This window comes from Corynebacterium sp. HMSC036E10 (assembly GCF_001836265.1).
In the GTDB taxonomy this organism is placed as follows: domain Bacteria; phylum Actinomycetota; class Actinomycetes; order Mycobacteriales; family Mycobacteriaceae; genus Corynebacterium; species Corynebacterium coyleae.
Genome location: NZ_KV827977.1, coordinates 268,133 through 322,999, shown reverse-complemented (window position 1 = coordinate 322,999; position 54,867 = coordinate 268,133). Strand labels below are relative to the sequence as shown.

Sequence of the window (54,867 nt, the reverse complement as noted above, 5' to 3'; positions counted from 1 at the left end):
TTCGTCAACATCCTCGTGGTGACGGTGTTCCTCAACGTGCTGTAGCCGTTAGATAAACACAAACAGGAGACAGACCACCAGGACTGCGACGACGCTTGTCATCACACGCCACAGGTAACGCTTGCCCGGCGCGTGTGCCGTGTTGACCGAGATCTTGCCCGGGGCCTGCGGCAGCACCGCGGCGACCATTGGGTCGTTCGGCTCCTTGTAGGTGCCCATGCCACCCTGCATCCGCAGCAGGTGGTTGCGTTGTTGCTCCGCTTCGTCGGGCTCGATGCCGTCCTTGGCCGTGGTCATGCGGATTGCTACGACGACGATGTAGACGGTGAATGCGATCCACAGTGCGATCTCCAGCCAGAACGGCAGCGAGATGTCCGGCAGCATCATCGAGACGTTGGTCAGCGCGAACAAGACCGCCATAGCGAGGAGGGTCTTCGACATGAAATCGGCTGTGGCATCGCAAAGCTTCTCGACGCGCGCCGCCGCCGTCTCCGAATACGGCAACGCCTTGTCCTCCGGTACGTCCACGGTCTGTCGTGCGAGGGTTTTCGGCGGCAGGCACGCGAGCATCGATATGGAGATGACGATGCCGATTGTGATCAAGAACGTCGCGTGAAGCAGGGTTTTCGGTTCGAATCCGTCCGCGTCGCCGTTGACGTTGAAATGGACCGGCACCGGGTCGGGGATCGCATCCCAGCGCAGGAGGATATACGCGAACGCGGCTGCGTAGGCCAGGGCAGCGAGGGCATAGCGACGGTAATGGGCAGGCATGTAGGCGATCTTAGACACAACCCAAAAGACGATATCGGGATTTGGCGCACAGGGCGGATAGCGACCTGCGGGTTTGCAAACGCGGCACCTTCAAAACCCGATATCGGAATTTAGGCTGTGGATAACAGTCGCGAAGTTATCCACAAAAACGGGCGGGGTCTTCCGCCGACACGGGATCTCTGCAATCGTTGTGGCATGGATATGGGGAGGCAACGGGAGATCCTGAGCAAGGTGATCGACCGCAGGGATACACAATCAGGCAGGGCAGTGGCGTTGTCGACAAGGCATGCGATGCTACAGGCCGACTTTCGGACGTTGGCGTTTTACGAAAAGCGCTGGGTGCAGGCGGTCGCAGCAGGTCAAGCGGCGCGGAAGGCGGCGCTCGCCGGCAGGTCTGCAGCACGCGTGCTGGGGATGTGGCTGGTAACTACCGACCCCAACGAACCTGTAGAGCTTGTGCTGCCCAGTGGCAAGGCGCCGTCGAGGAAACAATGGCCAGCAAACACCGTCTACCACGAAGCGCGTAACCGCGCGGCCGTGATCAAGCACTTTGACACATTGCGCGTTACCGACGAGCTGACCACCGCGTTCGAGATCGCTCTGCGCCACGGGTTCAGGGAGGGGCTGGTGGCGATGGACTGGGTGCTCAAACACCACACCGATCGTGCGACCGTGGAGGCGGAAGCCGACAAGCTCGGACGGGTCAAGGGGATAGGTGTGTTGCGGAAAGTGCTGCGATACGCGGTGGATAACTCGCGGTCGCCGTTCGAATCGTACGCACGCGCGGTGCTGATCGAGCGGGTGGCTGACGGTTGGATCGTCAACGGCATGTTCGCCGGCTACGAGGTGGACCTACGCCTCGGGGCACTGATCTTGGAGATCGACGGGGATTACAAATACGACGGGGTCACGTTTAAGAAAACTGACGAGACGCTGCGACAAGAGCGCAAGCGGGAGAAACATCTGCTCAAACGTGGTGTGTTCCTGCTCAGGGCGTCGCCGCATGATCTGTTGTTTAAGGAAGGCGAGTTTGTCGACGACGCCCGCGCCCTGCTCGCCCTCGCCCAGGCGCGAGAAGCAGAAAACGGGGCAGCACACACCCAGGCGGCGTGACACCTACACACGCATGGTCAGCAGCGTGCCGTCGACAGACACGTCGAAGCCCGCAGCCACGGACAGGTCCACGACCTCCGAAGCAGACGACGCGTCGTGTGGCGCCAGTACCCGGGCCAGCTCGCCCTTGTACTTCTTGTTGAAGTGGCTGACCACCTTGCCGGTGTCGGCCTGTTCCACGCGGATGGTCAGCGCGCCGGGCACAGGGCCGAGGTTCTGGTAGGCGCCGGAGCGCATGTCGATGACAAAGCCGCAGTCTGCAAGTGCATCCGTCACGGCGGAGCCCCACCAGGCGCGCAACGTTTTGCCGTCCAGTTTCATTCCGGCGGACAGGCGGTAGCGGGGGATGAGGTCGCCTGCCCGAACCACGCCGAACAGCGCGGAGCCAACGGCAAGGTGCGATAGCGCATCGGCGGACAACGTGGAGGCATCGAGCGAGTCGTACAGCACACCCGTGTAGCGCTTGATGGCAGGCATCACCGGATTGTCACGCAACGTGAGGTTTTCCTCCGCCTCTGCCTGCTTGGAGGCGGGGGTGTCGACGAGGGTGTGGGTGAGTTCGTCGAGAAGCGAATTGCGAATGGGATCCAACGACGGAAACGACAACGCCATCGCCGCGTCGGTGCCGCCGGGCGCTTTGGTTTCGGAAGGAGGGAGGACGATCAGCATGACGAACAAGCTACCGGGTAAACTGCCCCGCATGATTACTCGCCTGTCCACGCTGTTCCTGCGCACTCTGCGCGAAGACCCGGCCGACGCTGAAGTGCCGAGCCACAAACTCCTTGTCCGTGCTGGTTACGTCCGCCGTGCCGCGCCGGGCGTGTACTCCTGGCTGCCGCTTGGTCTGCGTGCGCTGCGCAAGATCGAGGGTGTGGTGCGCGAGGAGATGGACGCAATGGGTGGCCAGGAACTGCTGTTCCCGGCACTGCTGCCGCGCGAGCCCTACGAGGCGACGAACCGCTGGACCGAATACGGCGATGACCTGTTCCGCCTGAAGGACCGCAAGGGTGCGGACATGCTGCTCGGCCCGACGCACGAGGAGATGTTCACTACGGCGGTGAAGGACCTGTACTCGTCGTACAAGGATTTCCCGGTCACGCTGTACCAGATTCAGACGAAGTACCGCGACGAGGCACGTCCGCGCGCGGGCATCCTTCGCGGGCGTGAGTTTGTGATGAAGGATTCCTACTCCTTCGACATGTCGGACGAGGGCCTGGATGAGTCGTATGCAAACCACCGTGCGACCTACCAGCGCATCTTCGACCGTGTGGGACTGAAGTACGAGATCTGCCAGGCCACCTCCGGTGCCATGGGTGGCTCCGCATCCGAGGAGTTCCTCGCGTACTCCGACAACGGCGAGGACACTTTCGTGGTGTCCACCGCAGGCGATTACGCCGCCAACGTCGAGGCCGTGACCACGGTCGCTCCGGAAGCCCGTGCGGTCGAAGGGCTGCCTGAGGCTGTCGAGCACGACACCCCGAAGTCCGAGACCATCGCGGCACTCGTGGAGTGGGCGCAGAGCGCAGGAGTGCTTATCGACGACCGCCCTGCCGAAGCCTCCGACACGCTGAAGTGCATGATGATCAAGGTCAACGACCCGCGTGCCGTGGATGAGGACGGCAAGCCGGTCGGCCCGCAGCTGGTGGGCGTGCTCATCCCGGGTGACCGCGAACTGGACGAGAAGCGCCTGGAATCATCGCTCGAGCCGGCGACCTTCGAGTTGGCAAGCGACGAAGACTTTGCCAAGAATGATTTCCTGGTCAAGGGCTACGTTGGCCCGCGTGCGCTCCAGGCCAACGGTGTGCGTGTGCTCGCAGACCCGCGTGTGGTCGAAGGCTCCGCGTGGATCACCGGTGCGGACGCTCCGCAGAAGCACGTCGTCGGACTGGTCGCTGGTCGCGACTTCACTGTCGATGGCTACATCGAGGCCGCCGAGATCAAGGAAGGCGACCCGTCGCCGTCCGGCAACGGCACCGTGAAACTCGCCCGCGGCATCGAACTGGGCCACATCTTCCAGCTGGGCCGCAAGTACACCGAAGCCATGGACGTGCAGATCCTGGACGAAAACGGCAAGCGTGCCGTGCCGACCATGGGTTCCTACGGCATCGGTATCTCTCGCATGCTCGCTGTGGTGGCGGAGCAGCGCCACGACGACAAGGGCCTGGTCTGGCCGGTGGAGATCGCCCCGTACCAGGTGCATGTGGCTGTGGCGAACAAGGACGCTGCTGCGCTCGAGGCAGGCGACCGCATCGCTGCAGAACTCTCCGACGCCGGGCTCGAGGTGCTTTTCGACGACCGCCCGAAGGTCTCCCCAGGCGTCAAGTTCAAGGATGCGGAACTGCTCGGCATGCCGTTCATCGTGATCCTGGGCCGCGCATTCGCAGACGGCATCGTCGAGCTGCGTATCCGCGGTGGTGAGACTCTCGAAGTCCCTGCCGACGAGATCGTGGCGAAGGTCCAGGAGCTGGTCGCAGAGCGCCGCGGCTAGGCGATAAATCTGGGTGTGAAGGCTAGGCCCGCTGGGCGTGGGCGGCGAGTTGGATTGCCGCCTTGCGCCACTGCTTGGTCTCTGCGTGAGCGGCGGCGTAGCGCCACTGTTTGACAAGGTCACCGTGCATCGTTTCGACGAGCGCGGTGGCCTCTTGCGTTGTCTGGGGGTCGTTGTAGCCGTCCGCGAGGGTGTATCCGGCGGCGGGAACTAACGCCTGATCGTCTGTGTCGCCGAGCAGTTCCGTAAGCGCCTCGGTGCGTTCGTGGGACGCCTCGCGCAGCTCGCTAATGCGGGTGCGCAAAGCCTCGTCGGCATGGGCGAGCGCGAGGCCGAGGCCGTAATACATCGCGTTTTCGCGAGCGAGGAGGTCGGCGGCGGATTGGGTCGCGGCGTCGTCGTCAAGCGGGCCCTCGAGAGTGATCTCGACTGGAGTGAGCGCAAGCGCATCGATGGCTTGGGCTACTACGAGGTCAACCGAATCGTCAGGCACCTTGTCGGCGGCGGTGACGGTGTGCTCCAAAAGGGCTGCGCCGTCCGCGGCTGCCGGAAGGTCGGTGTCGCCATACCCGACGTTGCAGGACTGCGGGGTCTGTCCAGTTTCGTCCGTGCCGCACAGGCGCAGTGCTTCGTCTTGAAGCTGCGCGCTCTGGAACTTGCGCAGTTCCGCCCACTCGGGGTGCTCCCCGAACACCCAATCAGCGGAGGCTTGCTTGGCCAGCGACATGATCTCGCCGTTGGCGCGAGGGCCGACAACATCCATCACTGTGCAACTGGTCAGGAGCAGTACAGCTGGCAAAACAAGCAGTTTCTTCACCCGCTGCACGTTACACGCTAGGTTTGACGCATGGCATTTCCCACAAATAACGAACTTGAACAATTGGTCGCCCCTGTCGTGAAGGCGTACGCGATGGACATTGAGAACATTCGCACCGTCAAGGCGGGGAAGAAATCGCAGGTCGTTATTGCGCTCGACTCGGATACGCACCCGACGCTGGATGAGTTGGAGGAAGTGTCCAATGAGCTATCAACGCTTTTCGACGACCTCGAGCAGCGCGGGGAAGTCAACTTCGGCGCCGGATACACGCTTGAACTGACCACCCCTGGTGTGGATATGCCGCTGACGCAGCCGCGACACTTCCGTCGCAACCAGGGCCGTCTGATTAAGGCGGGTGAGCAGAAGTGGCGCATCGCCGCACTGGATGAGGCGCAGGAGCATGTTGCGCTGGTGCGTTCGTCGAAAAAGGGCGATGAGGTGCGAATTGCACCGGTTTCAGAAATTGCTGGTGCAGTGGTAGAAATTGAGTTCAACGCGCCGCCAGCAGCAGAAGTTGAGCTGGCGGATCAGACGTTTGCAGAGCTCGAAGCCGCAGCGGCGGCACAGGAAGGAAACAAGTGAATATCGACTTGAACGCGCTGAAAACCATCGAAGAGCAGCAAGGCATTTCGATGGAGGATCTGCTGACCACCATCGCAAACGCGTTGCTGTTTTCATACCGCGAGTTCAAGGAGGAAAGCGGTACGGAGCGTTCCAAGGCGCGTGTGGACATTGACACCGAAACGGGCGACGTTGCCGTTATCGTCAGCGAGCTCGACGCCGAAGGCGAAGTCATCTCTGAATACGACGACACGCCGGTGAACTTCTCCCGAATCGGTGCCGTTGCGGTGCGCGACGCTATCAAGGGGCGCCTGCGTCAGGCGGAGGCTGGCCGCGTTTACGGCGAGTACGCCGAACTCGAGGGCCAGATTGTCTCTGGGCTGGTCCAGCGCGATGCCCACGCAGAGGCGCGCGGCATCAGCATCGTCCAGCTCGGTACGGAGGCAGACCCGCAGGACGGCATCCTGCTGCCGGCAGAGAAGATCCCGGGCGAAGTGTTGCGCCACGGCGATCGCATCAAGGCTTACGTCGTTGGTGTGAACAAGGGGGATAAGCGCGTGCAGGTCAACCTGTCGCGCACGCACCCCGAGTTGGTTCGAGGCCTGTTCGCACTCGAGGTGCCGGAGGTAGCCGACGGTTCGGTAGAGATTGTCAGCATCGCGCGCGAGGCAGGTCACCGCTCCAAGGTTGCAGTGCGCGCAACTGTCAAGGGTGTCAACGCCAAGGGTGCCTGCATCGGGCCTCGAGGAGCGCGCGTGACCAACATCATGCAGCAGCTAGGCGGCGAAAAGATCGACATCATCGATTGGGATGCGGACCCGGCGAAGTACGTCGGTAACTCCCTGGCCCCCTCGAAAGTGGTGGATGTCACGGTGCTCGATGCGGATATGCAAGCGGCTCGCGTGACGGTGCCGGACTATCAGCTCTCCTTGGCCATCGGCAAGGAAGGCCAAAACGCCCGCCTGGCCGCCCGCCTGACCGGCTGGAAGATCGACATCCGCTCCGACGCTGATATCGCCGACGACGAATAAGGTCTTTGCCAACGTTTATGAAACCCGCAGGAAGTACAGATTCTGCGGGTTTTCGCGTACAGTGTCTAACGGCTTTGCGTCCGCACGTTGGGTGCGGCGGCCCACCACGCACACGAGTGCGCCGGTGTGAGACATAACGGCACAGTGTTAGACGGCAGATAGGTTGCGGGAAGGATGCGAATGAGCGGAATGCGTAAGCACCCCATCCGCACACGTACCTGTATTGCTACCCGAGAAACTCACCCCGACGTCGAACTGTTGCGCGTGGTCGCCGATCCGGACGTGCCGGGGAAGATCCTCGCCGACCCGGACCGGAAACTGCCTGGTCGGGGAGCATGGATTACCCCGTCGTTGGACGCAGTCGAGCTGGCGGAACAACGCCGCGCCTTTGGGCGAGCGCTCCGTCTGTCTGCGAAAGTAGACCTAGGTCATGTACGTACGTACCTCGCCTCGTCGCAAAGCAGAAGCGCCGAGGCGGTCGACCCAGAGAATGAAGGAAAGACCGAACACTGATGAGTACGCAACCATGAAGCAGCATCAGCGATGAAAGTCACTGACCACGTCTAGGGGCCGGTAGCCGAAGGGCACTGGGCTCCTAGCATGAACAACAAGGAGACATGTGTCCGGAAAGCTACGCGTACACGAGTTGGCTAAGCAGCTCGGCGTAACAAGTAAGGAATTACTCGCAACCCTGAAAGAACAGGGTGAGTTTGTGAAGACGGCGTCGTCGACCATTGAGCCGCCTGTCATCAAGAAGATGAAGGCGCACTACGCCAAGCTCAATGGCGGTGGCGCAGACGACAACGAAAAGAAGGAAGCACCGACTCCGGCAAAACCGCCGTTGAAGAAGCCTGGCCAGAACCGTGCCAAGCCCGCAGCGCCGAAGCCTGCCGGTTCCGCACCAAAGCCGGGCGAGGCTGCGAAGCCGAAGCCGGCTCCGGCTGCTCCGAAGGCACCGGCTGCGAAGCCTGCTGGTGCGTCGGCACCGAAGCCGGGCGCACCGAAACCAGGTGCGCCGAAGCCTGCAGCGCCGAAGCCTGCCGGTTCCGCACCAAAGCCGGGCGCACCTAAACCCGCAGCTCCAAAGCCTGCAGCGCCGAAGCCGGCTGCTGCGAAGAAGGACGGCCCGACTCCGGGCGGTATGCCTCGCCCGATGCCGAAGCCTGGTGGACGCCCGCGCGTTGCTAACAACCCGTTCTCGTCCAATACCGGCGGTGGGCAGCGCCCGCCGCGTCCGGGTGGACGTCCGGGGCAGGGTCGCGGTGGCCAGGGCCAGGGCGGCCCACGCCCGGGTGGTGCCCGTCAGGGTGGCGGCAACCGTCCGTCCCCGGCGGATATGCCGGCAGGTCCGTCGCCGACACAAATGCCTGCGAAGGCTGCACCGGCTGGTGGCCGCGGCGGTGGCCGTGGTCGTGGCCGTGGTGGCCAGAACGGGCCACAGCGTGGCGGTTTCGGCGGACCGGGTGGCGGTTTCCGCGGTCGCGGCGGACGTCGCGGCGGTACCGCAGGTGCATTCGGCCGTCCGGGTGGTGCACCCGGCAAGCGCCGCAAGTCCAAGGGCCAGAAGAGGGCTGAGTACGAGGAGATGCACAAGCCGAACGTCATCGGTGGCGTTCGTCTCCCCGACGGCGGTGGCAAGACCGTTCGCCTGCGCCAAGGCGCGACCCTGTCTGACCTCGCTGAGAAGATCAACACCGATGCATCGTCGCTGGTGCAGGCGCTGTTCAACCTCGGTGAGATGGTGACGGCAACGCAGTCCGTGTCTGAGGACACCCTGCAGCTGCTCGGCGCTGAGATCAACTACGAGGTCCAGATTGTCTCGCCGGAGGACGAGGACCGCGAACTGCTTGAGTCCTTCGACCTGCAGTTCGGTGAGGACGAAGGCGGCGAAGAGGAGCTCGAGCAGCGTCCTCCAGTGGTCTCCGTCATGGGTCACGTCGACCACGGTAAGACCCGCCTGTTGGACTCCATCCGCAAGGCAAACGTGGGTCGTGGCGAGGCCGGCGGTATTACCCAGGGCATTGGTGCATACCAGACCGAGGTCACCCTCGACGGCCACCCGCGTAAGATCACGTTCCTGGATACCCCGGGCCACGAGGCGTTTACCGCCATGCGTGCCCGTGGTGCGAAGTCGACCGACTTGGCCATCCTCGTGGTGGCAGCGGACGACGGCGTCATGCCGCAGACCGTTGAGGCGATTAACCACGCCAAGGCTGCGGAACTGCCGATCGTGGTTGCAGTGAACAAGGTGGATAAGCCGGAGGCTTCCCCGGAGAAGATCCGTGGCCAGCTCACCGAGTACGGCCTCGTGCCGGAAGAGTACGGCGGCGACACCATGTTCATTGACATCTCCGCGAAGCAGGGCACCGGTATCGACAACCTGCTGGAGGCTGTGCTCCTGACCGCAGATGCGGCGCTTGAGCTCACGGCGAACCCAGACATGGACGCACAAGGTATTGCCATCGAGTCCCACCTGGACCGTGGCCGTGGCCCGGTGTCCACCGTCATCGTGCAGCGCGGCACCCTACGCGTCGGTGACTCGATTGTCGTCGGCGGCAACTTCGGTCGCGTGCGTCGCATGGTCGACGAGTGGGGCGAGGACGTGGAAGAGGCAGGCCCGTCCCGTCCGGTCCAGGTCCAGGGCCTCAACGGTGTTCCTGGCCCGGGTGACAACCTGCTCGTGGTCGAGGATGACCGCGTTGCTCGTCAGATTGCTGCACAGCGTGATGCTCGTCAGCGCGCTGCTATGCAGGCACGTCGTAAGAAGCGTGTGTCTCTGGAGAACCTGGATCAGGCTCTCAAGGAGCGCAGCCAGCTCAACCTCATCCTCAAGGGCGACAACGCCGGTTCGGTGGAAGCCCTCGAGGAGGCGCTGCTCAAGATCGAGGTCGACGACGAGGTGCAGGTCAACATCATCGACCGTGGCGTCGGTGCTGTGACCCAGACCAACGTCACCCTCGCGGCGGCATCCGACGCCATCATCATTGGCTTCAACGTCCGCGCGGACGGCAAGGCCACGGAAGAGGCGAATGCCGAAGGCGTGGAGATCCGCTACTACTCGGTCATCTACCAGGCGATCGAGGATGTGGAGCAGGCGCTCAAGGGCATGCTCAAGCCGATCTACGAAGAGCGCGACCTGGGCGAAGCCGAGATCCGTCAGATCTTCAAGGCTTCCGCAGTCGGCCTCATCGCAGGTTGCATGGTTACCGAGGGCAAGGTCAAGCGCGGTGCGAAGCTGCGCCTGGTCCGCGACGGCAACGTCATTACTCCGGATGCGTCGATCGATTCGCTGCGCCGCGAGAAGGACGACGTCAACGAGGTAGCCAAGGGCTACGAGTGCGGCATGGTGCTGTCCTACCCGGATATCCAGGTGGGCGACATCATTCAGACCTACGAGATGGTCGAGGTTCCGCGCGACTAGTCGTCGCAAAGCAATTGCTTATCGACGAAACCCCCGCCCCGCACGCACGTGCTCGGCGGGGGTTACACTATGCAGAAGTTTTGAGGAGGAGTGACATGGCTGATAACACCCGCGCCCAGCGGTTGGCAAAGCAGATTCAGACGATTGTTGCTTCCGCGATTGAGCGGGAGATTAAGGACCGCCGGCTGGAGTTGGTCACTGTGACCGACACCCGAGTCACCGGGGACCTTCATGACGCCACCATTTATTACACAGTGCGTGGCCAAGAGATCGACGACGAACCTGACTACGAGCAGGCCGCTGAGGCGCTCAACCGTGCTCGCGGGCAGATCCGCAAGATCGTGGGAGATCAGCTTTCGGTTCGGTTCACGCCGACCATCTCGTTTGAGCGCGATACCGTGCCGGAAGCTTCCGCGCACATGGAGGAGCTGCTCAACCGTGCCCGCGCGCGTGACGAGGAGCTAGCAAAGCTGCGCGCAAATGCGAAGCCGGCTGGCGATGCTGACCCGTACAAGCGCTCCGGTGAAGGGGAGTAGTGCCCTGAACAGCCAGCTGTTTGCGGAGCATGCTCCGCTATTTGCCGAGGTTGCCGAGCGTATCCGCGCTGCGGACCGCGTCAACGTGGTCGCACACATCAACCCCGATGCGGATGCGATCGGGTCGGCGTGTGCGCTCGCAAAGGGGCTCACGGTGCTTGGTATCGACAACGACGTTTACATTGGCCAGCCGTTGCCGCACCCGGCGAATATGCGCACCATCCCGGGAGTCGATGAGATCATCTACGGCGAAACTTTGCCGGAGGATGGCCTTGTTGTCACCGTGGATTGTGCCTCCGCAGATCGCACAGGAGCATTCCTGGTCGATGTTACGGATAACCCGTCGCGCGTTGTTGTCATCGATCACCACAACACCAACCCCGGTTTCGGTGACATGAATTTGATCGTCGAGTCCGAATCGACCACAACGATGATCCGCGAGTTGCTTGATCATCTTGGGGTGGAGCTTGACGAGGACATCGCGTACTGCCTGTACGCGGGCCTGGTCACCGACACCGGCAGCTTCCGGTGGGGCACACCGAGGATGCACCGTTTGGCCGCGGAGCTGATGGGCTACGGCCTGAATACTCGCCAGATTGCGCTGGACCTGATGGACACGATGAGTGCGACTGACCTCCAGCTCATGGGCGCGGTGTTGGCGGAAACCCAGATCATTCCGGTCAAGGGGCTCTCCGTTGCAGTGCTCACCATCCCCACGGGGTTGTTAGCGCGCATGAGTCAGCCAACGGTCGAGGCGATCATCGACTACGCCCGTGCCCTTGAAGGCACCGACGTTGGTGTGGTGTTGAAGCAGTACAGCAGCAAGCACTGGGCGATGTCGCTGCGTTCTACGGTGCTGAACGTTTCAACCGTCGCGCGCTCTCTTGGCGGTGGCGGACACAAGGCAGCAGCGGGGTACTCGGCCACCGGTTCGCGCTCTGAGGTCGTCCGCGACCTGCTCGACGCGCTGCCGGAACCCGCCGACCGATGAGGGGCGCGGTCGCCGCCCGCACACCAACCGCGCGGGATATCTTGATGCTCGCGCTGCCCGCGCTCGGCGTGCTGGCAGCCAACCCGCTGTACCTGTTGCTGGATACCGCTGTCGTTGGCAGGCTCGGCACCGCGCAGCTGGCTGCACTCGCTGCAGGCGCTGCCATCCAGTCGACCGTGACAACCCAATTAACGTTTTTGTCCTATGGCACGACGGCGCGAAGCTCGCGGTTTTATGGTGCCGGAAAACGCGATCAGGCAGTCGAGGAAGGTGTACAAGCTACCTGGGTAGCGCTCGGGGTCGGCGCGATCTTGGCACTGATTGTGTGGGTGTTCGCCCAACCGTTGGCGATGGCGCTTGCAGGTGACGTTGACACGAGTGTGCGCGCTGCGTCCTGGATGCGTGTGTCCGCATTCGCCATCCCGATGACGCTGATCATTATGGCCGGAAATGGCTGGATGCGCGGCGTGCAAAATACGCGATTGCCGTTTTACTTAACGTTGTGTGGCCTCATTCCCGGCGCGATCTCGTTGCCGTTATTGGTGAACCAGTACGGGCTTGTGGGCTCCGCGATATCCAACGTGATTGGCATGGGGATCACGTCGACGTTGTTCGTGGTGTTTCTTATCAGGGAGCACCGGACGTCGGGCCGGGGCTGGGCGCCGCAGTGGTCGGTGATTTCCAAGCAGCTCGTGTTAGGCCGCGACCTGATTTTGCGGTCGTTATCGTTTCAAGTCTCGTTGCTGACCGCTGCTGCAGTTGCTGGTCGCTTCGGCGTGGTTGCGCTTGCTGCTCACCAGTTGATGCTGCAGCTGTGGAACTTCCTCACACTCGTGCTTGATTCGCTGGCTATTGCGGCGCAGACCCTGACCGGCTCGGCTTTGGGGCGGGCAGGGGCGCAGGACGCACGCGCTGTTGGTGAGCACGCACTGAAGTACTCGATGGTCTTCGCGGTCGTGCTGGCCGTGGTGTTCGCGTTGTTCCGTGAGCCGATTCTGGGTTTGTTTACGCAGGATCAGGCGGTCGTCGATACGCTGCGGCTTCCGTGGCTGTTGTTTATCGCCATGATCATCGCCGGGGGAGCGGTGTTTGCGCTCGACGGGGTGCTGCTTGGTGCGGCGGATGCGGCGTACCTGCGCAACCTGACACTGTTTTCTCTGCTCGGGGTTGCGCTGCCGATCATCATCGCTTCCGGTTTCTTTGGCTGGGGCCTGACCGGTATTTGGGTCGGACAACTCGGCCAAATCCTTGTGCGCCTCGTAGGTGTAGTGCACAGGTTCCGTTCCATGCGATGGGCAGTGACAAGCGGTGATGGTAGGAATGACGCATGACCACGACACTCTGGGCAGTCAGCGACCTGCACGCCGCAGTGAAGCTCAACGGCCCAAAAATCGACGACATCCAGCCTACTGACCCGTCTGACTGGCTCATCGTCGCTGGCGACGTGGCCGAACGGTTCGAACTCATCGTTGAAGTGATGACAGAACTGGCCAGTCGGTTCGACACCGTCATCTGGGTGCCCGGCAACCACGAGCTATTTTGCCGTTCTGCGGACAGGTACCGCGGCCGAGAAAAGTACGCCATGCTGGTTCAAGCGATGCGCGCTATCGGTGTGATTACCCCGGAAGATCGCTATCCGGTGTTCGGCGGAGTGACCATCGCGCCGCTATTTACGCTGTACGACTATTCGTTCCGCAGCAGGGAAATGACTGTCGACGAAGCCCTGCAGGCCGCCCACGACAACAACGTGGTGATGACAGACGAGTTTGCCATCGCACCATTTGTGGATATCCGTGGCTGGTGCTGGGACCGTTTGGCCTACACCACCAAACGCTTATCCCGCATTAGCGGGCCGACGATTCTGGTCAACCACTGGCCGCTGGTGCAGGAGCCGGTGCAGCGCATGATGTGGTCTGAAATCGCCCTGTGGTGCGGGACCCGGCACACCAGGACATGGCCCAAGCGCTACAACGCGCAGGCAGTGGTGTACGGTCACCTGCACATGCCGGGGGTGACCAAGGTCGATGGCGTCGACCACATTGAGGTTTCCCTGGGCTATCCGCGCGAGTGGCGCCACCACCCGTCCACGCGGCAATTCCCGTACCCGGTCATGGAGGTTGAATAGTGATGCAAGATATTTCGCTGTTTCCTCCAGAAGCACGCTGCGTCTTTTTACTTACCGACGACGCCGGCGACCTTACCCGCTACGACGACCTCCATCCGGCGGAGCGCCAAGAGGTCAAAACCGCAGTCGATTTGCGCAAGGGAGAGTTCGGCGATGCCCGCTGGTGCGCACACCAGGCACTGCGCGAACTGGGCGTGGAATCTGCAGGTGCAATCCTGCGTGGGGAACGCGGTATGCCGTTGTGGCCAGAGGGGTTTACCGGCTCGCTGACCCATACCGATGGTCTGCGCGCCGCTGTCGCAGCACCAACCCGGTACGTACTGTCGATGGGGCTCGATGCGGAGCCGGCAGAATCGCTGCCAGACGGGGTGCTGGAGTCGATCGCCAGTGATACTGAGATTGCGATGGTCAACGGTATGCGTCAGCAGGGGCAGCAATGGGCCGACCGGCTGCTGTTTTGCGCCAAGGAAGCGACCTACAAGTGCTGGTTTCCGATGACACGGCGTTGGCTAGATTTCGACGAAGCCGAAATTGAGTTGCGCGCCGACGGCACGTTTGTCTCGCAGCTCCTCGCCCGTCCCGCGCCGGTGCCGGTGTTTGAGGGCCGCTGGGTGGTCCGTGGTGGCTACGTGGTGGCTTCCACGTACGTGCGCTAAGAGCTAAAGCGTGGATGGCCGCGCCACAAACACCGTGGCTAGACGCTTGCCCTGCTCTTTCACTAGGGCGACTGCTTTGCCGTCTGGTCCGACGGCGGCGTGCACGCCCTTCAAACCGCGCGGCTCGAGCCATTTGCCCATGGAGAGCGCCGCGTATTCATCAGTATTGATATCAAGCACCGGCCACGAGCGGGTCAGTGTCTCATCCATGGTCAGCGACAACACAGCATTGTCTTCCAACGCGTCGAGGGTGTGAGCGTCGTCGATGGAGAATGGGCCGACGGAGGTTCGTCGCAAAGCAATCAAATGCCCGCCAACCCCCAGTGCTGCGCCGAGGTCGCGGCCCAGCGAGCGGATATAGGTGCCGGAGGAACAATGCACGCGGGCGTCGATGTCGACGACGCCATCGTGGTGGCGGATCTCGCTGACATCGAAAGCGTGGACGGTCACGGGGCGGGGAGGAATGGTGACCTCCTCACCGGCGCGCACCAGTTCGTGGGCTCGGCGCCCATCGATCTTGATCGCGGACACCTTCGACGGAACCTGCATGATATCGCCGGTCAGCAGTGCGATCTGCTCGTGGATCGCGTCGTCGGTAACCGCGGACGCGTCGTGCGTTTCGGTGATCTCGCCCTCCGCATCGTCTGTGGTCGTGGACGCACCGAGGCGGATCGTCGTTTCGTAGACCTTGTCCTCTGCGACCAGGTGCGCCAGCAGCTTCGTGCCGCGCTCAATGCCTGCGACAAGCACGCCCGTGGCCATCGGGTCGAGCGTGCCAGCGTGGCCAACCTTGCGCGTGCCAAAGAAGCGGCGCAGTCGCGCGACCACGTCATGACTCGTCAAGCCCTGAGGCTTATCGACGACAACAATGCCGGACTTTTCGAGGGGATCGTTCATGGTTCTGAAGTATGCCGTACTGTGTCCTCCGTGGATATTTTGCGTGGCCTCGACGCAGTGCCGGAAACGTTTGGCGAGCCTGGTGGCACCGTCGTCACTATCGGCGTCTTTGACGGTGTGCACAGAGGCCACCAACTGCTGATCTCGAAGGCCGTGGATACCGCACGTGAACTCGGTGTGCCAAGCGTGGTCATGACCTTTGACCCGCACCCCGTGACGGTATTCGCCCCAGGTCACACACCTGCGGCGCTGATGTCGCTTGAGGAGCGCGCCCGCCACATCGCTGAGTTGGGCGTGGACTACTTGCTTGTCATTGATTTCCGGCACGAGCTCGGCGGGGTTTCGCCCGAGGGGTACGTGGAGGATGTCCTCGTGGGCCAACTGCGCGCCCGCCACGTGCTGGTGGGGGAGAATTTCACCTTTGGAAAAGATGCCGCAGGCACCGCTACAACCATGGCGCAGCTAGGGGAGCGCGCAGGCATCGACGTGACGATTGTGCGATTGCTTTCCGACGGCGGCGTCAAGGTCTGCTCCACCGCCATCCGCGACGAACTCTCCGGCGGAAACGTACAAACGGCGACCGACTACATGGGACGGCCGTTCTCTGTGATCGCACCGATTGAACGTGGTGCCGGCCGTGGCGGCAAGGAACTGGGATACCCGACGGCCAACCAGTACGCATCCGATGCGGCCGCGATCCCGGCTGACGGTGTCTACGCGGGCTGGCTCACCATCATCGACGACGCCCCCATCGACGGCGACATGGAACCCGGCGTGCGCTACCCAGCGGCGATCTCCGTGGGGACGAACCCCACGTTTGGCGACAACCGGCGCAGCGTTGAGTCGTTTGTGCTCGACCGCGACGCCGACCTGTACGGGCGGATGGCCCGAGTGGAGTTCGTGGGCAAGGTTCGCGACATGGTCAAGTTTGACTCCGTTGAGGAATTACTTGAGCACATGGCGCGCGATGTGGACACCACCCGCGATATTCTCGGTGCATGACCACGAAGCTGATCCTGGACCTAGACACCGGCATCGACGATGCCCTGGCACTGGCGTACGCACTCGCGTCGCCCGAAGTAGAACTCATCGGCGTGACCTGCACCTACGGCAACGTGGTTGTCGAGGATTCAGTGCGCAACACCCTTGCCATCTTGGAGCTGTTTGGCCGCACAGACATTCCGGTGTTCGCAGGCCCAGACCACGCACGCGCGAAGGACTCCTTCGAGGTCCAGGAGATCTCCGCGTTCATCCACGGCAAAAATGGCATTGGCGAGGTGGAGATCCCTGATCCGACGCGTCAGGTGGAATCGACGTCTGCGGTGGACTTCCTCGTCGAATCGGTTACGGCGTACGGCGATGACCTCATCATCGTGCCCACAGGCCCGTCCACCACAATCGCGGCAGCGGTCGAGGCATCCAACGTGTTCCGTGAAAATGCCAACATCGTGATGATGGGCGGCGCGCTCACCGTCCCAGGCAACGTCACCGCCTGGTCTGAGGCGAACATCAACCAGGACCCTGAGGCCACCGATGTGTTGTTCCGAAAGCTACGTAACGTCACCATGATTGGTCTTGACGTCACGCTGCAAACGCTTTTGACCACTAAAGAGACCGCGAAGTGGGCCGAACTGGGCACCACCGGCGGGAAGTTCCTTGCCGACATCACGAACTACTACATCGACGCCTACAAGACCACCTCGCCACACCTTGGCGGCTGCGGACTGCACGACCCGTTGGCGGTTGCCGTGGCTATCCAGCCGGGTTTGGTGGACACGCTTGGCATCAACATGAAGGTGGACACCGAGGGCGAGACGCGTGGGCGCACGATTGGCGACGAAACCCGCCTGAACGACCCGGACAAGTCCGCCGCAGTGGCCGTCACGGTAGACACCGCAGGTTTTCTCGAGGAGTTCATGCGACGTCTGACGAGTTTGGCGCAGTCCACGCCGGTCGTGTAACCTCTTTGAGGTCTTGCGCCAGACGACTGTGGTTCGCGGCAGTTATGGTGCAGCACAGACTTTTTCCGTAGAACGCGAACTGAAACAACCAAGGAGCACCTCATGGCACTGTCCACTGAGAAGAAGGCCGAAATCCTCAAGGAGTACGGCATCCACGAGACCGACACCGGTTCCACCGAGGCACAGGTTGCGCTGCTCACCGCGCGTATCAACAACCTGACCGAGCACCTGAAGGACCACCAGCACGATCACCACTCTCGTCGTGGCCTGCTGCTGCTCGTTGGTCGTCGTCGTGGTCTGCTGAAGTACCTGCGCGAGAACAATGTTGATCGCTACCGTGATCTCATTGCCCGTCTGGGTCTTCGTCGCTAAGCAATAGCGCCAAAAATAACGCCTCACCTGCACGGTGGGGCGTTTTTTGCTATTATTGCTGCCCGTTGCAAGAACACCTATGACATGGCGGCACCGATGATCGCCAACACGCCTTCGAAGGAGAGGGATCTTTTGCGCAACTTTAAGCCAAACAACTCGTTTGATGTCCACGTCGATGAAGATTTCGGCGTCACCGAAGCGGTTGCCACGCTGGATAACGGCGACTTCGGCACCCGCACCATTCGTTTCGAGACCGGCCAGCTCGCGCGCCAGGCCGACGGTTCCGTCACCACGTACCTCGACGAAGAGACCATGATGCTGGCCACCACCACCGCATCCAACCAGCCGCGCGAAGGATTCGACTTCTTCCCGCTGACCGTCGACGTTGAAGAGCGCATGTACGCCGCGGGCAAGATCCCGGGTTCGTTCTTCCGCCGCGAGGGCCGCCCGTCCACCCAGGCGATCCTGGCATGCCGTCTGATCGACCGCCCGCTCCGCCCGACCTTTGTTAAGGGCCTGCGTAACGAGGTGCAGGTGGTCATCACGGTGCTGTCGCAGCACCCGGAGGAGTACTACGACGTCGTCGCCATCAACGGTGCTTCCGCCGCGACGCAGCTTTCCGGCCTGCCGGTGTCCGGCCCGGTTGGTGGCGTGCGCATGGCACTGCTTGCCGACGATAAGCACCCCGAGGGCCAGTGGGTGGCATTCCCGAACTACGAGCAGCACGAGCGTTGCCTGTTCGAAATGGTCGTTGCTGGCCGCATGGTTGAGCGCAAGCGTGGCCGCAAGACCGAGGAAGATGTCGCCATCATGATGGTGGAGGCAGGCGCCGGCGTGAACGTGGTCGAGCAGATCAAGAAGGGCTACCCAGCCCCGACTGAGAAGACCGTTGCAGAAGGCCTCGAGGCAGCCAAGCCTTACATCGAGACCCTGTGCCGTGCGCAGCGTGCGCTTACCAGCGAGGTTTCCACCGAGCAGAAGGAATTCCCGCTCTTCCCGGCGTACTCCGAGAAGATGTTCAAGGCCGTTGAGAAGAAGGCCGCGAAGAAGCTGGCCAAGCTGATGACCATCGCGTCCAAGGCTGAGCGCGAGAACGCCACCAACGAGTACATGGAAGACATCGAGGAAGATCTGTTCGACTCCTTCGATATCGACGATGACGAGCGCGAGGAGCGCGACGCAGCATCGAAGGAAATCCGCGCCGCGTACAATGCACTGCAGAAGCAGATCGTGCGCGAGAAAATCCTCACCGAGGGCTTCCGTATCGACGGCCGCGGCGTGACCGATATCCGCGACCTCGGCGTCGAGGTGGAGCTCATCCCGCGTGCCCACGGCTCTGCGTTGTTCGAGCGTGGCGAGACCCAGATTCTCGGCGTGACCACCCTGGACATGCTGAAGATGGAGCAGCACCTCGACTCGCTGCACCCGGAGGAGTCCAAGCGCTACATCCACCACTACAACTTCCCGCCGTACTCCACTGGTGAAACCGGACGCGTCGGCTCTCCGAAGCGCCGCGAAATCGGCCACGGTGCGCTCGCCGAGCGTGCCCTTGAGCCGGTGATCCCGTCGCGTGAGGCGTTCCCGTACACGATCCGTCAGGTTTCCGAGGCGCTCGGTTCTAACGGCTCGACCTCGATGGGCTCCGTGTGTGCTTCCACGCTGTCGCTGTACAACGCAGGCGTACCGCTGGCTGCCCCAGTTGCCGGCATTGCAATGGGACTGGTCTCTGGCGAGGTCAAGGGCGAAACCGAATACGTTGCCCTGACCGACATCCTCGGCGCTGAGGATGCGTTCGGCGACATGGACTTCAAGGTGGCAGGTACCCGTGAGTTCATCACCGCCCTGCAGCTAGACACCAAGCTCGACGGCATCCCATCCAGCGTTCTCGCAGATGCGCTGAATCAGGCCCGCGATGCTCGCGAGGCCATCCTGGACACTATGGCTGAGGTCATCGAAGGCCCGGACGAGATGAACCCGCTCGCGCCGAAGATCACCACTGTGAAGATCCCGGTATCCAAGATCGGCGAGCTGATCGGCCCGAAGGGCAAGACCATCAACCAGATCACCGAGGACACCGGCGCAGACATCTCCATCGAGGACGATGGCACCGTGTTCGTCTCCGCAACTTCCGGCGAGGCTGCAGACGCCGCGATTGAGAAGGTCAACTCCATCGCGAACCCGCAGATGCCGAAGGTGGGCGAGCGCTACCTGGGCACCGTGGTCAAGACCGTGGCATTCGGCGCGTTCGTGTCCATCACACCGGGCACCGATGGTCTGATCCACATCTCCAACCTGGGTGGTAACACTCGCGTGGAGAAGGTCGAGGACGTCATCAACGTCGGCGACAAGGTCGAGGTTGAGATCCGCGACATCGACAACCGTGGCAAGATCTCGCTTGTTCCGGTGGAGGACAACGCGTAGTTTCCGCAAACTCCACGGGCGCTTCCCAGTTCGGGAAGCGCCCGTTTTGTCTTGCTAGGGCAGAAGACGCAATCGTTTGCCAAGCGCCAGCGCCGAGGTCATGAGTGGGCCGTAGAGCCGCTTCGGCATCGCGTGTGGGCCGCGCATGGGCACGATGCGTTGCTGTGCGATGTTTTTCACTTCGGTGTACTTGGTCATCCCGTCGCGTCCGTGGCGCCGGCCCATCCCGGATTCCTTCACCCCGCCCAGCGGGGTTGCCATTGAGCCCCAGGTGGCGGCGTAGCCGTCGTTGATGGTGACGCTGCCGGCCTCGACGCGCCGCGCAATGTTCCAGCCAGTCTGTGGGGCGGCGAACACGGAAGCGTTGAGCCCGTAGGGGAGACGGTTGGCCAACTCGATAGCCTCGTCGAGACTCTCAACCCGCTGGATGTAGACCACAGGGCCAAACACTTCCTCTTCACGCAGGTCCGCGTTGTTTGGGAGGTCAGCGAGGACCGTCGGCGCGAAGTGAAGTGGGCCAACGTCGGGGCGGGGACGGCCCCCAGTTACCACCCGCGCACCTTTTGATACGGCATCCTCCACGTACGTCTGGACCCGTTTGAGCTGGGTGTCGTCGATAAGCGAGCCCATGTCAAAGTCCCAGTTGAGCCCCTTGCCTAGGGTGAGTGATTCGGTGGCGTGGGTGAAGGCGTCCAGGAAGTCGTCGTAAATGTCTGCGTGGACGTAGATGCGCTCGATGGATACGCACAATTGGCCCGCGTTGGAAAAGCACGCGATTGCCATCGTGCGGGCGTGTTTGTGTACGTCGGCGTCCGGCGCGACGATCATCGCGTTTTTGCCGCCGAGTTCCGCGGAATAGCCGATGAGCCGTTCGCCGACAGTGCGGCCCAGTTTCTTGCCGGTGGCGGTGGAGCCGGTGAACATCAGGTAGTCGCACCGCTCGGCTATCGCACCGCCGACTTTTTGGCCGGAGCCTGTCACGACTTGGAACACGTCCGCTGGAAGGCCAGCCTCCACGAGCAGTTGCTTGACGACGAGACACGAAAACGGCGTCTTCGAATCCGGCTTCGCCACTACAGCGTTGCCAGCGATAAGAGCCGGGATGGCATCAGAAATAGCCAGGGAAAGCGGGTAGTTCCACGGACTGATCTGGCCGACAACACCGACGGGGATGCGTTGTTCCCGCGCACGGGTCAGCAGTGGCAGTGCTCCGGGGCGGCGCTTCTCTGAGAGGAACGTTGCTGCGTTGCGGGCGTAGTACCGGGCATTATTGAGCACGTCGAGCACTTCGTCGAACGCTGCCGTTCGGTCTTTGCCGGTCTCGAGCTGCACGATGTCCGCCAGCACGTCGCGGTGCCGGTAGACCAGCGAATGGAACGCGTCGAACACCGCGGTGCGATCCGCCAGGCTGCGCTCCGCCCACGCACGCTGCGCCACACGGGCGCGGCGAAACGCTTCATCCACGTCGTCTGTAGTGCCTGCGGAGACGGTGCCGAGGGGCTCGTCGATAAGCGGAGATGCGACGGAGATCACCTCGCCGCCGTGGTTCGTCGTCAGGGCGACGAGCTCGCTCTGAAGGTGTGCGGGCAGTGGTTGTTCGCGGAGACGTTTTGGCAGCATAACGCCGATGCTAGACGGGGCAACCGCCGGACGTTGCGTCTTGGCCCTTCGGAGAGTACGGGGTGATCAGTTTCGGTTCCTTGTACTTGCCGGAGATCATGCCGTTTTTGATCATCAGCGAGCGCCCTGGCTCCATGTAGCGCTTGTCCTCAGGCAGGATCTTGAACACACCGCGGATAAACCTTGCGATTCGGTTGAAGCGGCGCTGGTCGCGGTGCGTCCACTCAAGGTCGAGGATCTGGCGCTCCTTGTCGTTGAGCGTGCCAACAGTCAGCCAAATCACGCTGCGCATGATCGGCTTCCAGATGACCTTCCACACAGCCTCGGGGACACCATCCGGTGCCTTCACCGGTTCGACGCGGGCGGTACGCAGCGCGAAATCGACGGTATCGTTGCGCTCAAGCACAGTGTCTTCCATCTCTTCGATGTAGGCGATCAGGTCGTCGTAGTTGTCAATGACAGGGCGCTCGGACAGGCCGTACAAGTCCCACCAGGTCACGCCTTCGCGCACGATCTGGTCTTTCTCCGCATGGGTAAACGGGGTCCCGAACAGTTCCTGAGCGAGGATGACACGGTAGACGAATGTTGCGTGTGCCCACCAGTAGGTTTCTGGGTTGAGCGAGTGGTAGCGCTTGCCGTCGCGGAGCTTGCCCTTGATATCTACGTGGTAATCGCGGATTTGTTTACCGATCACGTCCTGGTCGTCGTAAATCGACGCGATGATTTGAGGGGTGGAGCGCTCAAGGCGTGCGAAAGGCTCCTCGAAAAACTTCGAGTGATCCAGCAGTGACTGGCCGATGGCTGGGTGCATATTCTGCAGCACGCCGGTGTAGCCGCGCAGGAGTTGGATGCGGTTGTCGGCGCCCCATTTCCACAGCAGCGAGTCAGGGCCGAGCGGTGCGCGTTTTACGTCGCGCTTACCGGTTTTGACACTGCCGTCGAGCAGGTCGTCGAAGCTATCGGATGGCTGTGGCTTTGGCATGGTGTGAAGCGTAACACAATCACGCTCTCCCTTGACCTGTCTCACTGGAAGTTTCTTCCGAATCGTCACGATGGCCGAGCAATTCTTCGCGACGATTCCACGTAAACAATCCGGCAAGCGGCGAGATACCGAAAAGCAGGCCCCAGCGGCGCTTGGCGTCGTCGTCAAGATCGCTGCGCTGAATCTCGCGCAACTTGCGCCACAAGACGAACAACCCAAGGACACTCACCCCGATGACGAAGGCGAGCCCAAGCCACGATGTGGCGTTCATTACTTCTGAAAGTCCACGACGATGCGGGTCGGGTTTTCAAGCACGCTGAGCTTGTACGGGCGCTGCTTGTCCAAACCGACAACGTACTGGGCGTCCGCTTCGAACACGCCGCCGTCCGCGATCTCCGTGATGCTGCCGGCCGCCACGCCGGCAGGGCTGGACTTAGCCAAGACTGCCTCATCTGCAGACATACTTAGCGGCACACCCTGGATGATCAGCGTGAAGTACGCATTACCGGCGGGTTTCAGTGGGAAGCCGGAAGCCTGCTGGCGCGGGTCGGTGTCGTACCCGGCGATCACGCTCGGCGAACCGGTGCCAGACAGTTCCACTACGAGGCGGTCGTATCCCTCGTGCGAACCAGCACGCACGTCTTCGACCATCATCTCGGCGAGTTGCTCGGACTGGATGTGTGTGTCTTCGAGCGAGAACCCATCTTTGGTGGGGGGCTCTACGGGGGCAGCTGCTGCGGCAGGGGAGACATCAGTGGTCGTCGCCGCTTCGCTCGAGGTAGCGGTCGTGCTCTGCGACGTTGGTGCTGTAACGGTGGCGTCGGTACTGGCGTCGGTGCCGGCGTCGTTGTCCGCAGAACACGCGCCGAGCAGCAGCGCCGCAATGGCACCCGGGATAAGTAGTGTCGTGTGGCGTTTCATAGTCGCCCAGCTTAGGTGGCGCTACCATTGCGGGCGAGCGAAAGAAAGGATGCACATGATCAAGGTTGGAGTGCTTGGCGCACAGGGCAAGGTCGGCTCGGCAGTCGTCGCCGGAGTGAAGAAGGCGGAAGATCTCGAGCTGGCGGCGGAGATCAACAAGGGGGACTCGCTGCAAACGCTTGTCGACGAAGGCGTCGACGTCATCGTCGATTTCACCACCCCCAGCGCGGTGATGGACAACCTGGAGTTCTGCATTAACAACGGCATCCACTGCGTTGTCGGCACGACTGGCTTCGACGATGCCCGCTACCAGCAGGTCCGCGACTGGTGCGCCGCCAACGAGGGCGTCGGCGTGCTCATCGCTCCGAACTTCGCCATCTCTGCGGTACTCACCATGGCGTTTGCCCGCCAGGCGGCGCCATTCTTCGAGTCGGCGGAGGTCGTCGAGTTCCACCACCCGAACAAACTCGACGCGCCGAGCGGCACCGCGGTCAAGACAGCGCAGGGGATTGCACAGGCCCGCAAGGAAGCCGGCATGGGCGCAATGCCGGACGCAACCGAGCAAGCACTCGACGGCTCCCGCGGCGCCGATGTCGACGGTGTGCCTGTCCACGCGGTACGCATGCAGGGCATGGTCGCGCACGAAGAGGTCATTTTCGGCACCACCGATCAGTCACTGACCATCCGTCAGGACTCTTACGGCCGTGAATCCTTCGTCCCAGGTGTTTTGACTGGTGTGCGCGAAGTGGCCAACCGCCCGGGCCTGACGATCGGCCTCGACGAGTACCTCGGGCTCTAAATGCGCGCCGAACTCGTCGCCGCAACCGCCCTGCGCAACACCCGCCCCGCAGGCGGCACCGATGTCACCGACGCAGAGGCGGTTATCGCGCACGCCGCAATGTCGTCCCACGACGCCGAAACAGTGCTGCGCAGGCTTATCGACGACGACCGCACCGACCTTCTCGCCCACGCCAGCGCCACCCTCCACGTGTACGGGGTATCGCGCGCCGCGGCAGAAATCATCCGTGCACACCCCGGTTTCGCGGTGAGCCTGCGTGACGACGACGGCGCGGTCGTCCCACACCTCATCGCGGAAGACGAGGACCTCGTCAACCTGTTTGACACCGCCATCGAACACATTGCATTCATCCGCCAAGAACTCCTCGACGGTCTCGAGCACGTGCTTGTCGACGACCCCAACCTGCTCTCTCGGCGCAAACGAGCCGCCGAAGCAGCCCGTTCTCTTTTGCCGTTAGCCACCGCAACGCAACTGGTAATCACAGGGTCGTACGGGGCGTGGCGTGGTTTCGTCGAGAAGCACAGCGGAAAATATGAAGACAAAGAAATCAGAATGATCGCACGCGCGTGCCTCGATGTGCTCCAGCCGGAAGCGCCCTTGGTGTTTGAAGATTTGGCGGCAGGGGAACGTCGATAAGCACATACGTGTCAATAGGAGGTATTCTTCTTGCTCATGGGCTCATCATGCAAAGTTGATACAGGCGCCAACACATTCGGCACCGTCTGCGTCGCCATGGTTACGCCGTTTGATTCCGACGGCAACCTCGACCTCGCCGCAGGACGTCGGCTTGCTGCCCACCTTGTAGAAAACGGAATCGACACCCTCGTCCTCGCCGGAACCACCGGCGAATCCCCAACAACCAGCGCAGAAGAAAAAGTTGAGCTGCTCAAAGCAGTGCGCGAAGAAGTTGGCACCAACGCAAAAATCGTCGCAGGCGCCGGCTCCAACAACACCCGCCACGCAGTCACGCTGGCACAACAAGCTGCAGACGCGGGCGCAGACGCCCTGCTCGCAGTCACCCCGTACTACTCCAAGCCCTCACAGGCCGGAGTAGTCGCGCACTTCAAAGCAATCGCAGCCGCAACCGACCTACCCGTCTGCCTCTACGACATCCCGGGACGCTCCGGGATCCCCATCACTGCCGAATCGATCCGCGAACTCGCCGAGGTCGACAACATTCAGGCAATGAAAGACGCCCGCGGCGACCTCTTCGAAGCCGCAGGGCTCATCCAAGAGACAGGCCTGGCGTGGTACTCAGGCGACGACCCGCTCAACCTGCCCTGGCTCACACTCGGCGCAACCGGAGTTATCTCCGTCGTCGGACACGCAGCACCACAAGCGCTGCGGGGACTCGTGGACGCATTCGAGGCTGGCGACCTCACCCGCGCACGGGAAATCAACGCCAACGTACTCAACGTCCTCGCACGGCAGCAGGCCGAGCTGGGTGGCGTGACATTTGCAAAAGCAGCTCTGCGACTGCAGGGCATCGAAGTGGGAGACCCGCGCCTGCCTGTCGCACCAGCGACAGCCGATCAGGTCAAGCGGCTCCAAGAAGATATGAAACAGGCTGGAGTCCTATAAATATGAACGAACCCCGCAACCGCGCCCGTAAGGTGACGCGCAAGGCAGGACCCCCGGAACCGGCTGATCAACAGCCGGTCTTCCAAGCTCCGGAGACCCCGGACACAAACGCACAGAAGAACACCGCCGATAATGGCGGCGACGCGGGCCGTGATGGCGGTCGCGACGGTGGTCGCAATGGCGGCGAAAGGCCGCGCGGCAACCGTGGTGGTAACGGCGGCAACAACGGTGGTGGCGGCAACGGTGGTGGCAGCAGCCGAAACCGTCGCCGTGGCCGTGGTCGCGGTGGCAACCAGGGCGGCGGTCGTCGCAACCCGGTGAAGGGAATGCAAGGCGCCGATCTGACCAAGCGCTTGCCAGCCCCGCCGAAACTGGCCAAGGACACCCTGCGTATCTACGCACTTGGTGGCATTTCCGAAATCGGCCGCAACATGACGGTCTTCGAATACAACGGCCGTCTGCTTATCGTGGACTGTGGCGTGCTGTTCCCGAACTCCGACGAGCCGGGCGTGGACCTGGTCCTGCCGGACTTCGGCCCGATTGAGAACAAGCTGGACAAGATCGACGCGCTCATCGTCACCCACGGCCACGAAGACCACATCGGTGCGATCCCGTGGCTGCTGAAGCTGCGCCACGACATCCCGATCTACTCGTCCAAGTTCACCAACGCCCTGATCAAGGCAAAGACGCAGGAGCACCGCCAGCGTCCGAAGCTCAACGACGTGAACAAGGACTCCGAGGTCACCGTCGGCCCGTTCCGCCTGCGCTTCTGGCACGTCAACCACTCCATTCCGGAGTGCCTCGGCGTGTCCATCAAGACCGGTGCCGGCCACGTCGTGATGACCGGCGACGTCAAGGTCGACCAGACCCCGTACGACGGCAAGCCGACCGACCTGCCGGCCCTGTCGCGTCTTGGTGACGAAGGCATCGACCTGTTCATGTGTGACTCCACCAACGCCACCATCCCGGGCATCTCCGCCTCGGAGGCAGGCATTGAGGAGACGCTGATCCGTCTCGTCGGTAATGCTCGCCAGCGCGTTGTCATTGCTTCGTTCGCCTCCAACGTTGCACGTGTGCAGATGGCGGTCAACGCCGCTGTGGCCAACAACCGCAAGGTTGCCTTCAACGGCCGCTCCATGCTCCGCAACATGGAGATTGCGGAGAAGATGAACCTGCTCAAGGCTCCGAAGGGCACGATCATTCCGATCGAAGAAGCCGCGAAGATGGCCCCGCATAAGACGGTGCTGATCACTACGGGTACCCAGGGTGAGCCGATGGCGGCGCTGTCGCGCATGTCTCGCCGCGAGCACCGTCAGATCACCATCCACGACGGCGACACGATCATCCTGTCGTCCTCGCTCATTCCGGGCAACGAGGAGGCCGTGTTTGCGGTGATTAACAACCTCGCCCAGATCGGTGCGAACGTGATCACCAACGCTGAGGCGCACGTTCACGCGTCCGGCCACGGCTACGCTGGCGAGCTGCTTGCGTTGTACAACGCTGCACGCCCGCGCAACGCCATGCCGGTGCACGGCGAATGGCGTCACATGCGCGCGAACAAGGAGCTCGCGATCTCTACTGGTGTGAAGCCGAACAACACGGCGCTTGCCCAGAATGGTGTTGTCGTCGATATGCACAAGGGCAACATCAAGGTTGCCGGCCAGTACCAGGTGGGCCAGCTCTACGTTGACGGCGTAACCATGGGTGACGTCGATCCGGACGTGCTCGCGGATCGTACGTCGCTGGCATCCGGCGGTGTTGTGTCGATTACCTGTGTTATCGACGACGCCACGGGTCGTCTCCTTGAAGCACCTCGCGTATCGACGACTGGCTACTCCGACGATGACCGCGACTTCAACAAGAAGGTTGTCGAAGGCGTCGAAGCCGTCATGGGTGACCTCGCTGCGGAAGGCGAGAACGATCCGTTCCGCATGGTGCAGCAGATCCGCCGCAAGGTCTCGCGTGCGATCGAGCAGAACTACAAGCGTCAGCCTGTGATCCTGCCGACCGTTGTGCCGATGTCGTCCGACAACCACATCGCGACTGAGGAAGAAATCGCCGCTACTCGCGAGTCCCGCTAGTTCGCTGCGTTAACCCCCGAATCGGGGTCTGGCCGTAACGCCGGGCCCCGATTTTGCTATTTCAGAGGTATGAAAAAGTCACTCGTAGCACTCACCGCCACCACGACCCTTCTCGCAGCCACGCCTGCACTTGCCGACGAGCGAGCACATCCGCTGCCGGAGGGGACACCGGTTCCGTACGATCCGGGCTACACCGGATACTGGATGAGCCACGACGTTGTGCGCCCTGGTGATCAGGACTACTACTCGGCTAATAACGATGCGATTCGCGTGCTGGGTCGTTTCGACGGCGACCAGATCCTGTGCGCTCACTACAAAGGTGGCATGCAGGGGTGCTACGTCGAAGGGCAGACGGTCACCGATTTGGGTTACGGCGCGTCGGGTCGGGTCGTGACCACTGACAAGACGTGGGCGATGTTCGCACCTGTACTCCGAGTGTTCATCAATATCGAGCAGAATCTCTTTAGCGTGTTCCGGAGCGCGCAGCTGCTCTAAAAGCTCGTGGCTATGCTCGTTGGCATGTCTTTTGCACAACGAGAACGCTCACGTCTGGCCGAGTTGTTCCTTGAGGTAGGCCCTGATGCGCCCACCTTGAACGAAGGGTGGAACACCTTCGACTTGGCCGCACACCTGCTGATCCGCGAGTCGAAGCCCTTGGCGTTGCCGGGCATGTTCGTGGACGCACTGTCGGGTATGACGGAGAAGGAAACCTCAAAGGTGAAGGCCCGCCCATACACCGAGGTGGTGAACGAGTGGGCGGCCGGCCCGCCGGTGTGGATCAAGCCGTTCGATGCTGCAATGAACACTGCCGAGCACTTTATTCACCACGAGGATGTGCGCCGGGGTGGGGGAGAGGTGCGCCCGCGCGACTTTTCTCGCACGGTGAACGCGCAGCTTTTGGCGCTGGCGAAGCGCTTCGGCGCGATGACGTTGCGCAAGGCTCAAGCGCCCGTGATTCTGACACCGCCGGACCTGCCGCCGGTGACTCTCGGGGATAAGGCAGGGGTGGCACAGCGTGGCGACGACGTCGTGCGCGTCAGCGGAGCACCCGGCGAATTGCTGTTGTGGGTATCGGGTCGCAACGCTGCGGAGATTGAACTGACAGGCGCATTGGAAGCGCTCGATGGTCTGGATGTCAAGATTTAACGCTTGACACCACGCCTCTGGTGTGGCGTATGGGGAAAATGTGACTTAAGGCGTTAGAGTTACACCCATGTCTGTCAAAAACACCGCACCGCGTAACTCGCGGTCTTCTTCACGCCGCTCGGCGGACGGCACCCGCTACGGCGGGCCGGTGTCGATGACACACCCGCCGACCTCTTCCACCGTGGCCGCCGACACTGCCGATGAGCGCGTCGGCTCTGCGTACAAAGTGGTCGGTAGTTCCCTCGGCGCCGCAGCCCGCGGCGTCGGTTCGTTTCTCCGGCGCGAGCCGCGCCACCATGAGCAGGAAGAAGAGAATCTGAGTACCTCACGCCGTCGCCCGCGACGCGACCAGTACGACGACCACGACGAGCTCGAACAGCGTGACGACGACCCCACGCCGCGTTCCAGCACCTTCGAGCATCACGCCGACGCTTGGGGCCTTGTGCTCATCGGCCTGGCCGCGGTCATTGGTGGCTCGGTGTGGTTCGATGTTGCAGGCCCGGTCGGGGATTTGATCTCCACCGGCACGCACTGGTTGATCGGTGCGGGTGCGCTGATCCTGCCGGTCGTGCTCGTCGGCGTCGCTATTGCGCTCATGCTTAACGTGCGCGCGAGCGACGAGGTTCGCGCACGCGCCGCTCTGGGCTTCAGCATCATCGCAGTGGCGATGCTTGGCCTCATCCACGTGTTTGCCGGCAACCCTTCGGCATGGGAAGACCGCAGGATCGCTGGCGGCGCGATCGGTGCCTTCACCGGTGGTTTGCTCGCTGCCGGGTTTTCCTCGTTCGTTGCCGTGCCGCTGCTGGGCTTGATCGTGCTGTACGGCGCGCTCAAAGCGACAGGTATTACGGTGCGCGAGGCCTACGACTACGTCAAGGGCCTCGTTACCGGCATGCTCAACGCAGAAGACGATGAGGACGACGACCCGTACTCGCACGTCGACGCAGACCTCGATGACATTGCAGAAGGCCGCGACCGCCCACGCCCACGCGCGTCGCGTCCAGCCCCACGTCTGATGCCTCGTCCGCGCCGCCCGCGCACGCCGATGGAGAGTTACCCCACCAACGAGGACGAAGACGACGACCTGTTCGACTTTGCGGACGACCTCAACGACACCGACGACACCTCCGAACCAGAACCAGAACCGGAGGCGACCACGGTCGTTCCTCGTCCGAAGCGTCGCCCTGCACCGACGCCAGCGCCGGCACCAGCGCAGACGACCCGCGCCGACAACAACCCCAACGAGACGAAGGTGTTGGAGCGCCCGGAAGAGACGTCGGATCGTCGACAAGCAGTGGCCCCCGATGCCGTCGAGACCTCGCGCGAGCAGATGGCGAAAGCCATCGCCGCACGCTCCGGCATCGACGCCTCCAAAATCCCTGCAACCACCCCAAAGTCCGAAACCCAACCACCGGCACCGAAGCAGGTACGCAAGATCCCGCAGGGCGACTACACCCTGCCCTCAACCGACCTGCTCATCCCCGGCAACCCGCCGAAGACGCGCACCGAAGCCAACGACCGCATGATCGAAGCCATCACCGATGTCTTCGAAGAATTCAACGTCAACGCACAAGTCACCGGCTTCTCCCGCGGCCCGACAGTGACCCGTTACGAGGTCGAACTTGGCCCAGGTGTGAAGGTCTCCAAGATCACCAACCTGCAGTCCAACCTCGCCTATGCGGTGGCCACCGACAACGTCCGCCTGCTCACTCCGATCCCCGGCAAATCCGCCGTCGGCATCGAGGTACCCAACGCTGACCGCGAAATGGTGCGCCTGCGCGACGTGCTCGACGCACCGAACGTGGCGTCGCAGGACGATCCGATGCTCATCGGTCTGGGCAAGGACATCGAAGGCGACTTCATCGCGTCGTCGGTACAGAAGATGCCGCACCTGCTGGTTGCCGGTTCGACGGGTTCCGGTAAGTCAGCGTTCGTGAACTCCATGCTCATCTCGTTGCTCACGCGCGCCACCCCTGAGGAGGTCCGCCTCATCCTGGTGGACCCGAAGATGGTGGAACTGACCCCGTACGAGGGCATCCCGCACCTGATCACGCCGATTATCACTCAGCCGAAGAAGGCGGCCGCAGCCTTGCAGTGGTTGGTGGAGGAGATGGAGCAGCGCTATATGGACATGAAGTCCGCGCGCGTGCGCCATATCAAGGACTTCAACCGCAAGGTGCGCTCTGGTGAGCTGACGGCCCCTCCGGGGTCGGAGCGTGAGATGCGTCCGTACCCGTTCATCGTGTGTGTTGTCGACGAGTTGGCAGACCTGATGATGACGGCGCCGAAGGAAATCGAGGACTCGATCGTTCGTATCACGCAGAAGGCGCGTGCGGCCGGTATCCACTTGGTGCTTGCGACCCAGCGTCCGTCCGTGGATGTGGTGACTGGTCTGATTAAGACGAACGTGCCGTCGCGTCTTGCGTTTGCGACCTCGTCGTTGACGGACTCTCGCGTGATCCTCGACCAGGGCGGTGCCGAGAGGCTCATCGGTATGGGTGATGGTTTGTTCATCCCGCAGGGTGCCGGCAAGCCGCAGCGTATGCAGGGCGCGTTCGTTTCGGACGAGGAGATCCAGGCGGTTGTCGACGCTGCGAAGTCCCAACAGGACGAACCCGACTACGTTGAGGGCGTCACGGAGGATAAGCAGGCGGAAGCCAAGGTCATTGACGACGACATCGGTAAGGACATGGACGACCTCCTCGAGGCCGTCGAGCTGGTGGTGACTTCCCAGCTGGGTTCGACGTCGATGCTGCAGCGCAAGTTGCGTATCGGTTTCGCCAAGGCTGGCCGCCTGATGGACCTGATGGAATCTCGCGGCGTGGTCGGCCCGTCTGAGGGGTCGAAGGCTCGCGAGGTGTTGGTCAAGCCGGAGGAGTTGGAGACGATCATCTGGATGATCAAGGGCGCCGATCCGGCTGAGGCACCCAAGGACGTCATGCTTGACGACGACACCACCACCGACGGCCCTGACTCTGGCAGTGACACTGGCGGCACCGACGGCGACACCCGCACCGTCACCGCCACGTACAACCCCACTGGGGGAGCCTTCTAGCCTGTCTGAGGGCATTTCGAATAACCCGCCGTGTGCGGGGTTTCGTCGTTAAGTAGCCGCTAGCCGAAGAGTTGCTGCATTGCCCCCGCTTCGGTCACGGGAACCGGCACACCACTTGGCGAGACCCATGTCGGGGTGCCGTTGATGATTTCGATGCGCCCTCGACTGGTGTGCCAAGGGTCGTCGTCGTTGACCCGGTTGTGGTAGCTGCACAGGGGTGCGAGGTTATCTATGTTGGTTTCTCCGCCGTGCTTCCAGGCCGTGATGTGGTGAATCTCGCAAAAGTCAGCTCCATGACGACAAGAGGGGAAGGGACAACGAGGCATGAGCAGGCGTGCGAGGTCGCGCTGTTTTTGGTTGGCGAAGCGCTGTGTCCGGTAGAGGTTCACCGCCCCGGCTTGCGGGTGGAACAGGGCGATTTCACCGAAGGTGAGATTGAGGTACTCGGCTCCGGTCATGGTGGTGCCGTCGGTAAGTACGAGGGTCACATCCTCGCCGTCGCCGGAGAGGATCCGGATGTGCTCAGGTAGCGGTGCGAGCACTATCGGGCGGGGAGCGACGTGTGGGATGGAGGTGCCGTCGCGAAGCAATGTCAAGAACGCGTCAAGCATCTGTGGTGCCGCGGGCCGTGAGCTGTCCACGTGCTGGCGCAGTGCGTGTTCGAGATCCGCGATGTCTCGCTCGGGGGCGGTGACCCTCATCGTCCGCATCCCAAGGGTGGAGCAGGAGAACGTGACCTGTGCTTTCGGCATCCTCGGCGCCGTTGGTGGGATGAGGTCTTTTGCAGCCTGGCGCAGTGTGGCGAAGCTGCCGTGGACGGCGAGGAGCTTGTGGCGCACGCGCCAACGCTCGCTCTCATCGTCGATTGCAGTCAGCCGGTTCTCGATGTACGACAGCCGGTCCAAGTCGAACGCGCCAGCGCGGGCCGCCTCCACGGCTCGGCGCTGCTGCTTGGTCCACTTTGTGGCGCCGAAGTAGACGTCGTGGATGCGGCCCCAGGCGGTCACGGTCGCTGGCCGGCAGCGGCTGGCAAGTGCGGCTGCACGGTCGAATCCTTGCAAGCTGTCCACCGTGGGCAGGCCTGCGAGGAAGGTTTCAAATGGGCTCATGCCTCGCACGTTAAACCAGTTGCGCAATGCCCGGCAGGGCCCTTGTGGATAACCGCGTTGACGCATCAACAAACTGGGGTGGTTATCCACATTCGCGACACCAAAAAAGTGTGTGTATTGTGTTACCCACTTGGAGGGGAGTACCCCAGAAGTGTTCTGGATCGTCAACACGGTGTCGTCGAAAAGTGATGGCCCCGGTCCGAACAGCCCACTTGGGTGGGGGAGACCTCCGGTCGTTTCTGCTACCGGAGGATTAAACGCATGCATGTGCCGTTAAGTATTTGGCTGATCACCTCTGCGGTGATCCTGGGATTTTTCATCTTTGACTTCGTCTCGCACGTGCGTACCCCGCACGAGCCGACGATGAAGGAATCGGGCGGCTGGGCCCTGTTCTACATGACCATGGCCTGCATTTTCGGCGGGATCGTGTGGTGGCTGTGGGACGGCGAACACGGCATGCAGTTCTTCACCGGCTACATCACTGAGCTGTCGCTGTCGGTGGATAACCTTTTCGTGTTCGCGCTGATCATGGGTGCGTTCAAGATCCCACGCGCGTATCAGCAAAAGGTGTTGCTGATCGGCATCGTGATCGCGCTGATCTGCCGTCTCGTATTCATTCTGCTGGGTGCCGTGATCATCGAGGCCTGGTCGGACGTGTTCTACATCTTCGCCGCCTTCCTGATCTACACCGCGATCAAGATGGTGTACGACGAGGTGACGGACCAAGAGGATCCGGATCCGAACGACATGATGGTGGTCAAGACGCTACGCAAGGTCATCCCGGTAACCAAGTCGTACCACTCCGACCGTCTCGTTTCGAGGACTCAGGCCGGAAAGAAGGCTGTCACGCCGCTGTTCGTCGCCCTGCTGTCCATCGGTTTCATCGACGTGATGTTCGCCTTCGACTCCATCCCGGCGATCTACGGCATCACCCAGGAATCCTTCCTCGTGTTCACCGCCAACGCGTTCGCGCTGCTGGGCCTGCGCCAGCTCTACTTTCTGCTCAACGGCCTGCTCGACCGCCTGGTATACCTGCCGTACGGCCTCGCGGTGGTGCTCGGCTTCATTGGTGTGAAGCTGCTGTTGCACGCGCTGCACGAGAACAACCTGTCGTTCATCAATGGCGGCGAGGGTCTCGACGTGCCGGAGGTCGGCACTGTCGCCTCGCTGCTGATCATCGTCGGCGTGCTCGCGATCACCGCGATTGCCTCGGTGATCAAGGACCGCGCTGACGTGAAGGCTGGTGTTCGTGATCCGAACGAAAACCAGTACCACATTGATTTCGACGACCACGGCAACCGCCGCAAGGTCGACCGTCACGGCCACCATGTTGAGTGGATCGACGACCCGGCGACCTCTGGCAAGGGCGATCACACCGCGACCGGATCGCGCGAGACCGCCCACCTCGATGTCGCGCGTGGCGGTAGGAAGGCTTAGCCGAAGATATTCATCACCGGGTTCCACTCCCGGATCTCGCGCGCTGCGAGTGCGCCGGCGGTCGTGTATGGGTCTTGATCCAGCACGGCCGCCGCATCAGCTTCAGTGGCAGTGTCGGGCAGTTGCAGGATGATCAGGGCTTGATTGGCGCCGATAAACGGGCCGGATCCCACGATGCGTCCGAGTGCGAGTTGCGAGGAGATGAATTCGCGGTGGGCGGGGCGGGTGTCGTCGACAAGCGTTTGCTCGCCGTAGGTGTAGGTTGCTGCGAAATACTTCATGGAGGGCAGTCTAGGTGGAACGCGTGAGATGGGTATGGTGGATCGCGTGATGCAAACGGATAAGCCGTCGAATTGGAATCTGCCGAATGTGTTGACGTCTCTGCGGATTCTGTTCATTCCTGTGTTCGCGTGGCTGGTGCTTTCGGAGCGCTGGTGGTGGGCGTTTGGCCTGTTTGTGGCGTTGATGATCACAGACAAGCTTGACGGGGATATTGCTCGTGCGCGGGGGCTGATTACGGATTTCGGCAAGATTGCTGATCCGATCGCGGACAAGGCGTTGATGATTACTGCGCTGGTTACGTTGAATATTGCGGGGCCGTTGCCGGTGTGGGTCACTGTGGTGATCGTGGCTCGTGAGTTGGGGATCACGGTGTGGCGTATGTGGATGTTGCGTCGCGGTCTGGTGGTGCCGGCGTCGAAGGGTGGCAAGGTGAAGACTGTCCTGCAGTCGCTGGCGGTTGGCCTGTACTTGTGTCCGTTGCCCGCATGGGCGGATACGCCGGTGTTTGTGGTGATGTTGCTCGCGGTGGCGGTCACCGTGGTTACGGGTGTGCAGTATTTGGTTGATGCAGGAAAGGCGAACAAATGACGACGGCGCAATTGCTTATCGACGAACTACGTTCCCGGAACCAAACCATCGCTTTTTGCGAGTCGCTGACTGCCGGGCTTGCTGCTGCGACCCTTGCGGACGTGCCGGGTGCTTCCGACGTACTCGTCGGCGGTTTGGTGACGTACTCGGCGGAGCTCAAAACCGAGTTGGCCCACGTTCCGGCCGACCTGATTGAGGAAGAAGGCGTGGTCTCCGCGGCGGTGGCCCGCGAGATGGCGCGCGGTGCTCGTAAGGTGTGCGGGACGGATTGGGCGGTTGCGCTTACTGGCGTCGCAGGGCCCGGTGCGCAAGACGGTATGCCGGCTGGCACGGTGTGGATTGGGCTGGCGGGGCCGAAGTGGACGGCGTCGTCGCAAGCTGCGGAACTGCTCGATTCGGAAGCGGGCCGGTATGCGCTTGTCGATGGACATGCGACCCCTGTCCGAGTCCTCGCAGGGTCGCGGAACGAGATTCGCCGACGCGCGGTCGAAGCGGCCCTGGTTGGTGCGCTGACTGGCGTTCGGGAACAAAACTAGACCACCGATCGTTGGAGCAGCTGATGACAACTACGACTCTGCTTTACGAAGCCCCGGTAGAACTGCCGATTGCATCCGCCCCAGCGCGTGAGCCGCTGTTCCGCGAAGCCCTCGGTATGTCGCTGCGCGCTTTTCGCGCTGATAAGGGCGTAACCCTTCGCACGTTGGCGAAGGAGGCTCGCGTGTCTTCCGGCTACATCTCGGAGCTGGAGCGCGGTCGCAAGGAAGTGTCCTCTGAACTGCTTGCAGCGCTGTGCGAGGCACTGGACACCACGGTGTCTGAGGTGTTGCTGGAAGCGGTGGCGAATATGTCGCTGCATTCCTTCAACGAGGAACTCGCGGTTACCTCTCCGGCGGCTGCGGAAGCGTAACGGAGCTCACCCGACTATTGTGGGTGGAGTTTGACGCACTAACTAATGAAGATGAAAGGTCGCGGTGATTAGCCATGGCGAACCCCTTTTCCAAGTTCTGGAACTACCTGATGGCTCTCTTCGACAACAAGATCGAAGAGAACGCTGACCCGAAGATCCAGATTGAGCAGGCCATCAACGAGGCGCAGCGCCAGCACCAGGCACTGTCGCAGCAGGCTGCCGCGGTGATTGGTAACCAGCGTCAGTTGGAGATGCAGCTCAACCGTCGCCTCGAGGATGTTGAGAAGCTGCAGGCGAATGCCCGCCAGGCGCTCAAGCTTGCTGATAAGGCTCGCGGCGAGGGCAACGCGCAGAAGGCACAGGAGTACGAAAACGCCGCGGAGGCGTTTGCGGCACAGCTGGTCACCGCTGAGCAGGGTGTGGAGGATACTAAGCAGCTCCACGACCAGGCGCTGCAGCAGGCAGCCCAGGCGAAGCAGGCTGTGGAGCGCAACGCGGCTCACTTGCAGCAGCAGGTTGCTGAGCGCTCGAAGCTCCTGTCGCAGCTTGAGCAGGCGAAGATGCAGGAGAAGGTTTCGGAGACGATGCAGTCGATGAACTCGATTACTGCGTCCGGTCCGAACTTGGATCAGGTTCGTGAGAAGATTGAGCGTCGTTACGCTAACGCGCTTGGTGCCGCCGAGTTGGCGCAGAACTCCATTCAGGGTCGTATGGCTGAGGTTGAGCAGGCCGGTATCCAGATGGCTGGTCACGGCCGCTTGGAGCAGCTGCGTGCGGAGATGGCAGGCGAGCTCACCGCTGGCAAGAAGCAGGCGATTGAGCCGGGGCAGTCCGCTACCGACGCTAACGTCAGCGATGATGCGGTTGCGCAGCGCATGCGCGAACTGCGCGGCGAGTAAATCACAACGTCGAAGGCCCGAAGCACATCGCTTCGGGCCTTTTCGCTGCGTGGGGTTAGTCGACGGCGCCGCGCGCCATGAGCGCTTCACCGATCATCTTCGCCCGTCGTACGGAGCGGATGACCAGGGGAGTGCCGAACGCTAGGAGGGAGAAGCCAGCCCCGCGGGCTTTGCGGGCGTCGAGGACTTCGTTTGCGGTCGCGAGTGTCAGCGGAATCAGGCGAATGGTGAGTGCAATGGTGAGCGAGATGAGTTCGCCTGTGCGTCCCAACGGTGCGAGTGCGCGGTCGAGGGCGTCAAGGAGTTCCTGGACCGGGGTGGTCAGTGTGAGCAGGTTCGCCGCCGCGATGGTGGCAAGCAGCCCGATGAGTAGCGTCGCCGCCGATTCGACGCCGTTTTGCCACACCATGAACGCGCCTAAAAAGATCAGGAAGGGCAGGAGTGGCACGAGTTGGCGCCACGCAATCTTCATTGGGATGCGTGCCCACAAGTAGAGCACCAGCACAAACCCGAGTGCGGCGGCTGCGTGCCAGGGCCGGGTGGGCAGGACAGTGACCCCGATGATGAAGACCACCAGCAGCACGAACTTCAGCGCTGGCTGGATGCGGTGGAGCAGTGTGTCGCCGGGGATGTAGACACCGAGGGGGAGTTCGCGGATCATGGTTTGTTATCCATGAGGTCGGTGTAGAACGCGATGGCGTCGGCGGGGTTGCTGTCGTAGACGAGTGCGCCGTCGTCGATGACGAGGACGCGTTCGAAGTCGCGCAGCATGTCCAGGTCGTGTGTGACCACGATGAGTTGCTGCTCGAGTGCGTTAAGTTCGCGCACGATTCGTTTGCGGTTGCGCAGGTCAAGCAGTGTCGTGGGTTCGTCTGCGATGATGGTATCTGGTTCGATCACCATCACGGATGCAAGTGCGAGCATCTGTTTTTCGCCGCCCGACAGGGTGTGCGGTGAGTTTTCGGCGAGGTCGGTGAGTTCGAAGCGGGCGAGAGCGTCGTCGACACGCGATCGCACTTCGTCGCGGGGGAGTTTGAAGCGGCGAAGAGAGAAGGCGACGTCGTCGGAGACGCGTGGCATGACGATTTGGGATTCGGCGTCGGAGAAGACGAATCCGACGCGTTTGCGGACGTCGCGGCCTTGGGTGGTGGGGGAGAGGTCGTCGTAAAGCACTTGCCCTGAAGTGGGTTCGATGAGTCCGTTGATGAGGCGCACGGTGGTGGATTTGCCGGAACCGTTGGAGCCGATGATGCCGATGCGTTGCTCACTCAGGCGCGTGGTGAGTGGCTGAAGGACGGTGTTGCCGTCGTAGGTGACGGCTGCGCCTTTGAATTCGATGACGGGCATCGTGCTTATCGACGACTACCGCGCAGGTCAGGGAACGCCTGGTGCACCGCGATTGCGATGGCGATCATGAGAGCGACCTTGCCGGCGTCAGGCAGCAGGAATGGCACCTGTGCGGCCCATGCTGCGCCGAAGGACATCTCAGCGCGGGCCATGAGGCCGAATACGCCGCAGAGGTACTGGAAGAACAGGGCAACGTAGCCGGCGACGATGAGGACGCCGATCGTAGCTGCGGTGTTGCGGCGGAATGGCGCACGGTAGGCGATCAGGCCCGCGACGGTAGCGGAGACGAGGTAGCCCACAAGGTAGCCCACGGTCGTGCCGCCGAGTGCGGAGATGACGGTGCGGCCGCCTGCAAGCACGGGTAGTGCGAGGCCGACCAGGAGGAAGATACCTGCGGTGAACAGGCCGCGGCGCCAGCCGAGGACGAGGCCGGCGAGGATGATGGCTGCGTTTTGCAGCACGATAGGCACGCCTGCGGCGCCGACGGGGATGGAGACGAAGCCGAGAGCGATGATGATGGCCGCGAAGACGGCGATGAGCGCAATGTCCTGCGCGGTGGAAGATTTACTCATGCGCGGCAGTGTACCTGAACGCCGTTCAATAACGCGTGTTCGGGTAGCGTGTTGAGTCATGCGTTTGACGGAGTTTCATCAACTGGTCGAGGACGAATTTGGCGCGGGTCGAGCCAAGTGGATTATCGATACGCAGGTGATACCGGGCTACGAGCGCACCGCGGCGGACATGATCGAAAGTGGTGTCGATCCCCGCGAGGCGTGGCGCGGACTCTGTGAAGCGTTTGACATTCCGGAAGAGCGCCGACTTGGCATTGATAGGCCCGGGTTTTGAATTCCCGTTCGAACACGCTTGCGTGTACAGTGTTCGATGTCGTAGCCGCATTCTAAAGTGGCTCCTGTATTCGCCCCCGAGGAACTTTCCTTGTTTTGGAGGGAACCGAAGGGTAGGCGCGTGCGTCTAATAGGCACGGACTAACACACAGTGTGGATGCGGCAACCGTCGCACCACCGACAATTTGGAGGAAAACACCACATGGCAACGAAGAAGAAGACTGCCGCTTCCGCCGCGAACTCGCGCCAGAACGCGCTCGACGCTGCGCTTGCGATGATTGAGAAGGACTTTGGCAAGGGCGCCGTCATGCGCTTGGGCGACGAGAATCGCCCGCCGATTCAGTCAATCTCTTCCGGCAACACTGCTATCGACGTTGCCCTTGGTATCGGCGGCTGGCCACGCGGCAGGGTCGTGGAGATCTACGGCCCGGAGTCGTCCGGTAAGACGACCGTTGCCCTGCATGCGATTGCGGAGGCGCAGCGCGCAGGCGGCATCGCGGCGTTCATCGATGCCGAGCACGCCCTCGACCCTGACTACGCCCGCAAGCTTGGCGTGGATACCGACAATCTGCTGGTCTCCCAGCCAGATACGGGTGAGCAGGCGCTTGAGATCGCGGACATGCTGGTGCGCTCTGGTGCTATCGACATGATCGTGATCGACTCTGTTGCAGCGCTGACCCCGAAGGCTGAAATCGAGGGCGAGATGGGTGACTCCCACGTCGGCCTCCAGGCACGTTTGATGTCGCAGGCACTGCGCAAGATGACCGGTGCGCTGTACAACTCCGGGACTACCGCGATCTTCATCAACCAGCTGCGTGAAAAGATTGGCGTGATGTTCGGCTCCCCGGAGACGACCACTGGCGGTAAGGCCTTGAAGTTCTACGCGTCGGTGCGTTGCGATGTCCGCCGTATTCAAACCCTGAAGGACGGCCAGGATTCCATCGGTAACCGCACCAGGATGAAGGTTGTGAAGAACAAGGTTTCCCCGCCGTTCAAGATCGCCGAGTTCGACATCATGTACGGCGAGGGCATCTCGCGGGAGTCCTCCATCATCGACATGGGCGTGGAAAACGGCATTGTGAAGAAGTCCGGCTCGTGGTTCACCTACGAGGGCGACCAGTTGGGGCAAGGCAAGGAGAAAGCGCGCCTGTTCCTCAAAGACAACCCGGACCTGGCCGACGAAATCGAAGACAAAATCTTCCGCGCGCTTGGTGTGGGCAAGTATGCCAATGTTGACGACGATGCCTTGTCGGATGATCCCGTAGACATGGTGCCCAACATCGATTTTGACGACGAAGACGACGCCAAAGCGGACGAGAAGTAGCATATGGCGGACCCCGAAAAGATTGCGCGCCTCAAAGCTGCTCTCGAGGCGTACGAGCCGGGGTCGGGTTTCATCGACCACGCACATGAGGAGGCGAAGGCGCCGGTACGCAAACGCGCATTAGGGCTGCTGGATCAGCGGGCGCGCTCGCGTGAGGAGCTGCGTGGTCGGCTGATCAAGGCTGAGTTTGAGCCCATGCTTGTCGACGAAGTTCTCGACGACCTCGCCAGCTCAGGCCTGCTCAACGACGCAGCATTTGCTTCTGAGTGGGTGCGTCAGCGCGCTGCGCGTCGCGGAAAGTCTGCTCGTGCGCTCGATATGGAGCTGCGTGACAAAGGGGTGGGTAGTGCGGACCGTGCGGCTGCGCTCGAGCAGATCACAGACGACGACGAAGAGCGCATCGCCCGCGGGGTCGCCGAAAAGGCGGCGCGCAAGGTGAAACACGCACCCGAGGATCGGGCAGAGTACGACAAGTTTTTGCGCCGGATCGTTGGGGCGCTTGCCCGCCGTGGGTTTCACCAGGGGCTGGCAATGCGCCTGGGCCGGGAAGCGCTCGACGAACGCATCGCCGAGTGCGAAGCCCACGCGTGACGCGGGGTGGTGACTCCGCACGCGGGGTTAGTGTTTCTCCACGGGGTTGTCGATCTGCTGGTAGCCGGGGGCTTGCCAGTCGAGGTTGACGGTGTCCTTGGTGTCCAGGCCCACTTCCTTGCCAGCGGTGGGCACCTTGGCAAAGGGGTTGCGGCGCGCTCGGCCGGCGCGTAGTTGGCGCTCGACGCGGGTTGCGAGCATTGTCAGCGCGTAGTTGATCAGGATCATGATGATGGCCACCACGATGAGCGACGCCAAGTAGTTCCGGTTTGCAGAGGCGACCTGCGTGCCGGAGCGGACAACCTCGACGTAGCCAATTTGGTAGCCCAGGGCGGAATCCTTCAGCGCAATGACCATCTGGGAAATCAGTGCCGGCAGCATGGCTGCGACGGACTGGGGCAGCAAGATCTTGCCCATGGTTTGCCAGTGGCTAAGCCCAAGCGCCTGGGCTGCTTCCGTTTGCCCGCGGGGTAGCGATTTGATGCCGGCGCGGAGGATCTCGGCGATAACGGAGCCGTTGTAGAGCGTCAGTGCCACAACGACGGCCCAAAACGCGAGCGACGCTGGTGGAACGATCTTGTATACCGCGAAGACCTGGTACAGGAAGATCATGAGTAGCAGCACTGGAATGGCGCGGAAGAACTCGACAACCACAGCGCAGAACCCGCGTACGAGTTTGTTCGGGGCGAGCCGGCCAAGCCCGAAAAACACGCCGAAGACAATTGCGAGCAGCACCGATACGACGGCGGCCTTAATCGTGCCGACGAGGCCGGGGATGATGTAGGTGGTCCAGGTGTTTCCCTGGGTGAAGGGGGTCCAGCGCTCAGCATCGAGTTGGCCGTGTGTGGCTAGTTTGCTCAGTACCCACCAGCCGACGAGAAGTAGGACAGTGATGGTGATTGCGGTGTAAATGTAGTTGCGGCGTACGGCTTTGGGCCCGGGGGCGTCGTAAAGCACGGTTGCGCGGAGTGAGGATGGCATTAGCGTTTCACCGCCAGACGGTTAGACAGCCAGCCGATGACGAGCCCTGTTGGCAGTGTGAGCACGATGAAGCCGAGGGCGAAGATGCCGAAAATGGCGAAGAGCTGGTTTGCGTGGAATTCGATGGTGGATTTCATCAGCAGCGATGCTTCCGCGACGCCGATGACCGATGCGATCGTGGTGTTCTTCGTCAAAGCGATCAGCGTGTTGCCCAGCGGAACGATTGCTGCACGCAGAGCTTGGGGGAAGATAATCAACGAGAAGATCTGCCCGAAGCTCAGTCCGAGGGAGCGTGCGGCTTCGGCTTGTCCGAAGTGAACGGTGTTGATGCCGCTTCGGAGCGATTCGGCGACGAAGCACGAGGTGTACAGGATGAAGCCGAGGATTGCGAGGCGGAAGTTTTGGTCTGCAAGGTAGGTGCTGGATTCGCGGCTCGCGAGCTCAAGGCCAAGGTTTTGGTAGAGGCCAAACGAGCAGAACAGGATCACAAGTGTCAGCGGGGTATTGCGGACGGTGTTGATGTAAAACGCTGACAGGTTTCGCAGGATGGCAACGGGGGAGACCCGCATTGCGGTGAGCAGGGTGCCCAGGATCATTGATCCGATGGCGGAGTAGAACGTCAGCTTGATTGTGGTCCAGAATGCTGGCCACAGTTTGGGCGCGAGATCAGCCCACATTGCATCCATGGCGGGAACTTCCAATACGTGAAGGAGATGAAGAAAGGTTGGGGCTCGGTGACCGGGTGGGGTTCACCCGGCCACACGGCGGGTGCTACTCGACGAAGGACAGGTCGCCGACCTTGTCCTTTTCAACACCCTGGCCGCCGTCGAGGTTGTCGTTGACGAACTTGTCAAAGGAACCGTCTTCGTAAAGCGCGTTGAGTGCCTTGTTGACGGCCTCGAGTGCGCCCGGGTCTTCCTTCTTCAGGCCGACGCCGTAGTGCTCGTTGGTGAACTCTTCGCCGTCCTTCTTCAGCTCGACGACCTTGAAGTCGCCCGGGGACTGTGCGGAGTAGCCACCGAGGATGGTTGCGTCGGTGGTGAGGGCGTCGACGTTGCTGTTGCGCAGTGCTTCGACGCAGGAGGAGTAGGTGTCGTACTCCTGGAGCTGGACGCCCGGCAGGGTGTCCTTGACCTTCTGTGCCGGGGTGGAACCGGTTACAGAGCAGAGGATGCGACCGTCGAGGGCTTCGAGGCCGGTGATCTCGGCGTCGTCGGAACGGACGAGCAGGGCCTGGTGGGTCAGCAGGTAGGGGCCTCCGAAGTCGACTGCTTCGGAGCGTGACTTATTGATGGAGTAGGTCGCGGCGATTGCTGCGACTTCACCGTTTTGCAGCACGGTTTCGCGCTGTGCCGAGGGGGTTTCGCGCCAGGTGATTTCTGGATGCTCCCAGCCGTTTTCGTCGGCAATGTGGTTGACCACGTAGGTGGCGACGTCGACGTCGAGGCCGGTCATGGAGCCGTCGGCTTCGCGCAGGCCTAGGCCCGGCTGGTCGTACTTAGTGCCGAGGGTGACGTTGCCGGCCTCGATCTGTGCGAGAAGGCCTTCGGCGTCGCCGGCGGAGTCGCCGCCGCAGGCGACGAGTGTGGTGGCCGCGAGCAGGGCTGCGGCAGTGGTCGATGCGAAACGTGCGGTGCGCTTCATGGTGATTCTCCTTGTAAGAAACGTGGGTGGGTTAATGGGGCAGGATCTTGCCGAGGAAGTCTCGTGCACGGCTGGACTGCGGGTTGGTGAAGAACGACTCGGGGTCGGTGTCTTCGACGATTTCGCCATCGGCCATGAACAAGATGCGGTCGGCAACTTTGCGGGCGAAGCCCATTTCGTGGGTGACCACGACCATGGTCATGCCGCTTTCGGCCAGTTCTGTCATGACGTCGAGGACCTCGCCGACCATTTCGGGGTCGAGGGCGGAGGTGGGTTCGTCGAAAAGCATGACTTTCGGCTCCATCGCAAGGGCGCGTGCGATTGCGACGCGCTGCTGCTGGCCGCCGGAGAGCTGTGCCGGATATTTTTCTGCCTGGTTGCCGATGCCCACGCGGTCGAGCAGTTCGCGAGCGCGTGCGGTGGCGTCGGTCTTTTTCACCTTGCGGACCTTGATGGGGCCCAGGGTGACGTTGTCCAGAATGGTCAGGTGCGGAAACAGGTTGAACTGTTGGAACACCATGCCTACGTCTGAACGGAGGTGGGCCAGTTCCTTCCCTTCGGCGGGGAGGGTACGGCCGTCAATTTCGATCGTGCCTTCCTCGATGGTTTCGAGGCGGTTGATCGTCCGACACAGGGTGGACTTTCCCGATCCGGACGGTCCCAGCACTACGACTACTTGTCCGCGGGGGACTTCAAGGTTGATGTTTTGTAGTGCGTGGAAGTCGTCGAAGTACTTCTCCACACCCACCATGCGAATCATGGGTTCGGCAATCTCCTGTGTCATACAAGGCACAGTAGGCCAAAACTGTGATGCGGGTGACCAAAACTGGGAAAGTGTTTGTCATTTGCGGTTAGGTTTGGGCGCTTTGCCTGGTTAGACTGTCTCGCCGTGACTACGGCAAATACCTCTGAAAACACCACTTCGCGCACCTATGAGGTGCGGACGTTCGGCTGCCAGATGAACGTGCACGATTCTGAGCGTCTTTCGGGTCTGCTCGAGGATGCTGGGTACGTGGCGGCAGACGAGGGGACTGAGCCCGACCTGGTGGTCTTCAATACCTGTGCGGTGCGTGAAAACGCGGATCAGCGCCTGTATGGCTCGCTCGGACAGTTGAAGAACACGAAGGCGAATCATCCGGGCATGCAGATTGCGGTCGGCGGGTGTTTGGCGCAGAAGGATCGCGACATGGTGATCGAGAAAGCACCGTGGGTTGATGCGGTGTTCGGTACGCACAACATTTCGGCGCTTCCGGCGTTGCTCGACCGCGCACGGGTGGAGGACGAAGCCCAGGTTGAGATCGTTGAGTCGCTCGAGGTGTTCCCGTCGGTTCTACCGGCGAAGCGCGAGTCGGCTTATGCCGGTTGGGTGTCGGTGTCGGTTGGCTGTAACAACACGTGCACGTTCTGCATCGTGCCGTCGTTGCGCGGTAAGGAGCAGGATCGTCGTCCGGGCGATATTTTGGCGGAGGTTCAGGCGCTCGTCGATCAGGGTGTGTCTGAGGTGACGCTGCTTGGTCAGAATGTGAACTCGTATGGCGTGAACTTTGTCGACGAGGACATGGAGCGCGACCGTTCTGCGTTTTCGAAGCTGTTGCGTGCCTGCGGCGATATCGAGGGGCTGGAGCGTGTGCGTTTTACGTCGCCGCACCCGGCGGAGTTCACCTCGGACGTTATTGATGCGATGGTGGAGACCCCGAATGTGTGCCCGCAGCTGCATATGCCGTTGCAGTCGGGTTCCGACAAGGTGCTTAAGGACATGCGCCGGTCGTACCGGTCGAAGAAGTTCCTTGGGATTTTGGATGAGGTGCGTGAGAAGCTTCCGCACGCGTCCATTACCACCGACATTATTGTCGGCTTCCCGGGTGAGACTGAGGAGGATTTCCAGGCCACGCTTGATGTGGTGGAGAAGGCTCGTTTCACTTCTGCATTTACGTTCCAGTATTCGCCGCGTCCGGGTACGCCGGCTGCGGAGATGGAGCAGCAGATTCCGAAGGCTGTGGTGCAGGAGCGTTTCGAGCGTCTGCTTGCGCTGCAGGATCGAATTAGCGCCGAGGAGAACGAGAAGTTGATCGGCACGGAGCAGGAGTTGCTTGTGCAAGCGGGTGGCGGACGTAAGAATGACCGGACGCACCGCATGTCGGGTCGTGCTCGCGATGGTCGCCTGGTGCACTTTGCGGTCGAGGGTGACATTGATGACGAGATCCGCCCGGGCGATTACGTCACTGTCACCATCACAGAGTCGAAGCCGCACTTCCTCATCGCGGATTCCGGGGTGCGTCATCACCGTCGTACGAAGGCTGGTGACAATTCGGCGGCGGGCCAAGTGCCAACGACTGCACCTGTCGGAGTGGGGCTTGGCTTGCCGACGATCGGCCGGCCCGCCGCCGCTCCAGCAGATTCCGCCTGCTGCGGCAGCTAGGGAAGCATCTTCGGATTACTGCCGCGGAGTGGTTAGACCGGCATCGTACGCAATGATGACGAGGTGAACCCTATCCCTCGCGTTGAGCTTGCTCAGGAGGCGACCGACATGGCTTTTCACGGTTGTTTCCGCCATGTGCAGTGATGCGGCGATCTCCTGATTGTTCTGTCCCCGCGCGATGGCGGTGAGCACCTCGAGCTCGCGTGGAGAGAGTTCCTCTGACAACTTCGCCGCTAGCGTTGAAGGACTCGGTGCGGCCATATGTGGGCGGAACCGATCGATCACCCGCGCAGTGGTCGAAGGGGCAAGCATCGCGTTGCCAGTGGCAACGGTTCTAATCCCCGATATGAGATCTGTTGCACCGCAGTCCTTGAGCATGAACCCTGACGCGCCTGCGGCGAGTGCTTCATAGGCGTATTCATCTAGATCGAAGGTGGTTAGGGCAATTACGCGGGTGTGGTACCCGGCGGCAGTGATTGCTCGCGTTGCTTCTAACCCGTTCATGTGCGGCATGCGGATATCCATGCAGCACACGTCCACTTCCAAACCGCTTTCAAGCAGTTCGAGCGCTTCGTTGCCGTTTGCAGCCTCGCCGACCACCTCGATATCCGGCGCGGTGCTAAGTACTAAGCGAAAGCCGGTTCGTACCAGCTGCTGGTCGTCGACAAGCAATACGCGAATCATGCCTTGACCTCCTGGCCTGCAATTGGTACCTGTGCAACCACTGCGAAGCCTCCTTCGTCCCGTGGGCCTGCAACAAGATCCCCTCCGACGCTTCGAGCTCGCTGGGTCATGTTCGCAATTCCGTTGCCGCGGGCGCCGTCGGTGTGGCGGGCAGCGCCACTATTGACGATCTCGACGCGGACGTGCTCACCCACTTCGGTGACGGCCACGTACGCTCGGGCACTTTCACCGGCGTGGCGCATGACATTCGTGAGGGCCTCTTGCACGATGCGGTACAAAGCGACTTGAGCAGAGGGCAAAAGCGGGGAGTTTGCAAGGTCGTCGGAACTTCGAATTTCGAAGCGCTTACCCGTGGGGTCGCACGATTGCACCAGGTCAGGCAATTGCTCCAAGGTGGGCTGCGGGGCATGGTCTTCGGTCTCGGAACTGACTGCACGAACCAGGTTACGGGTGTCCTGTAGTGCCTGCACAGCGGCCGCGTGCGCGGAACTGATTGCCTCATAGGCTCCAGGCGGGCAGTTCTGAGACTGCTTGAGCACATGCGCCGCGGCATCCGCCTGTACTGCGATGACCGACAAGGAGTGGGCGAGGATGTCGTGAAGATCTGCGGCGATACGCGATCGCTCCTGCTCCACGGCGAGTTGGGTGGTGAGACGATGGTCGCGCTCGGTCTGTGCGGCTTGGACTGCGAGCATGGCTGTGCGCTCTCGGTGCATGCGGATGACGGCACCAAGCGACACTGAACCGATTACAGGGACCGCTGAGATGAGCAATACCGGAATCGGATCGAGGATCCAATCGACGATTGTGCGCGCGGGCCGAGTTGCCGAACTGTTCCACCGGAACCACGTGTGCACGGTCAGCGCAAGCACGGAAGCCACAGTCCACCAGCGTGTGGGCGTCGATCCTCGCCGAACAGCGATGAAACACAAGCCGATGAGCGGGACGACGTTGCCGGAGGTGAGATCTGCGGCATCCGCAAGCCGCCCCAGAAACACCTGCCCCACGAGCGCGGGGACGCTGAGTATCACGGTGAGTTCCGGGATGGCGAACAGGAATATCAGGGGCAGGGTGAATGCCAGGGCAAGAAGGAGATTGGGCCACTCATCGGGGAGCGGATACCGGGCTAGTGCTCCGATCATGAGCAAGGGAAAGGAAAGCGTCGCAACTATGCAGCCCCATACTAATGGGCGGGTTTTGACGCGTTCAGCGAAATCCTCAACCATGCTCTGTATTGTCCTCCGTTGTCGTTACGCAGTACATCCTCCTGCAGTAGATGAACTTTGTGTACCGCAGTCCGATGTGGCGACGCGTGGGCCTCAGGGACACTGTCGCCATGACACATCCTCCCTTGCTGCATGTACACGCAGTCGAAAAGACCTACGGCACCGGTGCGGGCGCGGTCCGGGCGCTTGACCAGGTGAGCTTGGATGTTCCGTGTGGGCAGTTCCTCGCAATCATGGGCCCGTCCGGTTCTGGAAAATCCACTCTTCTTCAATGTGCTGCGGGCCTGGACACCGTGGATGCGGGACAGGTCGTGTTGGACGGTGACGTGCTCACTGCGATGCGCGACGACCAGCTCACCATCACCCGGCGAGACCGGATTGGATTCATTTTCCAGGCGTTCAACCTAATTCCAACGCTCACCGCGAAAGACAACATCGTCTTGCCGCTGAAAATGGCCAAACGCACGGCGGATCCGGATTGGTTCGATCACGTTGTAGCGATGCTGGGCTTGCAGGACCGCCTCACTCACAAACCGGCGGAGCTTTCGGGAGGACAGCAGCAACGCGTTGCTGTGGCCCGCGCGTTGATTACTCAGCCGGATATCATTTTTGCTGATGAACCCACCGGTGCTCTCGACCAAGCTACGAGTGCGAGCCTCATTCGGTTCTTAAGGCGCCTCACGGATGAGCTCAACCAAACTCTCGTCATGGTCACCCATGACGCAGCCGTGGCCAAATGGGCTGATCGAATCGTGGAGCTTCGCGATGGCAGTATTGCCAGAGACATCGTCGCCAGGCCGGTGAATTAGCGTGCTCCGTATCTCTCGCACTTCGCCAGCGAACGTAATCGCTGTCCTGTTTGCTACAGCGCTCGTGACATTTACCGTTTTCCTCCAAGCGGGTGTACGCGGAGATCTCGAGCGAGCCGTGCGCACCGCAACCGGCGACGCTGACCTCATTGTCACCCTCACCGGTGCTGACTCGGCATTACCCGCAGATCTCATTGGGGGGATCAGGGCAGTGCCAGGAGTAGAGAAGGTCGAAGAACAGACTGCCGGTATCGCGGTGGTCGACGATGAAATAGGCGCAGCCATCGAAGTACAGTCGCTTCTCGACGACACGTTGTTCCGCCTCACTGCGGGGCGTATGCCCACCAGTGACAAAGAGTCGGTCATTGTGGAATCCCCAGGAAAGCCGATGCGTTATCTGCCCGGCGCCGAGATCAACCTCAAGAATAACGGCAGCGGTTCCGAAACCATCGTCGTTGTCGGCACCGCGGAGTCTGAACCCGGCGCGACGATGGAGCCATCCCTGCCCACGCTTCTGTGTTCGCGCAGTGCCGCTCAGCGGCTGTTGGGGATCGCGGGAAGCAACGCAGCATTTGTTCAAGTAAGCGGCAGCGTCGACGATGTTCGGGCACAGGTTGCCGAGAAAGTTGCTCAATTTGGCACTACCGCGCGAGTCGAGAGCAGCAGCGAATACGTTGCTGCGAACGCGTCGAAGTACGAAGCTGGCACACAAACTGTAATGCTCGCGCTGCGTCTGCTTACCGCTGTCGCCTTACTTGCTGCGCTCGTGGTGGTTGGTAACAACTACAGACTTCAGCTTGCACGCCGTACGAGGGAGATTGCGCTACTGCGGAGCATAGGTGCTTTGCGACGCCAGGTGTTTACGTCGGTAATTGCCCACGCCGCTGTCGCCGGCGCACTTGGTTCGGCGGGCGGAATCGCACTTGGCGTGGTTGCCGGAGTTTTGGCACTGAAGGGGATGCCTGCCGCGTCAACAGATGCGGGATTCTGGATGCGGCTGATCGCGCTTGGATTGGCTGCTGGAGTTCTTCCTAGCCTGTTGTCGTCTGTAAGGCCGGCTCGACGGGCAACTCGTGTCGCGCCAGTCGAAGCCCTTCGTCGGACGGAGCCAGCAGTCCGGACATCTGGCGGTTCTCGTGGTGGGGGTGGTGCGTGCACGGTGTTGGCGGTGCTGCTCGTCTTCACCGGGATAGCTGTGACCGTCACCGGCGGGGCCACTCAGTCGCTGGCCCTGGTGATCACAGGAGCGCTCCTCGCATGTGCCGGCTTGTTGATCCCTGGAGCGCAAATCTTTACGAGCACAGCACTGGGTTTCAGCCGGATAGCAATTGCTCGAGGGGGAGCGCACGCGGAGCTTGCCAGCGAGCAGCTGCGGCGCCACCCCGGGCGATCTGACGCCACCGCAGCGGCAGTGTGGCTAGGGGCGACATTAATGGCAGCGTTGCTCTCCGGAAGCACTACGGCCCAGGCCACGATGGGCGAAATTGTCGAGGCTGCGACACCAACCGACATCATTGTCACTCCAGCCGGAGACACGGACAACCCTGTGGAGCTAGGTAACCGCGTGAGTCAGCTTCCCCAGGTTGCAAATACTGCCGTCGTGTCAGACGTCGTGCTTGACGCGGAGTTCGCTGCATCGCCGGATAGTGACGGTCCGATGACCGTGGCAGCGTGGACCCCGCAGCTAGGTAGCGTGCTTCGCAGCGACGCGATCATCCCTGAACCCGAGCCAGGAACGATCATTTTGCCACCCACACCGGAGACCACTGCGGGGTCAGGGCTAGTCACCGTCACCCTCCGTCAGTCTGGCAATGCACACCCCTTCGATATCACGGTTATCGAAGGCGCGCCCCTGATAGGCATCGTGCACCAATCGGATCTTGCACGATTCGCGGTGTCTACACCCAGCGTGTGGGTGAAGGTGGTGCCCGGAGCTGACCCACTTGACGCGGCGGATGCGATTGGCGAGCTACCCGGTGTGGCAACGCTGAACAGCCCGGCCGTCCAACGCCTCGAGGCGGATGCGGAACTCACACGATTCGTTGCGCTCGGACTCGCGTTTCTCGCTGTAGCGCTGGTCATTGCAGTAGTGGGACTATCCAACACCGTTGCGCTTTCAGTTACCGAGCGCTATCGAGAAATAGGTCTGCTTCGTGCCCTTGGAGCCCGGCGCACCCAAATTACAGGGATGGTTCTGACTGAGACGTTGCTGCTCGCTCTCGCTGCTGGACTCATTGGCGTGGTATTCGGAGTGCTCTTCGGCGTTACTGGGACGAATGCGCTACTAGGAGGCGAGAAGCTCCATGTTGTGACAGCGATCCCGTGGGCTTCGCTCGCCGCACTGGTGGTGGGCTTGCTCGCAGCTTCGGCGATTGGAGCAGTGCTACCGGCGCGCCGGGCCGCGGCTATTCCGCCGGCTGCGGCGCTCGCGCAGTAGCGGCTAATCAATAGCAGGTACTAGGGGCTACAGTGACTGTCATGACGCAGCCCAATACCGAATCCCTTGCCCGCGCGGAGAAGAAAGCCGCATCCACCGTGGACATGGGCGTAAAGCGCTGGGTGCTCGCCGCCGCGGTGGCCATCTACGTGGTGGCGCTGTTCCTGCCGTTCGTCGGCGGGGCATCGCTGTGGCAGGCGCTCGCCGTAACTGACGCGGCGAAGGACGCTCAAACCGCGTTCACGGAGTACGTCTTCGCGTGGATCTCGCTTATCGGCGTGGGTGTCCTGACCACGCTTGCCGTGGTCACGCAACGCTTCGCACTCGCGGTTCCCGCGTGGATGGTCACCACCGTCTCGCTGGTTTACTCCGTGCTTGGCATCTGGCTGCGCAACTCCAACGCCTCCGGCATTAGTCGTGGTCCCGGCTACTACCTGGTCCTGCTCGCGGTAGTGATCGTGGTGTTTACGGTGTTCCTGCTGATTCTGTCGCGCAACGAGGAGCAGGTGGCCGTCGCGAAGCAGCGCGCCGAAGCGCAAGGCAAGGATGAGGTGGCGCTCGCACAGCGCGCGGCGACGAGGGAGCAGGAAAACCCTTTGCTTATCGACGACCGCCGTGCCCGCGCAGCAGAGCGACACCGCAAGACGTTGGACTAACAGGTACAAGCTCGGGGTGGGGCCCAAGCCCGCAAAAGCCGATATCGTCATGTAGCGTGACCGCCGATCCGCGACCTGGGCTTTTGTGACAGCTCACCCTGTAAACGCCGATATCGGTATTTACGAGATGTGCGCGTTGCCTACCGCTAAACCTGCCACGCGGTGGTGGACGAAACCACCTTGGCGTCAAGCCCGCGCATGATGGCCTTCGCCGTGGGCGAGTCGGCGGGGTAGGAGCAGTACACCGTCTCCAAGTCTTCCCAGATCTCTTTGGCGCGGGTCAGCGACGCGCGCAGCAGGGATTTGCCGATGCCACGGCCGCGGTGCTCTGGAAGGACGTAGACAAGGCCGAGTTCGCAGACCTTCGGGTCGTCGGCGTGGAAGCGCACGACTTCGCAGAGTCCGACGATGACGCCGTCGACGTAGGCCAGCCCGGTCAGTTGCGAGCCGCCGCGGTCTTGCAGCCTCGCGCCGGCGTCGCGGATGCGCTCAAGGTCCCACTCGATCGTGTCCATCATGAGCTCACCGCGAGGGTAGTCGCGCGATGCGGCGGTGAGCAGGCTGGAGAACTGTTCAACTTCGTTCGCGCCAGCCCTGCGTTTGGAGAAGAACCCTGGGCCTTCGATGACTGCGAACTCGGCGGCCACAGTACGAGGCAGGGCATCCAGTGCACTGATCTCGAACGTGGCCTGGTCTTCCCTGAAAGCGGCTGTGTAGCCTGCGTCGGTCAGCGCGGGGGATGCCGGGGCGTCGGGCAGGTGGGTGACCCAGAGTTGGCGGATGGGGCGTTCGAGGCGGGCGGAGAGGTCGTCGAGAAGCAACAGCGCTGCGGCCCACGGTTCGGGCGGTTCATCTTCGCCGGGCATGGGCGCGATCTCGGCGTCGAAGGTGAAGTTCGCTTCGATCACGCGACGGTCTTCGAGCAAAGGCAGGGAGATGAAGAGCCAGGCGTCGGTGTGGTCGAGGTCGTCGTCGAAAAGTTCGCGGTAGCCCAAATCCGTCACCGGGCGGGGTGCCTGTTGGGAGGTGAGCGCGAAGAGGATTGCTTCGGATTCGGCGGACGGCTCGAGGCGCTTCGCAATGTGCGATGCGGACACACCAGAGGTGGCAAGGCCTGTGATGTCTTGGATGGCGAGCGTTGCGGAAAATGCGTAACCCCCGACCACTGCCTCCGATGAGTTGGGCCGGGGGACGTACTGCTGTGGTGTGAGCACTAGCCCTCGTTCACAGCCTTCGCAGCAACGTCGGCGAACTCCTGCCACTGCTTCGCCTGCTCACGCAGCGTTGCTGCCTTTGCGGCGTTGCCCTTGGCCTCAGCCTCTTGGGCTTGGCGCTCAAAGTCGTCGGCCTTGACCTGGAACTGGTTGACCTTGTCCTGCTGGGCAGGGTTGGTTTTGCGCCAGCGGGAGTCTTCGGCCTCGGAGACGCGCTGCTCGATGCGGGCGATCTTGTCCTCGTACTCGCGGATGCGACCGCGTGGTACGAAGCCAATCTCGTCCCACTTGTCCTGCAGTTCGCGCAGTTTCGCCTTCGCGGCGCCGAGGCCCTTCGCGGGGTCGATCTGCGCGTCGTATTCAGCGATGAGCGCATCCTTGGCTTCTGCGTTGGCCTCGAATTCGCGGTCGCGTTCCGCGTTGACGGCGTTGCGGGCTTCGAAGAAGTGGTCCTGGGCGGCGCGGAACCGCTCCCAGAGCTTGTCGTCTACCTCGCGTGGGGCGCGACCGGCGGCCTTCCATTCCGTCATCAGGTCGCGGTAGGCGCGGGCGGTGTTGCCCCAATCCGTGGAGTCCTTGAGCGCTTCGGCGCGGTCGACGAGTTCTTCCTTGATCTTCTTGGCTTGGGCGCGGTTGCGGTCCAACTCGGCGAAGTGGGCGCCACGGCGACGGTTGAAGCTGTCGCGGGCGCGGGAGTAGCGCTTCCACAGCTCGTCGTCGGTTGCGCGGTCGATGCCGCGGATGCCGCGCCACTCCTCGAGGATGTCGCGGATGCGGTCGCCGGCACGCTTCCATTCGGTGGAGTTTTCTGCCAGGTCTTCGGCTTCGGCGGCGAGGGCTTCCTTGCGGGCGATCGCTGCCTTACGTCGCTCTGCCTTTTGCTCCTTAGCCTGCTCGCGGGCATCGGCGGATGCGGCAATCGCAGCATCGAGGCGGGTTTCGACGGCGTCGAGGTCGCCGATTACTGCGGCGTCGTCAAGCGAGGCTTTCAGCGCTTCGGCGGATTTGCGGATCGCGTCTGCGTCTTCCGGGTGAGCGCGCAGACGGGTCTCGATGAGTTCGACTTCGGTAACCAGGTCGTCGTAACGCTGCCCGTAGTGTGCGAGGCCTTCCTCGGGCGTA

General features: G+C 61.9%; 56 protein-coding genes (2 of these 56 only partly in view). 36 read left to right on the top strand and 20 right to left on the bottom strand.

The genetic code is table 11. From position 1 onward, the window contains the following. Positions 1–45: the final stretch of a sodium/glutamate symporter gene (gltS, locus tag HMPREF2736_RS05455; protein WP_070422284.1), read on the top strand. It extends 1,176 nt beyond the left edge of the window; the window shows 45 of its 1,221 coding nt (coding positions 1,177–1,221); its start codon lies beyond the left edge, outside the window; its stop codon occupies positions 43–45. Between the two features lie 3 nt (positions 46–48). Here the strand turns inward: gltS and HMPREF2736_RS05450 are convergent, their stop codons facing one another. Further along, positions 49–771, bottom strand: a complete 723-nt coding sequence (locus HMPREF2736_RS05450; protein WP_070829048.1) for a DUF1648 domain-containing protein — start codon at positions 769–771, stop codon at positions 49–51. 291 nt (positions 772–1,062) lie between these two features. Between HMPREF2736_RS05450 and HMPREF2736_RS05445 the strand changes: the two genes are divergently transcribed. Continuing rightward, on the top strand, positions 1,063–1,884 hold the full coding sequence (locus HMPREF2736_RS05445; protein WP_070829047.1) for a hypothetical protein: 822 nt from the start codon (positions 1,063–1,065) through the stop codon (positions 1,882–1,884). A 3-nt stretch (positions 1,885–1,887) separates the two neighbouring features. On the opposite strand, the gene HMPREF2736_RS05440 is transcribed toward HMPREF2736_RS05445, so the two are convergent. Next, complete coding sequence (locus tag HMPREF2736_RS05440) at positions 1,888–2,553, bottom strand: YaaA family protein (protein ID WP_070829046.1); 666 nt, start codon at positions 2,551–2,553, stop codon at positions 1,888–1,890. A 31-nt stretch (positions 2,554–2,584) separates the two neighbouring features. On the opposite strand from HMPREF2736_RS05440, the gene HMPREF2736_RS05435 reads away from it, so the two are divergent. After that, positions 2,585–4,372 carry a proline--tRNA ligase gene (locus HMPREF2736_RS05435; RefSeq protein ID WP_070484116.1) on the top strand — a complete coding sequence of 596 codons (1,788 nt, stop codon included), beginning with the start codon at positions 2,585–2,587 and terminating at the stop codon, positions 4,370–4,372. Positions 4,373–4,394: 22 nt separating this feature from the next. Here HMPREF2736_RS05435 and HMPREF2736_RS05430 read toward each other — a convergent pair whose 3' ends face one another. Further along, a complete protein-coding gene (locus HMPREF2736_RS05430; RefSeq protein WP_246822059.1) occupies positions 4,395–5,189 on the bottom strand; it encodes a DUF4439 domain-containing protein in 795 nt (264 codons plus the stop codon). A gap of 30 nt (positions 5,190–5,219) precedes the next feature. Here HMPREF2736_RS05430 and rimP point away from each other — a divergent pair, with 30 nt between their 5' ends. From rimP to HMPREF2736_RS05385, 9 genes are all read left to right on the top strand, one after another. Beyond that, the gene (gene rimP / locus HMPREF2736_RS05425) at positions 5,220–5,771 is read left to right on the top strand and encodes a ribosome maturation factor RimP (RefSeq protein ID WP_070820325.1); all 552 of its coding nucleotides are present in this window, start codon (positions 5,220–5,222) and stop codon (positions 5,769–5,771) included. Further along, the gene (nusA, locus tag HMPREF2736_RS05420) at positions 5,768–6,781 is read left to right on the top strand and encodes a transcription termination factor NusA (RefSeq protein WP_070829045.1); all 1,014 of its coding nucleotides are present in this window, start codon (positions 5,768–5,770) and stop codon (positions 6,779–6,781) included. Before rimP ends, nusA begins: the two co-directional genes overlap by 4 nt. A 189-nt stretch (positions 6,782–6,970) precedes the next feature. After that, the gene (locus HMPREF2736_RS05415; RefSeq protein WP_070829186.1) at positions 6,971–7,294 is read left to right on the top strand and encodes a YlxR family protein; all 324 of its coding nucleotides are present in this window, start codon (positions 6,971–6,973) and stop codon (positions 7,292–7,294) included. A 106-nt stretch (positions 7,295–7,400) separates the two neighbouring features. Then, on the top strand, positions 7,401–10,202 hold the full coding sequence (infB, locus tag HMPREF2736_RS05410) for a translation initiation factor IF-2 (protein ID WP_070820323.1): 2,802 nt from the start codon (positions 7,401–7,403) through the stop codon (positions 10,200–10,202). A 95-nt stretch (positions 10,203–10,297) separates the two neighbouring features. Beyond that, complete coding sequence (rbfA, locus tag HMPREF2736_RS05405; protein WP_070422292.1) at positions 10,298–10,738, top strand: 30S ribosome-binding factor RbfA; 441 nt, start codon at positions 10,298–10,300, stop codon at positions 10,736–10,738. Next, positions 10,725–11,729, top strand: coding sequence for a DHH family phosphoesterase (locus HMPREF2736_RS05400; RefSeq protein ID WP_246822058.1), 1,005 nt, complete (start codon positions 10,725–10,727; stop codon positions 11,727–11,729). Before rbfA ends, HMPREF2736_RS05400 begins: the two co-directional genes overlap by 14 nt. Continuing rightward, a complete protein-coding gene (locus tag HMPREF2736_RS05395) occupies positions 11,726–13,060 on the top strand; it encodes an MATE family efflux transporter (protein ID WP_070829044.1) in 1,335 nt (444 codons plus the stop codon). Before HMPREF2736_RS05400 ends, HMPREF2736_RS05395 begins: the two co-directional genes overlap by 4 nt. After that, on the top strand, positions 13,057–13,854 hold the full coding sequence (locus tag HMPREF2736_RS05390) for a metallophosphoesterase family protein (RefSeq protein ID WP_070422294.1): 798 nt from the start codon (positions 13,057–13,059) through the stop codon (positions 13,852–13,854). Before HMPREF2736_RS05395 ends, HMPREF2736_RS05390 begins: the two co-directional genes overlap by 4 nt. Positions 13,855–13,856: 2 nt before the next feature. Next, entirely contained in the window at positions 13,857–14,510 is a 654-nt protein-coding gene (locus tag HMPREF2736_RS05385) for a 4'-phosphopantetheinyl transferase family protein (RefSeq protein ID WP_070614539.1), read from the top strand. A 3-nt stretch (positions 14,511–14,513) separates the two neighbouring features. Here the strand turns inward: HMPREF2736_RS05385 and truB are convergent, their stop codons facing one another. Next, the gene (truB, locus tag HMPREF2736_RS05380; protein ID WP_070829043.1) at positions 14,514–15,407 is read right to left on the bottom strand and encodes a tRNA pseudouridine(55) synthase TruB; all 894 of its coding nucleotides are present in this window, start codon (positions 15,405–15,407) and stop codon (positions 14,514–14,516) included. A 21-nt stretch (positions 15,408–15,428) separates the two neighbouring features. Between truB and HMPREF2736_RS05375 the strand changes: the two genes are divergently transcribed. The 4 genes from HMPREF2736_RS05375 to HMPREF2736_RS05360 all read left to right on the top strand — a co-directional run bounded on the left by HMPREF2736_RS05375 (position 15,429) and on the right by HMPREF2736_RS05360 (position 20,161). Further along, positions 15,429–16,409: a bifunctional riboflavin kinase/FAD synthetase gene (locus HMPREF2736_RS05375; RefSeq protein ID WP_371326410.1), complete on the top strand. Its 981-nt coding sequence runs from the start codon at positions 15,429–15,431 to the stop codon at positions 16,407–16,409. Then, positions 16,406–17,368, top strand: coding sequence for a nucleoside hydrolase (locus tag HMPREF2736_RS05370; RefSeq protein WP_070422297.1), 963 nt, complete (start codon positions 16,406–16,408; stop codon positions 17,366–17,368). Before HMPREF2736_RS05375 ends, HMPREF2736_RS05370 begins: the two co-directional genes overlap by 4 nt. 102 nt (positions 17,369–17,470) lie before the next feature. After that, a complete protein-coding gene (rpsO, locus tag HMPREF2736_RS05365; protein ID WP_070422298.1) occupies positions 17,471–17,740 on the top strand; it encodes a 30S ribosomal protein S15 in 270 nt (89 codons plus the stop codon). Positions 17,741–17,836: 96 nt separating this feature from the next. Beyond that, positions 17,837–20,161 (top strand): polyribonucleotide nucleotidyltransferase, encoded by a 2,325-nt coding sequence (locus tag HMPREF2736_RS05360; protein ID WP_070829184.1) that lies wholly within the window; start codon positions 17,837–17,839, stop codon positions 20,159–20,161. A 54-nt stretch (positions 20,162–20,215) separates the two neighbouring features. Here HMPREF2736_RS05360 and HMPREF2736_RS05355 read toward each other — a convergent pair whose 3' ends face one another. Then, the gene (locus tag HMPREF2736_RS05355) at positions 20,216–21,781 is read right to left on the bottom strand and encodes a succinic semialdehyde dehydrogenase (RefSeq protein ID WP_141761592.1); all 1,566 of its coding nucleotides are present in this window, start codon (positions 21,779–21,781) and stop codon (positions 20,216–20,218) included. Positions 21,782–21,791: 10 nt separating this feature from the next. Then, positions 21,792–22,763, bottom strand: coding sequence for an oxygenase MpaB family protein (locus tag HMPREF2736_RS05350; protein ID WP_070829042.1), 972 nt, complete (start codon positions 22,761–22,763; stop codon positions 21,792–21,794). Between the two features lie 70 nt (positions 22,764–22,833). Between HMPREF2736_RS05350 and HMPREF2736_RS12195 the strand changes: the two genes are divergently transcribed. Continuing rightward, positions 22,834–23,043 carry a hypothetical protein gene (locus HMPREF2736_RS12195; RefSeq protein WP_141761591.1) on the top strand — a complete coding sequence of 70 codons (210 nt, stop codon included), beginning with the start codon at positions 22,834–22,836 and terminating at the stop codon, positions 23,041–23,043. On the opposite strand, the gene HMPREF2736_RS05340 is transcribed toward HMPREF2736_RS12195, so the two are convergent. Next, positions 23,034–23,684 carry an AMIN-like domain-containing (lipo)protein gene (locus tag HMPREF2736_RS05340; protein WP_070451013.1) on the bottom strand — a complete coding sequence of 217 codons (651 nt, stop codon included), beginning with the start codon at positions 23,682–23,684 and terminating at the stop codon, positions 23,034–23,036. The genes HMPREF2736_RS12195 and HMPREF2736_RS05340 overlap by 10 nt on opposite strands. A 55-nt stretch (positions 23,685–23,739) precedes the next feature. Between HMPREF2736_RS05340 and dapB the strand changes: the two genes are divergently transcribed. The 7 genes from dapB (at position 23,740) to HMPREF2736_RS05305 (ending at position 32,346) form a co-directional block, all read left to right on the top strand. Then, positions 23,740–24,483: a 4-hydroxy-tetrahydrodipicolinate reductase gene (dapB, locus tag HMPREF2736_RS05335; RefSeq protein WP_070829041.1), complete on the top strand. Its 744-nt coding sequence runs from the start codon at positions 23,740–23,742 to the stop codon at positions 24,481–24,483. Continuing rightward, the gene (locus tag HMPREF2736_RS05330) at positions 24,484–25,119 is read left to right on the top strand and encodes an FAD-dependent thymidylate synthase (RefSeq protein ID WP_070829040.1); all 636 of its coding nucleotides are present in this window, start codon (positions 24,484–24,486) and stop codon (positions 25,117–25,119) included. Positions 25,120–25,155: 36 nt separating this feature from the next. Beyond that, positions 25,156–26,064 (top strand): 4-hydroxy-tetrahydrodipicolinate synthase, encoded by a 909-nt coding sequence (dapA, locus tag HMPREF2736_RS05325; protein ID WP_070483851.1) that lies wholly within the window; start codon positions 25,156–25,158, stop codon positions 26,062–26,064. Positions 26,065–26,066: 2 nt separating this feature from the next. Then, positions 26,067–28,145, top strand: coding sequence for a ribonuclease J (locus tag HMPREF2736_RS05320; protein WP_070422305.1), 2,079 nt, complete (start codon positions 26,067–26,069; stop codon positions 28,143–28,145). 69 nt (positions 28,146–28,214) lie between these two features. Continuing rightward, positions 28,215–28,640 (top strand): hypothetical protein, encoded by a 426-nt coding sequence (locus HMPREF2736_RS05315; RefSeq protein WP_070829039.1) that lies wholly within the window; start codon positions 28,215–28,217, stop codon positions 28,638–28,640. Between the two features lie 24 nt (positions 28,641–28,664). Further along, positions 28,665–29,291 (top strand): TIGR03085 family metal-binding protein, encoded by a 627-nt coding sequence (locus HMPREF2736_RS05310; protein ID WP_083316784.1) that lies wholly within the window; start codon positions 28,665–28,667, stop codon positions 29,289–29,291. A gap of 67 nt (positions 29,292–29,358) precedes the next feature. Further along, a complete protein-coding gene (locus HMPREF2736_RS05305) occupies positions 29,359–32,346 on the top strand; it encodes an FtsK/SpoIIIE family DNA translocase (RefSeq protein ID WP_070569968.1) in 2,988 nt (995 codons plus the stop codon). 59 nt (positions 32,347–32,405) lie between these two features. Here the strand turns inward: HMPREF2736_RS05305 and HMPREF2736_RS05300 are convergent, their stop codons facing one another. Continuing rightward, on the bottom strand, positions 32,406–33,455 hold the full coding sequence (locus HMPREF2736_RS05300) for an HNH endonuclease signature motif containing protein (RefSeq protein WP_070829038.1): 1,050 nt from the start codon (positions 33,453–33,455) through the stop codon (positions 32,406–32,408). A gap of 261 nt (positions 33,456–33,716) precedes the next feature. On the opposite strand from HMPREF2736_RS05300, the gene HMPREF2736_RS05295 reads away from it, so the two are divergent. Then, the gene (locus HMPREF2736_RS05295) at positions 33,717–34,892 is read left to right on the top strand and encodes a TerC family protein (RefSeq protein WP_070771417.1); all 1,176 of its coding nucleotides are present in this window, start codon (positions 33,717–33,719) and stop codon (positions 34,890–34,892) included. Here the strand turns inward: HMPREF2736_RS05295 and HMPREF2736_RS05290 are convergent. Beyond that, positions 34,889–35,173: a YciI family protein gene (locus HMPREF2736_RS05290; protein ID WP_070451021.1), complete on the bottom strand. Its 285-nt coding sequence runs from the start codon at positions 35,171–35,173 to the stop codon at positions 34,889–34,891. The two genes, HMPREF2736_RS05295 and HMPREF2736_RS05290, sit on opposite strands and share 4 nt — an antisense overlap. A 49-nt stretch (positions 35,174–35,222) precedes the next feature. Between HMPREF2736_RS05290 and pgsA the strand changes: the two genes are divergently transcribed. The 4 genes from pgsA (at position 35,223) to HMPREF2736_RS05270 (ending at position 37,568) form a co-directional block, all read left to right on the top strand. Beyond that, positions 35,223–35,762 (top strand): CDP-diacylglycerol--glycerol-3-phosphate 3-phosphatidyltransferase, encoded by a 540-nt coding sequence (gene pgsA, locus HMPREF2736_RS05285; RefSeq protein ID WP_083279421.1) that lies wholly within the window; start codon positions 35,223–35,225, stop codon positions 35,760–35,762. Beyond that, on the top strand, positions 35,759–36,298 hold the full coding sequence (locus HMPREF2736_RS05280; protein WP_070451022.1) for a CinA family protein: 540 nt from the start codon (positions 35,759–35,761) through the stop codon (positions 36,296–36,298). The genes pgsA and HMPREF2736_RS05280 overlap by 4 nt, the downstream gene beginning before the upstream one ends. 23 nt (positions 36,299–36,321) lie before the next feature. Further along, positions 36,322–36,669 carry a helix-turn-helix domain-containing protein gene (locus HMPREF2736_RS05275; RefSeq protein WP_070422314.1) on the top strand — a complete coding sequence of 116 codons (348 nt, stop codon included), beginning with the start codon at positions 36,322–36,324 and terminating at the stop codon, positions 36,667–36,669. A 74-nt stretch (positions 36,670–36,743) separates the two neighbouring features. Next, the gene (locus HMPREF2736_RS05270; RefSeq protein ID WP_070451023.1) at positions 36,744–37,568 is read left to right on the top strand and encodes a PspA/IM30 family protein; all 825 of its coding nucleotides are present in this window, start codon (positions 36,744–36,746) and stop codon (positions 37,566–37,568) included. Between the two features lie 55 nt (positions 37,569–37,623). Here the strand turns inward: HMPREF2736_RS05270 and HMPREF2736_RS05265 are convergent, their stop codons facing one another. The 3 genes from HMPREF2736_RS05265 to HMPREF2736_RS05255 are packed head-to-tail and all read right to left on the bottom strand — an operon-like array spanning position 37,624 to position 39,487. Next, positions 37,624–38,229 (bottom strand): energy-coupling factor transporter transmembrane component T family protein, encoded by a 606-nt coding sequence (locus tag HMPREF2736_RS05265; RefSeq protein WP_070451024.1) that lies wholly within the window; start codon positions 38,227–38,229, stop codon positions 37,624–37,626. Continuing rightward, positions 38,226–38,915: an energy-coupling factor ABC transporter ATP-binding protein gene (locus tag HMPREF2736_RS05260; protein WP_070483837.1), complete on the bottom strand. Its 690-nt coding sequence runs from the start codon at positions 38,913–38,915 to the stop codon at positions 38,226–38,228. Before HMPREF2736_RS05260 ends, HMPREF2736_RS05265 begins: the two co-directional genes overlap by 4 nt. Before the next feature lie 5 nt (positions 38,916–38,920). Continuing rightward, the gene (locus HMPREF2736_RS05255) at positions 38,921–39,487 is read right to left on the bottom strand and encodes a biotin transporter BioY (protein ID WP_070422318.1); all 567 of its coding nucleotides are present in this window, start codon (positions 39,485–39,487) and stop codon (positions 38,921–38,923) included. Positions 39,488–39,545: 58 nt separating this feature from the next. Between HMPREF2736_RS05255 and HMPREF2736_RS05250 the strand changes: the two genes are divergently transcribed. From HMPREF2736_RS05250 to recX, 3 genes are all read left to right on the top strand, one after another. Further along, the gene (locus HMPREF2736_RS05250) at positions 39,546–39,761 is read left to right on the top strand and encodes a DUF3046 domain-containing protein (RefSeq protein ID WP_070422319.1); all 216 of its coding nucleotides are present in this window, start codon (positions 39,546–39,548) and stop codon (positions 39,759–39,761) included. A gap of 201 nt (positions 39,762–39,962) precedes the next feature. Continuing rightward, positions 39,963–41,084, top strand: coding sequence for a recombinase RecA (recA, locus tag HMPREF2736_RS05245; protein ID WP_070422320.1), 1,122 nt, complete (start codon positions 39,963–39,965; stop codon positions 41,082–41,084). Positions 41,085–41,087: 3 nt separating this feature from the next. Then, positions 41,088–41,675 (top strand): recombination regulator RecX, encoded by a 588-nt coding sequence (recX, locus tag HMPREF2736_RS05240; RefSeq protein WP_070771413.1) that lies wholly within the window; start codon positions 41,088–41,090, stop codon positions 41,673–41,675. A gap of 27 nt (positions 41,676–41,702) precedes the next feature. On the opposite strand, the gene HMPREF2736_RS05235 is transcribed toward recX, so the two are convergent. From HMPREF2736_RS05235 to gluA, 4 genes are all read right to left on the bottom strand, one after another. Beyond that, the gene (locus HMPREF2736_RS05235) at positions 41,703–42,656 is read right to left on the bottom strand and encodes an amino acid ABC transporter permease (RefSeq protein WP_070829037.1); all 954 of its coding nucleotides are present in this window, start codon (positions 42,654–42,656) and stop codon (positions 41,703–41,705) included. Next, entirely contained in the window at positions 42,656–43,342 is a 687-nt protein-coding gene (locus HMPREF2736_RS05230; protein WP_070451029.1) for an amino acid ABC transporter permease, read from the bottom strand. Before HMPREF2736_RS05230 ends, HMPREF2736_RS05235 begins: the two co-directional genes overlap by 1 nt. A gap of 85 nt (positions 43,343–43,427) precedes the next feature. Continuing rightward, positions 43,428–44,300, bottom strand: a complete 873-nt coding sequence (locus HMPREF2736_RS05225) for a glutamate ABC transporter substrate-binding protein (RefSeq protein ID WP_070829036.1) — start codon at positions 44,298–44,300, stop codon at positions 43,428–43,430. Between the two features lie 31 nt (positions 44,301–44,331). After that, the gene (gene gluA / locus HMPREF2736_RS05220; protein WP_070483829.1) at positions 44,332–45,060 is read right to left on the bottom strand and encodes a glutamate ABC transporter ATP-binding protein GluA; all 729 of its coding nucleotides are present in this window, start codon (positions 45,058–45,060) and stop codon (positions 44,332–44,334) included. A 129-nt stretch (positions 45,061–45,189) separates the two neighbouring features. On the opposite strand from gluA, the gene miaB reads away from it, so the two are divergent. After that, positions 45,190–46,719, top strand: coding sequence for a tRNA (N6-isopentenyl adenosine(37)-C2)-methylthiotransferase MiaB (gene miaB, locus HMPREF2736_RS05215; RefSeq protein WP_070829035.1), 1,530 nt, complete (start codon positions 45,190–45,192; stop codon positions 46,717–46,719). A gap of 15 nt (positions 46,720–46,734) precedes the next feature. Here the strand turns inward: miaB and HMPREF2736_RS05210 are convergent, their stop codons facing one another. Further along, a complete protein-coding gene (locus tag HMPREF2736_RS05210; protein ID WP_070829034.1) occupies positions 46,735–47,403 on the bottom strand; it encodes a response regulator transcription factor in 669 nt (222 codons plus the stop codon). Beyond that, positions 47,400–48,629: a sensor histidine kinase gene (locus HMPREF2736_RS05205; protein ID WP_083322983.1), complete on the bottom strand. Its 1,230-nt coding sequence runs from the start codon at positions 48,627–48,629 to the stop codon at positions 47,400–47,402. The genes HMPREF2736_RS05210 and HMPREF2736_RS05205 overlap by 4 nt, the downstream gene beginning before the upstream one ends. 110 nt (positions 48,630–48,739) lie before the next feature. Here HMPREF2736_RS05205 and HMPREF2736_RS05200 point away from each other — a divergent pair, with 110 nt between their 5' ends. From HMPREF2736_RS05200 to HMPREF2736_RS05190, 3 genes are all read left to right on the top strand, one after another. Then, positions 48,740–49,438 (top strand): ABC transporter ATP-binding protein, encoded by a 699-nt coding sequence (locus tag HMPREF2736_RS05200; protein WP_070829182.1) that lies wholly within the window; start codon positions 48,740–48,742, stop codon positions 49,436–49,438. Positions 49,439–49,502: 64 nt separating this feature from the next. Then, a complete protein-coding gene (locus HMPREF2736_RS05195; RefSeq protein ID WP_141761589.1) occupies positions 49,503–51,875 on the top strand; it encodes an ABC transporter permease in 2,373 nt (790 codons plus the stop codon). Positions 51,876–51,916: 41 nt separating this feature from the next. Next, complete coding sequence (locus HMPREF2736_RS05190; RefSeq protein WP_070829031.1) at positions 51,917–52,531, top strand: Rv2732c family membrane protein; 615 nt, start codon at positions 51,917–51,919, stop codon at positions 52,529–52,531. A 146-nt stretch (positions 52,532–52,677) separates the two neighbouring features. Here HMPREF2736_RS05190 and HMPREF2736_RS05185 read toward each other — a convergent pair whose 3' ends face one another. Together HMPREF2736_RS05185 and HMPREF2736_RS05180 are read right to left on the bottom strand one after the other, a co-directional pair. After that, the gene (locus HMPREF2736_RS05185; protein WP_070829030.1) at positions 52,678–53,745 is read right to left on the bottom strand and encodes a GNAT family N-acetyltransferase; all 1,068 of its coding nucleotides are present in this window, start codon (positions 53,743–53,745) and stop codon (positions 52,678–52,680) included. Then, on the bottom strand, positions 53,745–54,867 hold the 3' portion of the coding sequence (locus HMPREF2736_RS05180; RefSeq protein ID WP_070816260.1) for a DUF349 domain-containing protein. 242 nt of this gene lie beyond the right edge of the window; 1,123 of the gene's 1,365 nt are visible here — the last part of the coding sequence; its start codon lies off the right edge, out of view — the gene reads right to left on this strand; the stop codon is at positions 53,745–53,747. The genes HMPREF2736_RS05185 and HMPREF2736_RS05180 overlap by 1 nt, the downstream gene beginning before the upstream one ends.

Bases quoted from the DNA above. Each gene is read 5' to 3' on its own strand.
- HMPREF2736_RS05450 (WP_070829048.1), bottom strand. From the start codon at position 771: ATGCCTGCCCATTACCGTCGCTATGCCCTCGCTGCCCTGGCCTACGCA.
- HMPREF2736_RS05445 (WP_070829047.1), top strand. From the start codon at position 1,063: ATGCTACAGGCCGACTTTCGGACGTTGGCGTTTTACGAAAAGCGCTGG.
- HMPREF2736_RS05440 (WP_070829046.1), bottom strand. From the start codon at position 2,553: ATGCTGATCGTCCTCCCTCCTTCCGAAACCAAAGCGCCCGGCGGCACC.
- HMPREF2736_RS05435 (WP_070484116.1), top strand. From the start codon at position 2,585: ATGATTACTCGCCTGTCCACGCTGTTCCTGCGCACTCTGCGCGAAGAC.
- rimP (WP_070820325.1), top strand. From the start codon at position 5,220: ATGGCATTTCCCACAAATAACGAACTTGAACAATTGGTCGCCCCTGTC.
- HMPREF2736_RS05415 (WP_070829186.1), top strand. From the start codon at position 6,971: ATGCGTAAGCACCCCATCCGCACACGTACCTGTATTGCTACCCGAGAA.
- rbfA (WP_070422292.1), top strand. From the start codon at position 10,298: ATGGCTGATAACACCCGCGCCCAGCGGTTGGCAAAGCAGATTCAGACG.
- HMPREF2736_RS05395 (WP_070829044.1), top strand. From the start codon at position 11,726: ATGAGGGGCGCGGTCGCCGCCCGCACACCAACCGCGCGGGATATCTTG.
- HMPREF2736_RS05390 (WP_070422294.1), top strand. From the start codon at position 13,057: ATGACCACGACACTCTGGGCAGTCAGCGACCTGCACGCCGCAGTGAAG.
- HMPREF2736_RS05385 (WP_070614539.1), top strand. From the start codon at position 13,857: ATGCAAGATATTTCGCTGTTTCCTCCAGAAGCACGCTGCGTCTTTTTA.
- truB (WP_070829043.1), bottom strand. From the start codon at position 15,407: ATGAACGATCCCCTCGAAAAGTCCGGCATTGTTGTCGTCGATAAGCCT.
- HMPREF2736_RS05370 (WP_070422297.1), top strand. From the start codon at position 16,406: ATGACCACGAAGCTGATCCTGGACCTAGACACCGGCATCGACGATGCC.
- rpsO (WP_070422298.1), top strand. From the start codon at position 17,471: ATGGCACTGTCCACTGAGAAGAAGGCCGAAATCCTCAAGGAGTACGGC.
- HMPREF2736_RS05360 (WP_070829184.1), top strand. From the start codon at position 17,837: ATGATCGCCAACACGCCTTCGAAGGAGAGGGATCTTTTGCGCAACTTT.
- HMPREF2736_RS05355 (WP_141761592.1), bottom strand. From the start codon at position 21,781: ATGCTGCCAAAACGTCTCCGCGAACAACCACTGCCCGCACACCTTCAG.
- HMPREF2736_RS05350 (WP_070829042.1), bottom strand. From the start codon at position 22,763: ATGCCAAAGCCACAGCCATCCGATAGCTTCGACGACCTGCTCGACGGC.
- HMPREF2736_RS12195 (WP_141761591.1), top strand. From the start codon at position 22,834: ATGGCCGAGCAATTCTTCGCGACGATTCCACGTAAACAATCCGGCAAG.
- HMPREF2736_RS05340 (WP_070451013.1), bottom strand. From the start codon at position 23,684: ATGAAACGCCACACGACACTACTTATCCCGGGTGCCATTGCGGCGCTG.
- dapB (WP_070829041.1), top strand. From the start codon at position 23,740: ATGATCAAGGTTGGAGTGCTTGGCGCACAGGGCAAGGTCGGCTCGGCA.
- HMPREF2736_RS05330 (WP_070829040.1), top strand. From the start codon at position 24,484: ATGCGCGCCGAACTCGTCGCCGCAACCGCCCTGCGCAACACCCGCCCC.
- dapA (WP_070483851.1), top strand. From the start codon at position 25,156: ATGGGCTCATCATGCAAAGTTGATACAGGCGCCAACACATTCGGCACC.
- HMPREF2736_RS05320 (WP_070422305.1), top strand. From the start codon at position 26,067: ATGAACGAACCCCGCAACCGCGCCCGTAAGGTGACGCGCAAGGCAGGA.
- HMPREF2736_RS05315 (WP_070829039.1), top strand. From the start codon at position 28,215: ATGAAAAAGTCACTCGTAGCACTCACCGCCACCACGACCCTTCTCGCA.
- HMPREF2736_RS05310 (WP_083316784.1), top strand. From the start codon at position 28,665: ATGTCTTTTGCACAACGAGAACGCTCACGTCTGGCCGAGTTGTTCCTT.
- HMPREF2736_RS05305 (WP_070569968.1), top strand. From the start codon at position 29,359: ATGTCTGTCAAAAACACCGCACCGCGTAACTCGCGGTCTTCTTCACGC.
- HMPREF2736_RS05300 (WP_070829038.1), bottom strand. From the start codon at position 33,455: ATGAGCCCATTTGAAACCTTCCTCGCAGGCCTGCCCACGGTGGACAGC.
- HMPREF2736_RS05295 (WP_070771417.1), top strand. From the start codon at position 33,717: ATGCATGTGCCGTTAAGTATTTGGCTGATCACCTCTGCGGTGATCCTG.
- HMPREF2736_RS05290 (WP_070451021.1), bottom strand. From the start codon at position 35,173: ATGAAGTATTTCGCAGCAACCTACACCTACGGCGAGCAAACGCTTGTC.
- pgsA (WP_083279421.1), top strand. From the start codon at position 35,223: ATGCAAACGGATAAGCCGTCGAATTGGAATCTGCCGAATGTGTTGACG.
- HMPREF2736_RS05280 (WP_070451022.1), top strand. From the start codon at position 35,759: ATGACGACGGCGCAATTGCTTATCGACGAACTACGTTCCCGGAACCAA.
- HMPREF2736_RS05275 (WP_070422314.1), top strand. From the start codon at position 36,322: ATGACAACTACGACTCTGCTTTACGAAGCCCCGGTAGAACTGCCGATT.
- HMPREF2736_RS05270 (WP_070451023.1), top strand. From the start codon at position 36,744: ATGGCGAACCCCTTTTCCAAGTTCTGGAACTACCTGATGGCTCTCTTC.
- HMPREF2736_RS05265 (WP_070451024.1), bottom strand. From the start codon at position 38,229: ATGATCCGCGAACTCCCCCTCGGTGTCTACATCCCCGGCGACACACTG.
- HMPREF2736_RS05260 (WP_070483837.1), bottom strand. From the start codon at position 38,915: ATGCCCGTCATCGAATTCAAAGGCGCAGCCGTCACCTACGACGGCAAC.
- HMPREF2736_RS05255 (WP_070422318.1), bottom strand. From the start codon at position 39,487: ATGAGTAAATCTTCCACCGCGCAGGACATTGCGCTCATCGCCGTCTTC.
- HMPREF2736_RS05250 (WP_070422319.1), top strand. From the start codon at position 39,546: ATGCGTTTGACGGAGTTTCATCAACTGGTCGAGGACGAATTTGGCGCG.
- recA (WP_070422320.1), top strand. From the start codon at position 39,963: ATGGCAACGAAGAAGAAGACTGCCGCTTCCGCCGCGAACTCGCGCCAG.
- recX (WP_070771413.1), top strand. From the start codon at position 41,088: ATGGCGGACCCCGAAAAGATTGCGCGCCTCAAAGCTGCTCTCGAGGCG.
- HMPREF2736_RS05235 (WP_070829037.1), bottom strand. From the start codon at position 42,656: ATGCCATCCTCACTCCGCGCAACCGTGCTTTACGACGCCCCCGGGCCC.
- HMPREF2736_RS05230 (WP_070451029.1), bottom strand. From the start codon at position 43,342: ATGGATGCAATGTGGGCTGATCTCGCGCCCAAACTGTGGCCAGCATTC.
- HMPREF2736_RS05225 (WP_070829036.1), bottom strand. From the start codon at position 44,300: ATGAAGCGCACCGCACGTTTCGCATCGACCACTGCCGCAGCCCTGCTC.
- gluA (WP_070483829.1), bottom strand. From the start codon at position 45,060: ATGATTCGCATGGTGGGTGTGGAGAAGTACTTCGACGACTTCCACGCA.
- HMPREF2736_RS05210 (WP_070829034.1), bottom strand. From the start codon at position 47,403: ATGATTCGCGTATTGCTTGTCGACGACCAGCAGCTGGTACGAACCGGC.
- HMPREF2736_RS05205 (WP_083322983.1), bottom strand. From the start codon at position 48,629: ATGGTTGAGGATTTCGCTGAACGCGTCAAAACCCGCCCATTAGTATGG.
- HMPREF2736_RS05200 (WP_070829182.1), top strand. From the start codon at position 48,740: ATGACACATCCTCCCTTGCTGCATGTACACGCAGTCGAAAAGACCTAC.
- HMPREF2736_RS05190 (WP_070829031.1), top strand. From the start codon at position 51,917: ATGACGCAGCCCAATACCGAATCCCTTGCCCGCGCGGAGAAGAAAGCC.